At 46.9% G+C, this 55448-nt stretch carries 62 protein-coding genes, 2 tRNA genes, 1 pseudogene and 1 riboswitch (1 of these 66 running past the window's edge); of the genes and pseudogenes, 53 read left to right on the forward strand and 12 right to left on the reverse strand.

The window, feature by feature from the left end; all coding sequences use genetic code 11:
• From Q4G98_RS01605 to Q4G98_RS01640, 8 genes and pseudogenes are all read left to right on the forward strand, one after another.
• Positions 1-250 (forward strand): hypothetical protein (locus Q4G98_RS01605; protein ID WP_298562651.1); only part of this gene is annotated, 250 nt, incomplete at its 5' end.
• Between the two features lie 237 nt (positions 251-487).
• Complete coding sequence (locus Q4G98_RS01610) at positions 488-793, forward strand: hypothetical protein (protein WP_298562652.1); 306 nt, start codon at positions 488-490, stop codon at positions 791-793.
• Positions 790-1014, forward strand: coding sequence for a hypothetical protein (locus Q4G98_RS01615; protein WP_298562654.1), 225 nt, complete (start codon positions 790-792; stop codon positions 1012-1014). The genes Q4G98_RS01610 and Q4G98_RS01615 overlap by 4 nt, the downstream gene beginning before the upstream one ends.
• A gap of 11 nt (positions 1015-1025) precedes the next feature.
• Positions 1026-1688 (forward strand): hypothetical protein, encoded by a 663-nt coding sequence (locus tag Q4G98_RS01620; RefSeq protein WP_298562656.1) that lies wholly within the window; start codon positions 1026-1028, stop codon positions 1686-1688.
• A complete protein-coding gene (locus Q4G98_RS01625) occupies positions 1682-2026 on the forward strand; it encodes a hypothetical protein (protein ID WP_298562658.1) in 345 nt (114 codons plus the stop codon). The genes Q4G98_RS01620 and Q4G98_RS01625 overlap by 7 nt, the downstream gene beginning before the upstream one ends.
• Before the next feature lie 121 nt (positions 2027-2147).
• Positions 2148-2581: pseudogene (tnpA, locus tag Q4G98_RS01630) on the forward strand (IS200/IS605 family transposase).
• A gap of 371 nt (positions 2582-2952) precedes the next feature.
• Entirely contained in the window at positions 2953-3327 is a 375-nt protein-coding gene (locus Q4G98_RS01635) for a hypothetical protein (protein ID WP_298562659.1), read from the forward strand.
• Positions 3328-3566: 239 nt separating this feature from the next.
• Positions 3567-4490 carry a hypothetical protein gene (locus tag Q4G98_RS01640; protein WP_298562660.1) on the forward strand — a complete coding sequence of 308 codons (924 nt, stop codon included), beginning with the start codon at positions 3567-3569 and terminating at the stop codon, positions 4488-4490.
• 25 nt (positions 4491-4515) lie between these two features.
• On the opposite strand, the gene Q4G98_RS01645 is transcribed toward Q4G98_RS01640, so the two are convergent.
• Complete coding sequence (locus Q4G98_RS01645) at positions 4516-5106, reverse strand: hypothetical protein (RefSeq protein ID WP_298562662.1); 591 nt, start codon at positions 5104-5106, stop codon at positions 4516-4518.
• 638 nt (positions 5107-5744) lie between these two features.
• Between Q4G98_RS01645 and Q4G98_RS01650 the strand changes: the two genes are divergently transcribed.
• The 3 genes from Q4G98_RS01650 (at position 5745) to Q4G98_RS01660 (ending at position 9916) form a co-directional block, all read left to right on the forward strand.
• Positions 5745-6227 (forward strand): hypothetical protein, encoded by a 483-nt coding sequence (locus Q4G98_RS01650; RefSeq protein ID WP_298562663.1) that lies wholly within the window; start codon positions 5745-5747, stop codon positions 6225-6227.
• Positions 6228-6536, forward strand: coding sequence for a hypothetical protein (locus Q4G98_RS01655; RefSeq protein WP_298562665.1), 309 nt, complete (start codon positions 6228-6230; stop codon positions 6534-6536).
• A 314-nt stretch (positions 6537-6850) separates the two neighbouring features.
• Positions 6851-9916 (forward strand): reverse transcriptase domain-containing protein, encoded by a 3066-nt coding sequence (locus Q4G98_RS01660; protein ID WP_298562667.1) that lies wholly within the window; start codon positions 6851-6853, stop codon positions 9914-9916.
• Positions 9917-10002: 86 nt separating this feature from the next.
• Here the strand turns inward: Q4G98_RS01660 and Q4G98_RS01665 are convergent, their stop codons facing one another.
• Both Q4G98_RS01665 and Q4G98_RS01670 read right to left on the reverse strand, forming a co-directional pair.
• Entirely contained in the window at positions 10003-10203 is a 201-nt protein-coding gene (locus tag Q4G98_RS01665) for a hypothetical protein (RefSeq protein WP_177559407.1), read from the reverse strand.
• Positions 10204-10299: 96 nt separating this feature from the next.
• A tRNA-Ala gene (locus tag Q4G98_RS01670) sits at positions 10300-10375 on the reverse strand.
• A gap of 440 nt (positions 10376-10815) precedes the next feature.
• Between Q4G98_RS01670 and Q4G98_RS01675 the strand changes: the two genes are divergently transcribed.
• The 6 genes from Q4G98_RS01675 (at position 10816) to Q4G98_RS01700 (ending at position 15825) form a co-directional block, all read left to right on the forward strand.
• Positions 10816-11397 (forward strand): tryptophan transporter, encoded by a 582-nt coding sequence (locus tag Q4G98_RS01675; RefSeq protein ID WP_298562669.1) that lies wholly within the window; start codon positions 10816-10818, stop codon positions 11395-11397.
• Positions 11397-12257 carry an energy-coupling factor ABC transporter ATP-binding protein gene (locus tag Q4G98_RS01680; protein WP_293662075.1) on the forward strand — a complete coding sequence of 287 codons (861 nt, stop codon included), beginning with the start codon at positions 11397-11399 and terminating at the stop codon, positions 12255-12257. Before Q4G98_RS01675 ends, Q4G98_RS01680 begins: the two co-directional genes overlap by 1 nt.
• Positions 12257-13063 (forward strand): energy-coupling factor ABC transporter ATP-binding protein, encoded by an 807-nt coding sequence (locus tag Q4G98_RS01685; protein WP_177559413.1) that lies wholly within the window; start codon positions 12257-12259, stop codon positions 13061-13063. Before Q4G98_RS01680 ends, Q4G98_RS01685 begins: the two co-directional genes overlap by 1 nt.
• Positions 13063-13722 (forward strand): energy-coupling factor transporter transmembrane component T, encoded by a 660-nt coding sequence (locus tag Q4G98_RS01690; RefSeq protein WP_293548731.1) that lies wholly within the window; start codon positions 13063-13065, stop codon positions 13720-13722. The genes Q4G98_RS01685 and Q4G98_RS01690 overlap by 1 nt, the downstream gene beginning before the upstream one ends.
• 196 nt (positions 13723-13918) lie before the next feature.
• Positions 13919-15310: a sensor domain-containing diguanylate cyclase gene (locus tag Q4G98_RS01695; RefSeq protein ID WP_298562675.1), complete on the forward strand. Its 1392-nt coding sequence runs from the start codon at positions 13919-13921 to the stop codon at positions 15308-15310.
• Positions 15311-15636: 326 nt separating this feature from the next.
• The gene (locus Q4G98_RS01700; protein WP_177559419.1) at positions 15637-15825 is read left to right on the forward strand and encodes a hypothetical protein; all 189 of its coding nucleotides are present in this window, start codon (positions 15637-15639) and stop codon (positions 15823-15825) included.
• A gap of 315 nt (positions 15826-16140) precedes the next feature.
• Here the strand turns inward: Q4G98_RS01700 and Q4G98_RS01705 are convergent, their stop codons facing one another.
• Positions 16141-17025, reverse strand: a complete 885-nt coding sequence (locus tag Q4G98_RS01705; protein WP_298563316.1) for a LysR family transcriptional regulator — start codon at positions 17023-17025, stop codon at positions 16141-16143.
• A 116-nt stretch (positions 17026-17141) separates the two neighbouring features.
• Here Q4G98_RS01705 and Q4G98_RS01710 point away from each other — a divergent pair, with 116 nt between their 5' ends.
• Positions 17142-18572: an SLC13 family permease gene (locus tag Q4G98_RS01710; RefSeq protein WP_298563314.1), complete on the forward strand. Its 1431-nt coding sequence runs from the start codon at positions 17142-17144 to the stop codon at positions 18570-18572.
• A 241-nt stretch (positions 18573-18813) separates the two neighbouring features.
• Positions 18814-20727, forward strand: coding sequence for a sensor domain-containing diguanylate cyclase (locus Q4G98_RS01715; RefSeq protein WP_298563311.1), 1914 nt, complete (start codon positions 18814-18816; stop codon positions 20725-20727).
• A gap of 70 nt (positions 20728-20797) precedes the next feature.
• On the opposite strand, the gene Q4G98_RS01720 is transcribed toward Q4G98_RS01715, so the two are convergent.
• Positions 20798-21706, reverse strand: a complete 909-nt coding sequence (locus Q4G98_RS01720; RefSeq protein WP_301961810.1) for a LysR family transcriptional regulator — start codon at positions 21704-21706, stop codon at positions 20798-20800.
• Between the two features lie 113 nt (positions 21707-21819).
• Between Q4G98_RS01720 and Q4G98_RS01725 the strand changes: the two genes are divergently transcribed.
• A complete protein-coding gene (locus tag Q4G98_RS01725; protein WP_301961811.1) occupies positions 21820-22887 on the forward strand; it encodes an alkaline phosphatase family protein in 1068 nt (355 codons plus the stop codon).
• Positions 22888-22892: 5 nt separating this feature from the next.
• The gene (locus Q4G98_RS01730) at positions 22893-23336 is read left to right on the forward strand and encodes a universal stress protein (protein WP_298563303.1); all 444 of its coding nucleotides are present in this window, start codon (positions 22893-22895) and stop codon (positions 23334-23336) included.
• A 58-nt stretch (positions 23337-23394) separates the two neighbouring features.
• Here the strand turns inward: Q4G98_RS01730 and Q4G98_RS01735 are convergent, their stop codons facing one another.
• Positions 23395-24036 (reverse strand): hypothetical protein, encoded by a 642-nt coding sequence (locus Q4G98_RS01735; RefSeq protein ID WP_298563300.1) that lies wholly within the window; start codon positions 24034-24036, stop codon positions 23395-23397.
• Positions 24037-24434: 398 nt separating this feature from the next.
• Here Q4G98_RS01735 and Q4G98_RS01740 point away from each other — a divergent pair, with 398 nt between their 5' ends.
• The 5 genes from Q4G98_RS01740 (at position 24435) to Q4G98_RS01760 (ending at position 28362) form a co-directional block, all read left to right on the forward strand.
• Entirely contained in the window at positions 24435-24875 is a 441-nt protein-coding gene (locus Q4G98_RS01740) for a Dps family protein (protein WP_293548725.1), read from the forward strand.
• 236 nt (positions 24876-25111) lie between these two features.
• Positions 25112-25810 carry a response regulator transcription factor gene (locus tag Q4G98_RS01745; RefSeq protein WP_293662057.1) on the forward strand — a complete coding sequence of 233 codons (699 nt, stop codon included), beginning with the start codon at positions 25112-25114 and terminating at the stop codon, positions 25808-25810.
• On the forward strand, positions 25803-27338 hold the full coding sequence (locus Q4G98_RS01750) for an ATP-binding protein (RefSeq protein ID WP_298563296.1): 1536 nt from the start codon (positions 25803-25805) through the stop codon (positions 27336-27338). The genes Q4G98_RS01745 and Q4G98_RS01750 overlap by 8 nt, the downstream gene beginning before the upstream one ends.
• Positions 27338-28093, forward strand: a complete 756-nt coding sequence (locus tag Q4G98_RS01755) for an SDR family NAD(P)-dependent oxidoreductase (protein WP_293548721.1) — start codon at positions 27338-27340, stop codon at positions 28091-28093. The genes Q4G98_RS01750 and Q4G98_RS01755 overlap by 1 nt, the downstream gene beginning before the upstream one ends.
• Before the next feature lie 86 nt (positions 28094-28179).
• On the forward strand, positions 28180-28362 hold the full coding sequence (locus tag Q4G98_RS01760; protein ID WP_298563293.1) for a hypothetical protein: 183 nt from the start codon (positions 28180-28182) through the stop codon (positions 28360-28362).
• A 410-nt stretch (positions 28363-28772) separates the two neighbouring features.
• Here Q4G98_RS01760 and Q4G98_RS01765 read toward each other — a convergent pair whose 3' ends face one another.
• A complete protein-coding gene (locus Q4G98_RS01765) occupies positions 28773-29297 on the reverse strand; it encodes an RDD family protein (protein ID WP_298563291.1) in 525 nt (174 codons plus the stop codon).
• Between the two features lie 165 nt (positions 29298-29462).
• Here Q4G98_RS01765 and murI point away from each other — a divergent pair, with 165 nt between their 5' ends.
• From murI to Q4G98_RS01855, 18 genes are all read left to right on the forward strand, one after another.
• Positions 29463-30257 carry a glutamate racemase gene (gene murI, locus Q4G98_RS01770; protein WP_298563286.1) on the forward strand — a complete coding sequence of 265 codons (795 nt, stop codon included), beginning with the start codon at positions 29463-29465 and terminating at the stop codon, positions 30255-30257.
• Positions 30258-30644: 387 nt separating this feature from the next.
• Complete coding sequence (locus Q4G98_RS01775; RefSeq protein WP_298563283.1) at positions 30645-31217, forward strand: Na+/H+ antiporter subunit E; 573 nt, start codon at positions 30645-30647, stop codon at positions 31215-31217.
• A 3-nt stretch (positions 31218-31220) separates the two neighbouring features.
• Positions 31221-31484, forward strand: a complete 264-nt coding sequence (locus Q4G98_RS01780; protein WP_177559051.1) for a monovalent cation/H+ antiporter complex subunit F — start codon at positions 31221-31223, stop codon at positions 31482-31484.
• The gene (gene mnhG, locus Q4G98_RS01785) at positions 31481-31837 is read left to right on the forward strand and encodes a monovalent cation/H(+) antiporter subunit G (RefSeq protein ID WP_177559048.1); all 357 of its coding nucleotides are present in this window, start codon (positions 31481-31483) and stop codon (positions 31835-31837) included. The genes Q4G98_RS01780 and mnhG overlap by 4 nt, the downstream gene beginning before the upstream one ends.
• Entirely contained in the window at positions 31818-32060 is a 243-nt protein-coding gene (locus Q4G98_RS01790; RefSeq protein WP_177559044.1) for a hydrogenase subunit MbhD domain-containing protein, read from the forward strand. Before mnhG ends, Q4G98_RS01790 begins: the two co-directional genes overlap by 20 nt.
• On the forward strand, positions 32060-32365 hold the full coding sequence (gene mbhE / locus Q4G98_RS01795; protein WP_177559041.1) for a hydrogen gas-evolving membrane-bound hydrogenase subunit E: 306 nt from the start codon (positions 32060-32062) through the stop codon (positions 32363-32365). Before Q4G98_RS01790 ends, mbhE begins: the two co-directional genes overlap by 1 nt.
• Positions 32362-32811 carry an MnhB domain-containing protein gene (locus Q4G98_RS01800; protein WP_177559038.1) on the forward strand — a complete coding sequence of 150 codons (450 nt, stop codon included), beginning with the start codon at positions 32362-32364 and terminating at the stop codon, positions 32809-32811. The genes mbhE and Q4G98_RS01800 overlap by 4 nt, the downstream gene beginning before the upstream one ends.
• The gene (locus Q4G98_RS01805) at positions 32795-33169 is read left to right on the forward strand and encodes a sodium:proton antiporter (protein ID WP_177559035.1); all 375 of its coding nucleotides are present in this window, start codon (positions 32795-32797) and stop codon (positions 33167-33169) included. Before Q4G98_RS01800 ends, Q4G98_RS01805 begins: the two co-directional genes overlap by 17 nt.
• Positions 33166-34656, forward strand: a complete 1491-nt coding sequence (locus tag Q4G98_RS01810) for a complex I subunit 5 family protein (protein ID WP_298563275.1) — start codon at positions 33166-33168, stop codon at positions 34654-34656. Before Q4G98_RS01805 ends, Q4G98_RS01810 begins: the two co-directional genes overlap by 4 nt.
• Positions 34653-36158, forward strand: coding sequence for a monovalent cation/H+ antiporter subunit D family protein (locus Q4G98_RS01815; protein ID WP_298563273.1), 1506 nt, complete (start codon positions 34653-34655; stop codon positions 36156-36158). The genes Q4G98_RS01810 and Q4G98_RS01815 overlap by 4 nt, the downstream gene beginning before the upstream one ends.
• Positions 36158-36403: a hypothetical protein gene (locus Q4G98_RS01820; RefSeq protein ID WP_177559026.1), complete on the forward strand. Its 246-nt coding sequence runs from the start codon at positions 36158-36160 to the stop codon at positions 36401-36403. The genes Q4G98_RS01815 and Q4G98_RS01820 overlap by 1 nt, the downstream gene beginning before the upstream one ends.
• Complete coding sequence (locus Q4G98_RS01825) at positions 36390-38126, forward strand: Na(+)/H(+) antiporter subunit D (RefSeq protein ID WP_301961812.1); 1737 nt, start codon at positions 36390-36392, stop codon at positions 38124-38126. Before Q4G98_RS01820 ends, Q4G98_RS01825 begins: the two co-directional genes overlap by 14 nt.
• A gap of 109 nt (positions 38127-38235) precedes the next feature.
• Positions 38236-39123 (forward strand): DMT family transporter, encoded by an 888-nt coding sequence (locus tag Q4G98_RS01830; protein WP_298563267.1) that lies wholly within the window; start codon positions 38236-38238, stop codon positions 39121-39123.
• 93 nt (positions 39124-39216) lie between these two features.
• A complete protein-coding gene (larA, locus tag Q4G98_RS01835) occupies positions 39217-40494 on the forward strand; it encodes a nickel-dependent lactate racemase (protein WP_298563264.1) in 1278 nt (425 codons plus the stop codon).
• Between the two features lie 227 nt (positions 40495-40721).
• Positions 40722-41096 (forward strand): helix-turn-helix domain-containing protein, encoded by a 375-nt coding sequence (locus Q4G98_RS01840; protein WP_177558970.1) that lies wholly within the window; start codon positions 40722-40724, stop codon positions 41094-41096.
• An 88-nt stretch (positions 41097-41184) separates the two neighbouring features.
• On the forward strand, positions 41185-41538 hold the full coding sequence (locus tag Q4G98_RS01845) for an Hpt domain-containing protein (protein ID WP_298563258.1): 354 nt from the start codon (positions 41185-41187) through the stop codon (positions 41536-41538).
• Positions 41539-41714: 176 nt separating this feature from the next.
• Positions 41715-42122 carry an Rrf2 family transcriptional regulator gene (locus Q4G98_RS01850; RefSeq protein ID WP_298563256.1) on the forward strand — a complete coding sequence of 136 codons (408 nt, stop codon included), beginning with the start codon at positions 41715-41717 and terminating at the stop codon, positions 42120-42122.
• A 166-nt stretch (positions 42123-42288) separates the two neighbouring features.
• Positions 42289-42364, forward strand: a tRNA-Thr gene (locus Q4G98_RS01855).
• A 102-nt stretch (positions 42365-42466) separates the two neighbouring features.
• Here the strand turns inward: Q4G98_RS01855 and Q4G98_RS01860 are convergent.
• Positions 42467-43174 carry a PDZ domain-containing protein gene (locus Q4G98_RS01860; RefSeq protein ID WP_298563254.1) on the reverse strand — a complete coding sequence of 236 codons (708 nt, stop codon included), beginning with the start codon at positions 43172-43174 and terminating at the stop codon, positions 42467-42469.
• A 216-nt stretch (positions 43175-43390) separates the two neighbouring features.
• Here Q4G98_RS01860 and Q4G98_RS01865 point away from each other — a divergent pair, with 216 nt between their 5' ends.
• From Q4G98_RS01865 to Q4G98_RS01880, 4 genes are all read left to right on the forward strand, one after another.
• Positions 43391-43936 carry a methylated-DNA--[protein]-cysteine S-methyltransferase gene (locus Q4G98_RS01865; protein WP_298563253.1) on the forward strand — a complete coding sequence of 182 codons (546 nt, stop codon included), beginning with the start codon at positions 43391-43393 and terminating at the stop codon, positions 43934-43936.
• A 27-nt stretch (positions 43937-43963) separates the two neighbouring features.
• Entirely contained in the window at positions 43964-44338 is a 375-nt protein-coding gene (locus Q4G98_RS01870) for an MGMT family protein (protein WP_298563252.1), read from the forward strand.
• A 139-nt stretch (positions 44339-44477) separates the two neighbouring features.
• Positions 44478-45695, forward strand: a complete 1218-nt coding sequence (locus Q4G98_RS01875; protein ID WP_298563251.1) for a Bcr/CflA family efflux MFS transporter — start codon at positions 44478-44480, stop codon at positions 45693-45695.
• A gap of 157 nt (positions 45696-45852) precedes the next feature.
• Positions 45853-47478, forward strand: a complete 1626-nt coding sequence (locus Q4G98_RS01880; protein WP_298563250.1) for a SulP family inorganic anion transporter — start codon at positions 45853-45855, stop codon at positions 47476-47478.
• Positions 47479-47661: 183 nt separating this feature from the next.
• Here the strand turns inward: Q4G98_RS01880 and Q4G98_RS01885 are convergent, their stop codons facing one another.
• Positions 47662-48102, reverse strand: coding sequence for a universal stress protein (locus Q4G98_RS01885; RefSeq protein ID WP_298563248.1), 441 nt, complete (start codon positions 48100-48102; stop codon positions 47662-47664).
• 145 nt (positions 48103-48247) lie between these two features.
• Between Q4G98_RS01885 and Q4G98_RS01890 the strand changes: the two genes are divergently transcribed.
• Positions 48248-48991 (forward strand): LysR family transcriptional regulator, encoded by a 744-nt coding sequence (locus Q4G98_RS01890; protein WP_298563246.1) that lies wholly within the window; start codon positions 48248-48250, stop codon positions 48989-48991.
• A 222-nt stretch (positions 48992-49213) separates the two neighbouring features.
• Here Q4G98_RS01890 and Q4G98_RS01895 read toward each other — a convergent pair whose 3' ends face one another.
• Genes Q4G98_RS01895 through Q4G98_RS01905 form a run of 3 tightly spaced genes read right to left on the reverse strand, consistent with a single transcriptional unit; the run spans position 49214 to position 51760 of the window.
• Positions 49214-50047 (reverse strand): MetQ/NlpA family ABC transporter substrate-binding protein, encoded by an 834-nt coding sequence (locus tag Q4G98_RS01895; protein ID WP_298563243.1) that lies wholly within the window; start codon positions 50045-50047, stop codon positions 49214-49216.
• Between the two features lie 26 nt (positions 50048-50073).
• Positions 50074-50733 (reverse strand): methionine ABC transporter permease, encoded by a 660-nt coding sequence (locus Q4G98_RS01900; protein WP_293545754.1) that lies wholly within the window; start codon positions 50731-50733, stop codon positions 50074-50076.
• Positions 50723-51760, reverse strand: coding sequence for a methionine ABC transporter ATP-binding protein (locus Q4G98_RS01905; protein WP_298563240.1), 1038 nt, complete (start codon positions 51758-51760; stop codon positions 50723-50725). Before Q4G98_RS01905 ends, Q4G98_RS01900 begins: the two co-directional genes overlap by 11 nt.
• 77 nt (positions 51761-51837) lie before the next feature.
• Positions 51838-51939, reverse strand: a riboswitch (SAM riboswitch).
• Between the two features lie 157 nt (positions 51940-52096).
• On the opposite strand from Q4G98_RS01905, the gene Q4G98_RS01910 reads away from it, so the two are divergent.
• The 4 genes in view from Q4G98_RS01910 to hisD are tightly spaced (at most 16 nt apart) and all read left to right on the forward strand, a layout consistent with a single transcriptional unit that may run on beyond the window.
• Positions 52097-52405: a YerC/YecD family TrpR-related protein gene (locus Q4G98_RS01910; protein WP_293545750.1), complete on the forward strand. Its 309-nt coding sequence runs from the start codon at positions 52097-52099 to the stop codon at positions 52403-52405.
• Positions 52395-53573 (forward strand): ATP phosphoribosyltransferase regulatory subunit, encoded by a 1179-nt coding sequence (gene hisZ / locus Q4G98_RS01915; protein ID WP_298563237.1) that lies wholly within the window; start codon positions 52395-52397, stop codon positions 53571-53573. The genes Q4G98_RS01910 and hisZ overlap by 11 nt, the downstream gene beginning before the upstream one ends.
• Before the next feature lie 16 nt (positions 53574-53589).
• Complete coding sequence (gene hisG, locus Q4G98_RS01920; protein WP_293717742.1) at positions 53590-54246, forward strand: ATP phosphoribosyltransferase; 657 nt, start codon at positions 53590-53592, stop codon at positions 54244-54246.
• Positions 54237-55448, forward strand: the 5' portion of a protein-coding gene (gene hisD / locus Q4G98_RS01925) for a histidinol dehydrogenase (RefSeq protein WP_298563233.1). The gene runs 135 nt beyond the window's last position; 1212 of the gene's 1347 nt are visible here — the first part of the coding sequence; its start codon is at positions 54237-54239; its stop codon lies beyond the right edge, outside the window. The genes hisG and hisD overlap by 10 nt, the downstream gene beginning before the upstream one ends.

Below are 55448 nucleotides of genomic sequence, written 5' to 3' on the forward strand. Positions count from 1 at the left end.
TGAGATGCGGTTGCGTCCCAGGGCGATAAGCTCGGCGAGTGCTGCCGCAGTCAGCAGCGGCGTTGATGATGTTTGTAATTGCATGATGATGCTCCTTTCGAGGCTGGTTTGGTTTGCCGGGCGTTTTACCCTTGCACTATATATAGGGCAGGAAAACCAGATTTTCGTTACATTTTTTGTAAAAATTTTTTTAATACTATCTTTAGAGGCTGCTTATAGCATTTTAATGATATTTGTGAACTGTATGTGAATTTTCTCAAAACGGCAAAAATAAATGTAACGTTTTTTGCTTTTTGCTGCCCTATATATAGTGACAGTATTTAGTACTAAAGTTTGAGAGCAGTTTCTTTTAAAGTCTTTTAGGTTTTTACTGCTTTCTGATTTTATCTTTAAGTAAAACAAAGAAATGCTAATAAGAAAGTAACTCAATACTAACTTTGTAAGTACTGGATACTGTTACCTAAAATATAACGGTGAAAGGATGATCATGATGCAAGATTTGACAACATCAACAGAAAAAATGGAGAAAACAATGGGACTGAGGCTGCAAAGTCGCTTACTGTATTTATTGTTGAAATGTCCGCTGATGCAGGAGGAAGCCTGTGAATGTAGCTGTGCAAGTGTGAGGAAGCCCAACCGTCAACGTCGTGTGTATACCGATGATGAGGATGTTGTGTTGCGGGTAACTGTACCATATGCTTTGCGGCGTGCGGCAAGGGCGGCGCATTTAGATTGCAGCGAGCTGACGCGTAAGGCGCTGGCGAAGCAGTTGAAAAAGTTTGCTTACAAATGAGCTGTTTTGCAAAGCTGGAAAATGACTGGCTGGCAGTGCCTGATGTCGATGCTGAGAAAGTGGACTATTGCTGTGCTTGCAGCGAAGTGATCTGTGTAGGCGACAAGTATTGGGATACGGTCTCTGGGGCTATGTGCTGTGAGTGTGCGGAGACTATGACGGCAGCGGTATTTTTGCAGGATGTATGTTGTGAGAAAGAAAATATAGCTATAAAAGACTGAGGAGTGTCGATTTGGAGATACACGAGTTAAAGAATGATATAGAAACATTTTTTGGTGACGGCAGGACAGGTTACGAAGATTGTATGATAAAAAAACTGCTGGTACTGGCCCAACAGGAGGATAAGCAGGCCAAGCTGCAAATATTGACTAATTTTAAGGGACTTATCTATAATACGCTGGCCTATAACGGTTATTACTTGCAGCTAAACCAGGGAGATGCTGTACAGAATCTGTGCGAATTATTACTGAAAGAAATAGCTGCTTGGGACCCTGAGGAAGCTGATGCTTTTGGTAATCATATCAAAAACTGCTTGAAAACAGCGGTCTGGAGCGAGATACGTCGAGTGAAAAAGCATGATTACAAAGAACTTTCGTATGATGATGGCGATAATGTACATCCATCGGCGGCAGAAATAGCACTGGATGTAGCTGATTATAAAAAATTTTGGAATGCTGATAAAAAAGCTATCCAGAAATTTACTGTGCGCGAACTGATGGGGGTGCTTACGCGTAAGCAAAGAGTAGTGATACTTGCAGGGTTGGAGAATAACAATAGCAGTGATATTGCTGAATTACTGCATACGAAAGAGTGCGCTATTAGAAGGATCAGACTACGGGCGGTAGAAAGGCTGCAAAAGTTTGTACCTGGGAAAGGTTCGCCGACATTATGTTGAATCCTTATAAAATGGTTGGCAGGGCGCTGGCTTTGTTTAAAGCAGCGGGCTTGGTAGTACCTGCCTATGGCGAAAATGAGAAACGCCGGCTTTTAGATGCTTGGGTGCAACGTTATGGGAACGTGGATAACGAGGTTTTTGCCGTTTGCAGCCGGAAGTTGGCGTCAGGACAAAGGTTTCCGCGTTTTTATGATATGGACGAAGCGGTAAAAGAAGAACTGCGGCTAAGACACCGTCAGGTAGCGGCTGACTTGCCTGCATCCATTTTGCCGCCTGTCGACCACGAAGCAAATAAAAAACGCCTGCATCAGCTGATCGAGCACCTGACGCGGCGTTGAGGGGTGGAGAGGAAAATTGTGAAGACAGTAGAAAAATAGGGAAATACAGTAAAATAAAACAAAAATTAAGCTTAAGCGTTACATAAAGTAATATAAAAAGTCCTCCTTTGTTAAAATATTAATGCGGTTTGCTGATCGCAAAAATGCAAAGGAGGGCTTTGTCGTGAAAGGAATACATAGTTTATCATATACAAAATGGAACTGTAAATATCATATAGTATTTGTGTCAAAGTACAGAAGGAAAGTATTTTATGGAGAAAAGAAAACCAAAATAGGAAGAATATTGAGAGAACTATGTAAATAGAAAGGAGTGATGATATTAGAAGTAAAAGTGTAGCAGATCATATACATATGCTGAAGGAAATACCGCCGAAGATGGTAATATCATGGCTTGTAGGATTTCTAAAAGGAAAAAGAAGTCTAATGATATATGAAAAACAGGGAATTTAAAAATACAAATACAGTGGGAGAGGCTTTGGCGCAGAGGATATTATGTAGACACAGCCGAAAAATACAAAACCGATAGCGGAGCACATAAATACAACTCAAAAATGAGTTGTATCAACAATCAGTGTTGAGGTGCTAAGGCTAGTTTGTCGGTGGTAAGCAATAGTTTTTAACAAGTGACAGATTAGATGAACTACTTTGTGGCGATTGATAAAAAACATCGGCTACGACAGATTGTAATTGAAAGCGTCCAGTAAAGTGATATGTAAAATACAAATGAATGCTAGACGACGGGAGAATAGACCGTCTGTGTTGCTTAAACAGCATGGGATTCATGGATGCGACTTGCGATAAAATGATACAAAAAGACACAAAAAAGACAAAAACGATACGAAAAAACGACAAGAACCTGTTGTAAATGCATGATGACTGGTGCATAATTAAAGCAATAAAACGTTAACGAAGAAAGGATGAGGGAGATGCTTGAAAATTTTCAACCGTATAATATAACTATTGGGATGCCGGCAGTTTCTTTTACATCAAATGGAATAACATTCAACAAGACTGCTGTTGTAAGAATGGGTAAACCTGATCATGTAGTTCTTTATATCAACGAAAAAGAAAAACAAATTGCGATAAAAAAAACGGACGGATATGACGAGAATGCGACACCGTTTTTCAAACCTAAAAAAAATGAAATAATAAGTGTAAGATGGGGCAATAAAGAACTGCTTAATAAAATTTATAATATGATGAGTTGGAATATAAAACAAGATGCGTATAAAGTCAATGGTGTATATTATGCAGATGAAGAAGTTATGATTTTCGATCTAAATAATGTTGAAGAAATATAGCTTGGTTATATAAAATAAAAAGAGCACCAAAATATAGCGGCAACTATATTTTAGCACTCCTTAAGTAGGGTAGTAACACATTTTTATAACAATATGATACATACCTAAACCTAATTACATTATATCATTATTGTTATAGAATTACAATTTAAACCTGGAAAGATGGTGAATTTATTTCGAGTGGCTCTTTTCTATTTTATATTTATCTTGAATATAAAATATTAAAAGGGGAAATCCATATGAAAAAAAATCAAAGTTTTTGTGAAATTGTAAGAATTAATAAAAAGTCCCATAGTGAGATTGAATTTGTTAACATTATACCATCAAAGGATTTAAAGCTTTTTATTGATCCAACGTTAATTGAAAAAGGAGACAGCAAATGGGCTGTATCTGCTAAACTGATCATGGAAAGTTATTTTAACAATTTATTTGATGCTTATAAAAAGCATGATCATCGATGCAAGCTGTATATGATGAGTCACTGTCATGAAAAAAATGAAACTCGTTTGGGATATAGTCCTAAAGGATTAAATGGTAAGGGTAAAACCCCTGAAGGTATGTTACAAAGTTTAATGGGCCTTGAACGTCTTTTTGATAATGGAGTCTCAATAAATAAGGCTAGAGAAATTCCAATTTTTGTAGAAAAATTTGCGGAAGATTCTATGTCTGATGTTTTAACAAATATTTTAAGTAAATTATTACATGAATTTACTTTAGAGATTGCACATAAATATAATATTCAGACTTATATAACAAAAGATAAATATTATTATTGGGATCATGTAGAAAAAAGGTGGGCGTTTTTTGAAGGAGAGCAAATTTTGATTGGTAAAAATAAAAAACCTGTTTTTCTTGTGCCAAAAGAAATTGTAAGAAATTGTTATTATGTTAATGCAGATCAATATTTGCGAAGTGTGATACTTAGTAAAATGCAAAAGGATAATATATCATATGACGATGAAGGCAAAGAGGTAACGCCAACTAAATGTGAATTACGGAAATGGATTAAAAATAAAAATATTAGCGTAAAAGAGACTGATTATCATAAAACAATGAAACATCCAGAGTTATTAGAAGAACATAGGAGGTTGCTGGAACGTAAATCCGGACTGCAGAAGTCTGATGAATATTTAGACAAACTAGTTAAAGAGAATAAAAAATGAAATTATTGAAGACGCCGCTGAATATTCAGCGGCTCTTTTTAACGACAAAATTTTGAATTTGTTCAATATTATTAATATTATAGTCTTTTATTATCTTTAGAAGTTCTAAAAAGCTTTTTTTATTGTCCATAGCAATCTCTATTTCTATATTTTCAAAATTTGTAATTGGAGAAGCAATCAGATCTTTATTAAAGAATTTAGAATGATTATATATAAACCATGTTTCAAATACTAAAAAAATTATATTGTTTTGATATAAATTAGTATCTATATTCTTTAGATTGTTTATTGCGCCGTAAATTATATAATCGTTTACACTTGTTTCAAAATCTATCTCATTAATTCCATTCTTAATATCTCTGTCAGCATGTTTAAAAAAGTTTTTTGGACCGTTCATTGCTGCGATCCAATCTTTTCTATGTTCTTCTCTTATATAAGGTGAATTTGGATGTATTGCAGTATTATAGTCTAATGTTTTAATATGATCATTTATTATTTGCAATGCTGCACTCGATAAAGTATGTATAGAAACAGGATCACGTTCCTCAAAAAATAGTTCTATTGCCTCTTTCAATTGAAGTATAGCAGAGTGCATTTTAGTGATTTTTATTTTCATAAGTTTACTCCTAAAGATTGTAGAGTGTATTCTTTGATTATTATATAATGAGGTTGCATAATTTTATAAAATTATCATATGCTTTTTGTCTGTATATCTTTTGATTTCGTTATTATTTCTTTAATAAAATTATCTAACAAGTATTGTGTTTTTGTTCATCATACGGCAAACTAAATAATAATTTGGTTTTATTTTTGTTTAGTAATACTTACTTTGTAATTGCTATCTCCATTTAGAACTGCCCCATTTTTCTTGTTTCTACAGCACATTCGTGATACTTTCGGATTTCCAAAAGAAAAAGATGGTACATAAATATTCTACTTTATATTTTACCATTGCGTTATGAATATTTAATCTGGGATTTAATTATTATTGGAATAAGATTGGTAAGAACACTTGAAAGTGGATTGCAATAAAAGAGTTATTGTCATAAGAAAAGCTGGTGATCCATTACCTAATACCAAAACATTTGTTGCCATTAGGTAGCAGAATAGTGATGGAGACTACGTTGAAATTGAATATATAGAAAATCAAAATTATTAAAGTTTTAATTATAAAAATCTTTGAGTTTGATGTTGATAAAATTTAAGGAATATAATACAATAATATAGATATAAAATGTTTCGGGAAGTGATATTTTGGATATTCAAAAAGAAAGTGAATCAAAAATAGTTGAAACAGATGTTTTGAAAGTAAAAGGTAATCTTATTAGCTGGGACAATAGCATTATTCAAATAAGTAATATTTCTATGTTAACTACAACAGATGTTGAGGCAAATAAGTTTCCTATGTATAGTGTATTATTTGTGCTTTTGGGATTGTTCATCACTAAAACAAACCTTATTGCTGGACTTGTATCTTTAATAATAGGAATAGCTTGGATTTATTTTTGGCGTAAAGGTTCAAAGCAAGCTAAAAATTCTAAAAATTTAAACATAGTATTAAATTCAGGACATATATTTATATTTATATTCCATGATAAAAAATTTTTAGATAAAGTTATTTCAGTATTGAGTGAAATTCTAGTAACATCTGAAAAGAAAGCAGAATATATATTCAATATAAAAAATAGTACTTTTAATGATAATTCCAGTTTAGTTAAAAACATGGATGTTGAGTAAATGAAAAATATTTTTAATATGGAAAATGTTAGTTTAAATGATAATTCTAGTGTTATAAAAATAATTAATAGATGTGAGCCTAAATGGAATAAAAGTAATTTGTTGAAAGAATTAGCTATTTTAAAAAAAGAATTAAATCCAAACGGAGATGTATTTTTGGCGATAGAAAAACTGGAAAATGCTTTATATACAGAGGATGATAAAATAATAAATTCAACCGTAAAAACATATATAAAAGAGTTTTCAATGCCATTCTTTGCAAATGTTGCAAGTGAAGCTTTAATACAGTTTATAAAATTTTATTCCTAACATCAAAGCCGCTGAATATTCAGCGGCTTTTCTATTTTTCCAATATTTTGCTGGAGACGAAGAGGATAGAATTACGGATGCGAACCGTACGCTCTCCCAGCTAAGCTATGTCCCTTCTATATTATTTATCTTATTCCTATTGTGGCAAAAATTCAAGATATTTTATATTAATACTGAAAAAGTAAAATAAAATGTTCTTTTATTATATTGTTGAAAAATTATATAATATTATAGGAGAAAATTATTAGATTGTAAAATATAAAATACAAATGATATAATATAATCATAAAAGTATTTGGAAGGAAGAATAGCTTATGTGTGATAATAAAAAACTAATGAAAGAAATACAAATAGCATATAAAAAATTGAAAGCTAATATATATTTTGATAAAACGCAGCTTCCTTTGAGAAATAAAATTGTCGATTTCGAATTAAATGATTTTGAAAAAAATATAAAAGAAATGAATGATGCTTTATTGGGAAATGATAAAGTATGGAATAAGTACCAAGAAAAAATTTTAAAATCTATAGATGTATTATTATTGCCAAAGAAACTATCTAAAGAAGATTTGCCAGAAGTAATTTTTAATACTAATGAAAATGATATAGTTATTGATAAGCCGCAATTTTTTATAGATCTTGATGTTACCGGCCATATATTGGGGGTATTGTGGATTTTATTCATTGGTCGCTTCTTAGATGATGATATGTATGAATATTCATATGGTAATAGATTAAGAAGAACTTTAGTAAATAATGAACTAATGAATGAAGAAAATAATATAACTTTTTCTCCGTCTTTATTTCAACCGTATTTTTCACAATATGAAGATTGGCGAGATAAAGGTCTGAAATTAGCTAAAAATTGTTTGATTGAAAAGCAAGATGCATTAATACTGACTTTGGATTTTAAAAGTTTTTTTTATAATATAGAAATTACAAGTGAAGAATTTGATGCTTTTTATGATGGTGATGAAGAATGGAAAAGAAGGGTAAATTTATTCGTATTTAAAGTTATAAAACAATATTCGAAGTTAGTGAACAAAATTACAGATATGTATGTAGTAGATGGAGCAGAGGCATCTATATTACCAATAGGATTTTTACCATCAAATATATTGTCTAACTGGAGATTAAATCAATTCGATAGGCAGATAATAGATCGGTGGAATCCTGTTTATTATGGACGTTATGTTGATGATATTATTATTGTTGATAAAGTAGAAAAAAATAGCTCCTTATTGAAAGAACAACTATCTAAAACAGATATAATAAAATATTATTTTTGCGGATGTAATGCAACGAAAAGTAGAGATAAAATTTGTCCAAATGATAATGAACTTTTTATCTGTAAAGATGAAAAAAATGTGTATTCTGTCAATGGGAAGTTTTTAAACAATACAAAGTCACATATTTCTGTTCAAAATGATAAGGTAAAAGTATTTTATTTTAAGCAAGGTGCAACAGAAGCTTTATTGACATGCTTTCAAACACAAATTGCACATAATGTTAGTGAATTTAGATTTTTACCTGATATAGAGTCAGGTTTGATTGGTAATGACTATAGTGAAATTTTTGATTTAAATAATAGTGGAAGTATAAATAAATTAAGGGACGTAAATGAAATAACTTTAAACAAATTTGAACTATCAAAATTTTTAGGTAAATATCTACGTGTTGGTGCAGTAATAGAAGACAAAAAAGAAAGCAAATTTGACAAAGATTTGTTAAATATTTTTGATAAAAGAATGTTAATAGAAAATTATGCATCTTGGGAAAAACTGTTCGAGATATTGGTTGTGAATAATAGAGTCAAAGATATTAAAAATTTGGTGAAGAAAATTTCAGAAGCCATTGGCAATGTAAAATTAAAAGATGAAAATATAAAATTAAATGAATATAGAAAGGGATTATATACAATTCTATATTCTTCTTTAAGTAGAGCCCTGGCTCTTTGTTGGGGAACTCATATTAAAGAGTTATTGACTGATCTTGAGCTTAATAAAATAATAAATTATACAGCGAAAGAAATTACATGTTTAAGAAAATCTTATTGCTTAACTAGAATGGTAAATAAATATACTACGCCGTTACCAGTCGATTGTATCAAAGAAGAAGCATTTTGTGATTCTAGGAATGATAATTTTTATTTATATAAGCTTGATAGTATGATGAAAAATATTAAAGAGTCAAATTTTTGGGGAATTTTATCAGAAACTAATATTTTGAATAATTATATTTATTACCCATATATAGTGGCTCCACAAGAAATATCTTTTTCTTTAATTTGTAAAAAAATTGCTAAAAATAATAATATAGACAAACATGATGAATTATTGAAAAAAACAAATGATTTATATTTTTATTTAAATTATTTGCACCCAAAAGATTTAGATAGACCTATTATGACTAATGAAATTGAAGTTAAGAAAATAGAGAAGATAAAAAATGAAAGAGAAGACATTTTTGGAATTTTTGTAAATAGTACCAAAAGAAGTAAATTAAGAGCAGCTATTGGAAATGCCATTTTGAAAGAATCAGATGTAATATCGGCACTTTGTAATAAACCTAATCGTACATATGATAGATATAAAGAAGTCTCAAAATTGTTGAGTGATGCTATAAAAGAGGGGGCAGAATTACTAGTATTACCAGAGAATTATTTGCCATTTGAGTGGCTCCCGATACTTACAAGATTTTGTGCTCGAAATCAAATGTCGATAATTACTGGAATTGAGCATGTAGTTTCTTTAAATAATAGCAATATTAATAGAGGTGTTGTTTATAATCTTACTGCAGTGATACTTCCTTATAGGCAAGAAGAATATAAGTATGCTCATGTTACATATCATCAAAAAGTTCATTTTTCTCCAAATGAATTAAGATTAATTAAGGGTTATAATTATAGGCCAATGGAAGGAAATGTTTATTGCTTATTTAAATGGGGGGATATATGGTTTTCATTATATTGTTGTTTTGAATTATCATCAATTAAAGCCAGGTCATTATTCCAATCTTATGCTGATTTATGTATCGTAGTTGAATGGAATCGGGATATAAATTATTATAGTAGTATAATGGAATCTTTTTGTAGAGACTTACATTGTTATTGCATTCAAGTTAATTCATCTGATTATGGGGATAGTAGAATTGTGCAACCTTCGAAAACTGAGATATTGAATATAATAAGAACAAAAGGAGGGAAAAATCGTTCAATATTAGTAGAAGATATAGATATAGATGTTATGAGAAATTTTCAAATTAAGGAATATGAATTGCAAAAAGACGATAATATATTTAAGCCAACTCCACCTCAATTTGATAAAGAAATTTTAAAAATGAAAATGGAAAGAACTTTAAAGGATTATTTATGGAAATAGTTCTTTCAAGTTCTAACACAAAAGCCGCTGAATTTTCAGCGGCTTTCTTAAACTAGATGTCTTTTTTGATAATAGTAGTATAGATTCTACTTAATTTGTATTTCTTTTGCTTCTAAAATTCCATCATTATCAATTAAAAATTCTGTGCCGTCCTTTCGTTCTAAGCGGTACTTCTTTTTTGTGATTTTTATACAAGTAACATGGTTCGCGTAATCAATTTCGTAACGGCCTCTAGTAAAAGCAATATTATATGTTTTGCCAATTTCTAATTCTAATGGTAATTTCATAATAATCGCTCTATTACTAAAAATATTTGTACAATAATACTATTTGTAAAAAATCCATCTACAGAATAAAGTCTGCATGGATAGTATTTCAAAACTTGGTGGAGACGAAGAGGATCGAACTCTCGACCTTACGGATGCGAACCGTACGCTCTCCCAGCTGAGCTACGTCCCCACTATGTTATTTATCTTACTCCTGTCGGCGTAAAATTTCAAGTATATTTTTAGCTTTGGGGCTTTCCTTCATGTATACACACGCGCTTATTGACAACTTTTGCCGCTGGTGCTACACTTTAAAGTAATTTCATAAGTATTTGATCGATGATGAGGATTAGTAGCTTTGCCAAGCGGACCTCAGCGAGCCGGTGACAGTGCAAGTCCGGCGTTTGGCGGCAGAGTGAATGGACCTTTAAGATACGGCTTGAGCCCGCAAGGGGGTAGACGCCGTCGGGAGGCTTCGCCCGTTACCAATGAAGGGGATATCGGCTGCGGCCCGTATCTTAGCGAGCGGACCTTAATCGGTCAAGCAGGGTGGTACCGCGAAAGTTGTGTCTTTCGTCCCTACATGGGGATGAAGGGCTTTTTTATTTGCCCAGGCTGAAGGAGGCTTATATTATGGAGAAAGAAAAAAATACCAGGCTGCCGTTGGTAGACCTGATCGAAGTTAAACCGATGCAGGACGGTTACCGCTGGGTAGCGATCACGGCGATGCTGTTTGCTATCGGTATTATCCTGCATACGGTCAGCCCCAATGTGGGCGGTGTGACGCCGAACTGGACGATCGCTATGTATTCTATCGTTATCAATCTGACGAACCCGACGCTGTCACAGGCGGTGGGTATCGGTTTTATTGCGGGTGTGACGCTGGTGCCGTCGTCGAAGTCGGCTTTTCCACTGGGCAATATCGCCAGCGAGCTTTCGGGGGCGATCACCTGCTGCATTCTGGTAAAAGCCATGCTGCGCTGCGGCTTGGGCAAATGGAAGCTGCGCCCGCTGGTAACGGGCTTTTTGGCAACTATGGCCAGCGGCGGTGTGTTTACCTTCATTTTAAAGATCGTTCTGGGCCTGCCGCTGCACGTCTGGCTGTATGCTATGCTGCCCGTGGTGGCGATCATCGGCGCGCTGAACGGCGTGATCACCTTTTTGCTGTTCGGGCCGGTGCGGAAGCTGTTTTTTGTGCAGGAGGACGATGACTGATGGAGAGCGTTATCAAGCTGGAAAATTTTTATTTTGCTTATAATAAATCGGACCTGGTGCTGCAGGACATCGATCTGGAGATCAAAAAGGGTTCGTTCACGGTAGTGGCCGGGCCCAGCGGAGCGGGCAAAACGACCTTGTGCAAGGCGATGACGGGCATCGTGCCTTTTTATATGGGCGGCCGCTACAGCGGCGATGTGCAGGTGCTGGGCGAATCGACTAAGGGGCGCCGGGTGTCGGACATCGCGATGCGTGTGGGCCTGATGCTGGAGGATTACGAAAGCCAGCTGGTTTCGCTGACAGCGGGTGAGGAAGTGGCTTTCAGCCTGCTGAACCACGGTTTTGCGCCGGAGGAAGTGGCGGAGCGTACCCGTAAGGCTTTGGAGGACGTAGGCCTGCCGGGGCGTGAGAGTTATCAGCTGGACGAGCTGTCGGGCGGTCAGCGGCAGCGTTTGCTGCTGGCGGCGACTTTGGCGGTGCGTCCTGAGATCATTGTGCTGGACGAGCCGGTGTCGGCTATGGACCCGGACGGGGCCAACGCGCTGTACGAGCTGTTATACACGATCCACAAGCGCTACGGTACGACGATCGTGGTGGTAGAGCACCGGGTGGATTATCTGCTGCCGTATGTGACGGATCTGGTAGTGTTGAAGGAGGGTCAGCTGGTGACGGCTGATACTTTTGCCGCGGCGGCGCGGACGATGTATGAGGACGAGGAGCTGCGCCCGCTGGTGCCTGCGTTATGGCAGGTGAAGCTGGGTGTGGAGCAGCGTTTCGGTATCAGTCTGGGCGAGTGGCGGACTGAGGCTGAGGCGGCTGCGGAGCTGCAGCTGCTTGGTTTTGAAGGGGGGAACGCCTGATGCTGGAGGCTAAAGAGGTCAATTTTGCTTACCGCAGGGGTCTGCCGGTACTGAACGATATCGACTGCACGATCGGTGACGGCGAGTTTGTGGCGCTTTTGGGCCACAACGGCAGCGGCAAGACTACTTTGAGCCGTCTGTTCATGGCGCTTCTGCATCCCCGCAGCGGGCAGGTGCTGGTGGACGGCGAGGACATCGTCAATTATGAACCGGCCGACCTGGCGGATAAGATCGGTTATGTGTTCCAGAACCCGGACCTGCAGATCTTGGAGGATACGGTTTTTGATGAAGTGGCGTACGGACCGAAGGCGAAAAAGCTGACGGCGGAGACGATCAAAAAGCAGGTGGAGGCCGCTTTGGCGGCTACAGGGCTGTCAGAGCTGGCGGGCGCTTATCCGCGGTTATTGTCTTTCGGGCAGAAGCGGCGTTTGGGCGTAGCATCGGCGCTGGCGCTGAACCCGCGGACTTTGATTTTGGACGAGATCACCAATGGTCAGGATGCTATCGAAAAAGAGCGGATGATGCAGTATTTGCAGTCGCTGAACGAAGAAAAGGGCATCACGATCGTGCTGATCTCGCATGATATGGACGTGGTGCGCCGTTATGCGAAGCGGGCCATTGTTTTGAAGGACGGCTATCTGGTGTACGACGGTACGCCGACAGAGCTGTTTGGCGGCGCGCATAACGTGGAGGAATGGGGCCTGCGCCGGCCGACGGCGGCTGCTTTAGCGGGCAGTCTGGGCTTTACGGCGGCGACCCCCGAGGAATTTTGCAGCCGTTTGGTGCGGAAAGGAGCTGAGGATTGATGCGGATCAGTGCATTTACCCAGATCATCGTCACTGTGGCGGTGACGGCGTGGGTCTTTATCCTGCCGGTCAAGGCGGTGGCGACGATCCTCGTTTTGGAGCTGGCACTTTTGCTGTCGATCAAGCGTGACCGGATGACGATGGCGGCGATCGGCGGCCTGGCGGTATTCACCGGGCTGATGATCTTATTCCAGCTGCTGTTCGGTTCACCTTTGGAGGTGGCGCTGACGGGCGGCCTGCGGATGCTGGTGATGACGATGGCGTTTTTGTGCATGCTGGCGGCGACACGGATTCAGGATATCGCCAAGACGCTGGTGGACCGTTTCCACCTGCCCTGTGAATATGCTTTTATGCTGACGACGGCGCTGCGCTTTGTGCCGAATTTTCTGGCTGACAGCGAGATCACGCTGGACGCCCAGTCCTGCCGCGGTTATTCCAACCGGGGCAACTGTGTCAAACGTCTGCTTTCGTATGTGGTGGTCATCAGGCCGCTGGTCATGCGGGCGGTGGCCAAGTCTGAAACGCTGGCGCTGAGTATGGAGCTGAAGGGCTTCGGTAACAATACTTATAAAAATATGCCCCGCGAGCCGCTGGGCGCAGCCGATTTTATCGTGCTGGGGCTGGTGGTGGTCCTGAGCACCTATCCGTTCTGGAAATAAGGTTGGGCTGACAAATTAAGATCATGCTGAAAACAGCAGCTGCCTGAAAAGGCCGCTGCTGTTTTATCTTTTAACCGCTTTATAAAGTTGGCGCCGATAAAGAAACTAAGTTATAGTTGATGAAAAAAATAAATGTGATAGAATGGGACTAAGAATCAGGCGGTCGGGAAAATATCATAAATAGAAGGTGTCAGCGGTGGAAGAAACAGGCGCAAAACTTATTTTAGCTTTAGCTGAGTTACTGGGTGCCAAGCAAGTGGAGACGGATGTTATTGACAGGGCCCTGGCGTTGATCTGTGACGCTTTTGCTTTTGACGGCGGGCTGATCTATGAGCTGGATCAGTATAATCATCTGCATTTAAAAGAGAGGTATCTGCGCGGGCAGCTGGTTCTGCGGCCAAATCTTCACATTGACGAGATCGACGCTGCATACCGCAGCTATCTGGCGCAGGAAATCTTTGTCCTGCTGGAGCAGGGACAGAGCAATACTGCCGCTGAGGAGGCGCTGCTGCAGCTGTTTGCTGCCCGGTCGCTGGTAGTAGGCTCGGTAGTAGATGAAAACCTGCAGATCTATGGGCTGCTGGTCTTTGTGCGGCAGACCGTGCGGCCTCTGACCGCTGCCGAGCGATGCCTTTTAACGACAGCGCTGCCTATTTTCAGCCGTTATATCGGCGTGCGGGTCTATGGCAACAGGTTGGCTTTTGCCAACAAGTCCATGGAAAGTATTTTGGATAATACTGGTATCGATATTTATGTCAATGATTTTTACACGCATGATATTTTATATGCCAATAAGTCTATGGCCGCCCCTTACGGAGGCATTGAGCAGTTTTTGGGACGTAAGTGCTGGGAGGTGCTGTATCCGGGGCAAAACGGCCCTTGTTCCTTCTGCCCGCAGGAAAAACTGATCGATGAGCACGGTCTGCCGACAAAAATTTATTCCTGGGATTATCAGCGGCCCTTTGACGGTTCCTGGTTCAGGGTTTTCAGCGGTGCTTTCCGCTGGGTGGACGGCAGGCTGGCCCATGTGGTGAGCAGCGCCGATATCACTGAAAACAAGCACAACGAAGCTTTGATCGAGTATCTGGCTAATTACGACGCGCTGACCGAGCTGCCGAACCGCAGGATGCTGGTGCAGGAATGCGAACGCCGGCTGGCACAGCTTGAGGACGGCGGTAAGGGTTATCTGCTGTTTTTTGATATTGACGGCTTTAAAAATATCAACGATACTTTTGGTCATGAAGCCGGTGATGAATTTTTGGTGCAGCTGGGGCAGTTCTTTTTAGGTATCCCCATGCTGAAAGGGTCTATTTACAGAAACGGCGGCGACGAATTTGTGGCGATCATCGACGGCGATAAAACGGAAGATCATATCCGTAATCTGGCCGGTTTTATCCATCGGCGCTTTAACAAGCCCTGGCAGCTGAAAAGCGGCGCAGTTTTTTGCAACGTCAGTATCGGCGTGGCGCGTTATCCTGAGGACGGGCGCAAGGTGGAAGAGCTGCTGCTGAAAGCCGATCAGGCCATGTACAGGGTCAAAAAAGCCGGCGGCAAAGGGATTTGCTTTGATTATGAGCTGGCAGATTAAAAAACCACGCAGTGAGGATAAATTCCTCACTGCGTGGTTTTCTTTAATTATTCTTTTTTAGTTTTTGATTTTTTTAATGTTCATTTTTTTTTAGCGGCAAAAATTGCTATCGACTTTCTTGAAAGATCATGCAGCTTTCTTCCAGAAGCAAGCTGCGCAAAGAAGCCTGCGCACTGTGGCAAGTCCTGTTTAGCTTTGCTCGCTGTCCGGCTTTCGGGCAACTCGGCATTGTCGAACAGATAAAATCTGTACCTGCCAAGCGGCAATGCCTCAAACAGTCCCTCCAGCGCTTACAGCTCGCATCGCACACGACGGACTTGACCACAATGTGCGCTAAAACCCCTGTGTCGTACTATTCAGCTATGGATTTCATCAGTACAGTGATCGACAGACTGTTGTTATCAATGTTTATTGACTACAGCAGTAATTTGTACGATGCAGTGGTTTTACAGCGCATTGGGAAGATTTGGCAGATGAGCGAAACGCAGCTGCAAGCAGGCGCAGGGTATGTCTGAGGCAGCGGCAGGCTATGCGCAGCATAGCATTTTAATCTTTCCCTGTGATGCCGAGTTGCCCGGAGCGCGTACAGCGAGTGAAGCGCAATCCAAATCTTAACAGCGCTGAAAGTTCTTTGTTGACTTTCTTTCAAGAAAGTCTAAAGAGAAAATTTCTTGCCTTTTTACCGCATTAGTTGCAAGTGTTAACGCTGCAAATAATGCAATGGTAAAACGGACAGCGCAAGAGGCGATTGCATAATGAGCCTCTGTAGATTGCGGAGCTTTCTTTCAAGAAAGCTCTATAAACAAAAAAGAAAAACCTAATTTCAAATTCTACTTTTGTACCCTTAAATAAAAATCTAAAAACAGCTGCGCGGTGTTGCTGAGCCGGTCTTTTTTGGACCAGAACAGGGTCTGCTCAAAATACAGTTCATCGTCATCCAGCCGCTGACTTACCAAACCGGTCGGGAAATCGTCCCGGCAGCCGGCAGAAACGATGGCGACGCCGCTGCCGTCCTGTACAAAGGCCAGCGCCGCTGTATTGGTGGTGGCGATGAAGCGGATCTTGGGTGTGAAGCCGTGCTTGAGGCAGGCTTTGCGCAGCAGGCTGTAGCAACCGAAGTTGCAGCAGACAGGGATGTTTTGCAGCTGCTGGGGCGTCAGGGTTTGACGCGGGTCAAGGCCGTAGTCAGCCTGCGGGCTGTAGACGGCATAAAAATATTCCTTCTGCGTTTTGTGAGCGGCAAAAAGCTGCGGCGACGGCAGCGGCGCGTTGGCAAAGGCAAGATCACTGCTGTTTTCCGCAATATGCCGGGTCTGGGCGCTGACGGCTTCTTCACGGAACTGGAAGCTGATTTCGGGATAGGCGGCTGCAAAGGGGCGTAGGTAGGTGTTGATAAAAAATGTGCTTTTAGCGGGTGACACGCTGAAGCGCAGGGTGCCCGACGCTTTTTTGGTAAAGCTCTGCATATCAAGGAGCAGCGTTTCTTCTGTGCGGCAGATCTGGCGAGCTTTGTTCAGGAAGGCTTCCCCGGCTTCGGTCAGGGTCAGCTGGCGTTTGCCGCGTGCCGTCTGGATCAGTTTGGCGCCGTAATAGTGTTCCAGCGTTTTGATCTGGGCGCTGAGGGCGGGCTGGGCCAGGGACAGCTTTTTGGAGGCTGTGGTCAGGTTGCCTGTTTCGGCGACGGTGATAAAATTGCGGTAAAAGTCGAAATCCATAAGTCACCTCTAAAATATAAGAAAATATTATTATATTAACAAAGAAATAGTATTTTACTTTTATTTATCCATATTCTACAATAAAAACAGTTTAAGAGCAAGAAGGGGATGAAGTTATGTACGGAAGTAAACGCAAGCGCCGTCTGCACAGTGTGGCGGTATTGCTGGGGCCGGTCAGTTTCGGGTTGACGATCCTGCTGCTGGAATGGTTCTTTGGTTTTAAGGCAGCCGCGGCGCTGGGGACGACGGTGTGGATGGCGCTGTGGTGGATCTTGCGTCCGGTCAATATTTCAGTGACTGCGTTCGTGCCGATCGGTGTCAATGCCCTGTTTGACCTGATCCCGATGCAGCACGTTATCAGCCAGTATTTTTCCGAGATCATCGTGCTGCTGTTCGGGGCCGACCTGGTATGCTTGACCTGGGCGACGACGGGGCTCGACAAGCGGCTGGCGATCAAGACCCTGTGCTGTATCGGTACGTCGCTGCGGCAGCAGATCGCTGTCTGGCTGCTGGTCGCGACGGTGCTGTCTGTCTTTCTGCCCAATGTGGTGGTCTGTACGATCCTGGTGCCGGTGGCGGTATCCATGCTGCAGTTCATTGGCGAAGAAAACATCAAAAGCAGTAAGATCGCCGTGCCGATCCTGCTGGCGATCGTCTGGGGCGCGGGCATCGGCGGCTTCGGCTCGCCTTTGGGCGGGGCGGCGAACCTGGTGGCGATCAGTTATCTGGAAAAGCTGACGGGGCAGGAATTTATGTACATCGACTGGGTGGTACGCTTTCTGCCGCTGCTGGTACTGGTCGTGCTGCTGAACCTGTTTTTCCTCTTTCATTTACCGGTGCCTGTCAAGCGTCTGGCTGGTACCAGCGAATATTTTAAGGAAATGTACGCGCAGCTGGGTACGATGCGGTTGGGCGAAAAAATCAGCCTGGTGCTGTTTGTGGCGGCGACGCTGCTGGCTTTTGTGCGGCCGTTGTATGCCGGGTGGCTGCCGGCGCTGAAGCCTGCCTATGTCTTTCTGATCATGGGCCTGTTGGCTTTCACCTTTGAGGACGAGGACGGTAAGGCTCTGCTGACTTGGGAGTTTGCAGAAAAGGGCGTCATGTGGGGCATGCTGTTTTTGTTTGCCGGCGGCCTGGCGTTGGGCAGTCTGGTGACGGAAACCGGCGCGGCCCTGAAAATGGCGGAGGCGATCACGCTGCTGCCGCTGACGGGCGGTTTGGAAACAGTGTTTGCCTTTACGCTGTTTTCGACGGTACTGACCGAGATCTCCAGCAATACGGCGGCGGCCGCTATTGCTGTGCCGGTGGTGCAGAGCATCGCGCAGGCGCTGGGACTGAACCCGATCCCGTATCTGTTCGTGGCGATCGTGGCCTTCAACAGCGCTTATGTGCTGCCGGTGTCGATCAGGGCCATTCCTGTCAGCTATGGACTCGACCCGGCCGAGCTGCTGAAAAACGGGCTGCTGCTGTCGCTGTGCAGCGTGCTGCTGATCACGGTCGTCGGGTATCTGTTCATCAGGTACTGGCCCCTGTTTTCTACTGTTTGAAGTTATCGGGATAAGATCCTGCTGCTGTCTGGCGGCAGGATTTTTTGTTTTTGGTAAACTTTCTCCGATTGCCAGAGTCTGTTACAGTTCATAAAAAGGCCTTCGCTGCAGGTAAGTATTTATTTAAGATTGCAATTTAAAGATTGCCAGTAAAAATCTTTTAGAATATAATAAAATATAATTGTTTAATATAGTTATTATTGTTATAGCAATAATAACTAAGAATAGAAGGCAGCCGGCAATGAAAAATAATATCCTCTTTAAAACTAATCTGATCGTCAGCGTGATTTTGCTGATCGGTTTTGCCCTGATCGCGACTTTGAGCTACCGCGCTAATTATAATGCGTCGCTGGTCAAGATCAAGCAGGTTTCTGCGCTGGCGTCGGAAGGTATTTACTACCGCTTGTCGACGATGCTGACCAAACCGGTGAACATTTCGCAGACGATGGCCCACGACAGTCTGCTGATCAAGCTGCTGGAGGAGGAAGGCAGCCGTTATCAGGAAGCCGGCTATCAGGAGACACTCAGGAAGTATCTGGAGGTCTATAAAAATAAATATGCTTATGACGCGGTATTCCTGGTGGCTTCCGCTACCAATAATTACTACAATTTCAATGGGCTGGACCGCAATCTGGTTCGGGGCGAAGCAGAAAACGTCTGGTATTATGATTTTCTGAGCAGCGGCGAGGAATATAACCTTAATATTGATAATGATGAGGTGACCGGCGCTGCCAACAAGATCACGCTGTTTGTCAACTGCAAGATCAAGAACGCTGCCGGGCAGGTGATCGGCGTCGTCGGCGTGGGCGTGAATATCGATTATATCAAAGGCCTGCTGCAGGAATATGAGAAAGAATATGATGTAGAAACGTATCTGATCAATGAACAAGGCGCGATCGAGGTTTCCAGCATCTATAACGGTCATCAGGCAGTGGACTGGTTCGAGGTCAATGACAGCGAAAATATCCGCAGCGAGATACTGAACTGGAAAAACGGCAAAACCAATTGGGACATTTGGATGCCGGGCGATGTGCAAAGCAACGAAAAAAGCTATCTGGTCGTACGCTATATACCCGACCTGTCGTGGTATCTGCTGGTAAAGCAGGACACAGGCGCGCTGCTGGCCGAGCTGAATGAAAAGATGCTGCAGACGGGACTTTTGATCGTAGTGGTGATCCTGCTGATCATTTTTACTATCACTTCGGTGATCCGCAAGTTTAACGTGCGGATGACGCAGCTGCTGGAAGAACGGCAGGAGCTGTTTAAGGAAGCGACGGAGCAGATCTACGATAATATCTATGAGCTGAACATTACTAAAAACAAAGCGGCCAGTAAAAAGACTGAGCTGTATTTCGAAGCTCTGGGCGCAAAGAACCTGCCGTATGAGGAATTTCTGCTGGTAGTAGCCGAAAAGCAGATCAAAAAAGAGTTCAGGGACGGCTATGTTAATACATTTACCCGTGCGAACGTGCTGCGGCAGCTGGACAAGGGCAATAACTATTTGCAATATGAATTTATGATGACGGAAAACGGCCGCGATTATTTCTGGATGCGGATCGATGCGTATATTTTCTATTCTGCCTTTGACGACTCGGTGCATATGTTTACCTACCGCAAAAATATCGACGCCGAAAAACGCAGGGAACTGGAATCGCAGCGCAAGGCTTCGACAGATGAAATGACGGGCGTCTATACGAAAAAGGCTACCGAAAGGATCATCGACAGCATTTTGTGCGGTAAGCTGCAGGGCAATTACAGCTTCTTTATCATCGATATGGATAATTTCAAGCAGGCCAACGATCAGCATGGGCATATTTTTGGCGATTTCTGTATCAGAAAATTTGTGGACTATCTGCAGAAATACTGTCGTGAGGACGACATTATCGGCCGCATCGGCGGCGATGAATTTGTCATTTTTGGCACGATCACGGATCAGGAGGGAGCCTGCCGCAAGGCGGCCCGGCTGTGCCAGAAGCTGGATACGATCTGCGAGGACAGCGGCAGCTGCTGGAAGATGTCCGTCAGTATCGGGATCGCTTTAGCGCCGCAGAATGGCAGAAGCTTTGCCGAGCTGTATGAAAAAGCCGACAAGGCGCTGTACCGGACGAAAGCAAAAGGCAAGAACGGTTATACTGTTTATGAGGAAAAGGAATAAAGCGGAAGTAAAGCTAAGAGCCTGCACATAAGTGCAGGCTCTTTCATGTGCGCTTCAAAGTAGTTTCAGGCTAAGCACGGGATTGCAGTAATTGCTCAAAACCATGATCGCCCAGCTCGGTACAGAAAGCGACAAACTCCTGGAAAGGCCGATTTTGAAGCTTATCCTGATGATAGGCCAGTTCAAACTGCCGCGTGAAAAGCTGGTCGGTGAGTCCGATCGTTGCCAGCTGCCGTGCAGCCAGTTCTTTCTGCACCAGAAATTTGGAAATGACGGCGATGCCGGCCTGATGATAAACGGCGTTTTTAACAGCGAGGATTTCGTTGCAGATCCAGTTTGTTTGTAAAGAGAGGCCTTTTTCAGCGAAGGCAGCTTCCAGTAAAAGTCCGGTGCCGCTGCCTTTTTCACGGGTAATAAAAGCCTCGTCCTTTAAGTCGCGCAGGGGTACCTGCCTACCGGCCAGCGGGTGGTCCGGCCGGCAAATGACGATCAGTTCATCTGTCAGCAATGGCAGATATTCCAGATGCGGCGTATGTTTCGTTTTTTGCATTATTGCCAAATCCAATTTGGCAGTCAGTAATTTTTTTTCAAGTTTTTTGCTGTTGCTCATTTCTACAGCGATCCGGGTATCCGGATATTGGCGGGCGTAAGCTTGCAGCAACGGATGGATCAGGCTGTTGCCGATTGTCGCGCTTGTCCCCAGGCGCAGAGCGGTTTGCCCCGCGCTGGCATGCATGCGGGAATGCAGCTGTTCCAGGCTGTCTAATACCTGCCGCGCTAAAAAAAGCAGGTTTTTACCGGCGTCGGTCAGGTAAAGCGTATGGTTGAGCCGCTCAAAGAGAATGACATTATAGGATTTTTCCAAAGCAGTGATGGCCTGGCTGACGGAGGATTGCGAAATAAACAGGCTTTGCGCCGCTTTGCTCATATTCAGATACTGGCAGACCGCAACAAATATTTCCAGTTTTCTTGTACTCATCTTTGACCGCTCCTGTCTATTATAAGTATTTACTTATTATATTATCATTTTATTCATATTTTTCAATAGTCATAGACAGTGCTAAAATGAAGGCAACGGAAAGGAGAATGAAGATGACAATGGATAAAATGATGATTTTAGTAATTGATGGCTGTGCTCCTGAATATCTGACGCCCAAAACAGCGCCTGATATTTTTACGCTGGCGGCAGCACATGGTTTCGCTACTACCGTTTTAAGTGCGATCCCTTCGGTGACGAATGTCAACCACGCCTGTATCCTCTCAGGAAGGTTTCCGGAAGCAACTAAGGTCGTAGGTAATTATTATTACGATCCGCTGACGAAAGCGGAAGGATTTATCGAGGAACGGGGAGTAATGCAGGCCCGGACTATTTTACAGGCTTATCAGCAGGCGGGCAAAAAAACAGCGCTGCTGACGGTAAAAGGCAAGGTCTTAGGAGTTTATGGCGACGGGGCGGATCTTGGCATCAGTGCGCAGACTCCGGACAAGGCACTGCTGGATAAACTGGGATTGCCGCTGCCGCCGCAGGTGCAGGATCCGCAAAGCACGGAATGGATCATGCAGGCAGCCCTGGCCTGCATCGAAAAAGAACAGCCGGATCTTCTTTATTGCACGACTAACGATTTTGTTTTTCATCATTACGGCCCCGGAACTCCCGAGGCAGAGGCGCAGATCCGCTATATCAATGAGTATGTAAAAAAGATCCACCTGGCTGACCCCGAGCGGCGTATTTATATTACAGCCGACCATGGGATGAATCAGAAAAGCAAACTGGTCAATTTCCCGGCGGTCGCCGAGCGGGCCGGGCTGCGCTTGTATTGCCTGCCGCCGTTGAAAGACAGGTATGTAGAGAACCATATTTATCAGGAGGGCGGTATCTTATATGTGTTTTTAGAGCCGGGACAGGCGCCGCAGTCTTTTTTGGAACTGGCTGCGGCGACGCCGGAAGTAGAGCATGTTTTAACCAGTGCGGAGGCCGCCAAAGATTGCGCTTTTGGAGAGGTTGCAGGGGAAAGATTAGTCACAGAAGCTGTGCGCACGCATGGCTCGCTCTATGAACGCGAAGTGCCGCTGCTGGCGATCAATCCGCAGGCAGCAAAAGCGGCCTATCGTTACAGCAAAGACATTGCCGCGATTGCCATGGAGTTAAAGGAGAGGTGAGGATCGTGAGAGAAAAAATTTTGATTCCTGTCGATGGTTCTAAAACTGCTTTTGAGGTTTTGGGATATGGTGTGGAACTGGCTAAAAAGCTGGACAGTGAAGTCGTTGTCGTCTATGTCGTAGAGCCTTTTAGTAAAAGCCCGACGCTGCTTGCACAATTTAAAGCGGAAATGGTTCTTCAAACGGAGGAATTGCTGGACAATGTCGGGAACGTGATAATAAAACATGTGCAAGACAAGTTTGGTGATGCCGGGATACCGTTGGAGTGTGAAATCAGAAACGGCAATGCAGCAGAGCAGATTTTACTGGCGGCAGAGGAATGGGGCTGCAGTATGATCGTTATCGGCAACCGCGGACTGGGGACTGTAGCAGAATTTCTTCTGGGCAGTGTCAGTTTAAAGATTTCGTCGCATGCGAAAATACCGGTATTGATTGTCAAAAATGCATAAAAACAAGCCGTATGCGACAGCATACGGCTTGTGCTTTTTATGATTTAGATACAACTGTTTACCAGGGGCAGTTGGAATTGGGGCATTCAGTGCGGCCGTCGCCATAATAGCCGCCTCTGTGTTCGCCGCGGTATTCTCCTTTGTGATGGCGGTATTTGCGGTGGCCTTCATAATAGTGGCCGCCGCCGGCATGATAATAGCTGCGGAAATGCTCGCGGGCAGTCTGTTTTTCGCTTTCGCTCATGCTGTCCCATTTGACGCGCGCTTCTTCGCGGGCTTGCTGGCGTTCTTCCGGCGTCATTTTACGCCATTCTTCACGCTGCTTTTCGCGCTGTTCAAAGCGTTCTTTTTCTTCCGGGGTCATATTTTTCATGCGTTCTTCACGCCATTTGGCATGGGCCTCCTGACGCTGCTCGGGAGTCATATTTTCCCATTCGGCACGTCTGGCTTCACGTTCCTTGATCTGCTGCTCGGTCAGCTGCGGGCCGGGATGCATGGGGCCGCGCCAATGACGGCCGCGTTCCATATGGTAGGGACGGTCGGGATAATTGTCGCCTTCTTCGTGATGCAAAATAGCGTTGGTACGCTCGCGCATGCTGGGTTTAGGAGCGGTCTGCTCGGCCGCAAAAGCAGCGGAAGCGCATAAAGCGGTGAGAACACCGGCGATAACGAGGGATTTTTTCCAGGAAGTTTTTATCATAACAACATCTCCTTTAAGCTTGTGATTTGAGGTTCGTTTGACCTTGTAAGCTTATTGTAGAGTAAACTTATGTCAAAATTATGACGATTTACAGACTTTTTTCTGACATTTTTATTTTAGCATGTTTGGCAGCAGAAAAGCAATGCAGCTCTTTTTAGATAGAAGTTTATAGATTTTTTCAGTGCCTGCCAGTGCGCCGATGCGCCTGAAAGCAGGCTTATAAGTTCAGCGGAAAACTAATTTGAATTATGTAAACAAAATAATTGATAATTAAAATCATTTTATACTTGTTTTTATCAAGAAACTAGTGTATAATCAACTCAAAAGTTAGCAGAAACTAACCAAAACGAAATATAAATACAACGAGCCAAATAAATTGGCCTGAGGAGGAAACAGAGATGTCTAAAAAATTATATGAAAAAATGAATCTTTATCTTGCCAACCAGGAAGTCGCTTATATCAAGCTCCATAATCTGCACTGGTATGTGAAGGGCCGCAGCTTTTTCACTCTGCATGCCAAACTGGAGGAGTTGTACGATCAGACTGCCGGGATCATCGACGCAGTTGCTGAAAGACTGCTGGCAGTGGGAGAGTCTCCGGTCGCCAACATGAAAGAGGCCTTAGCGCTGGCAACGATCAAAGAGCTGGCTGATAAGCCGATTTCTTCGGAGGACACTGTAAAAGGCCTGATCGCCGATGTGGAATACTGGATCAAAGACAGCAAAGAGATCGTGGAGCTGGCAGAGGCTGCCGGCGACGGTGTGACTGCGGACCAGTTCAATGATTATCTGGGGGAATATCAAAAACTGCTGTGGATGCTCAAATCCTACATTGCCTGAAACTGAACGGATAAATGATAAGACCCTCGCTGTCACAAGGCGGCGAGGGTTTTTCTGCGCCTGCGGATAAATTTTGCGGCGAAACATTTTTTTGACACATTTTTATGTTATCTTGATTGCATACAGGCCGGGCCTTTATAATATAACTATAAAGAGTTAAAACAAAGGCCGGGCCAATCGGACCCGGATACCAAAATAAGTATATAATGGTAAATATATGTGGACGAGGTGCAGCGATGAATAAAATTTTGATTGCTGACGATAATCAGCAGATCACTTCCATTTTGGCCAATTATGCCCGCCGGGAAGGCTTCGAGCCGGTGGTGGCGCTGGATGGTCAGCAGGCGCTGGAGCTGTTTGAGCAGCATGAAAAAAATATCGACGTGGTCCTGCTGGACGTGATGATGCCGAAGCTGGACGGTTTTGAGGTGTGCCGCGAGCTGCGCCGCCGTTCGATGGTGCCGATCATTATGGTCACGGCCCGCGGCGAGGATTTTGAACGGATCATGGGTCTGGATATCGGCGCCGATGACTATATTTTGAAGCCGTTTTCCGCAGGCGAGGTCATGGCCAGGGTCAGGGCGATCCTGCGCCGCGTGCAGCCGCGCGAGGCCGAGCAGCAGAATCTGTACAGCGTTGGCAATCTTGTGATCGATCTGGATAAATATCTGGTCACCATCGGCGGCGAGGACGTGACGCTGACGAAAAAGGAAGTGGAATTGCTGTGGACGCTGGCTAAAAACAGCAGCAAGGTGTTTTCGCGCGAGAACCTGCTGGACAGTATCTGGGGCTATGATTATTTTGGCGACAGCCGGACGGTGGATTCGCATATCAAGCGCCTGCGGGCCAAGGTGGACAGGTTTGAACACGATGAGTGGGAGATCAAGACCATTTGGGGCGTAGGTTACCGTTTTGAGGAGAAAGAGCATGCATAATAAAATCGCCTGGAAACTAACGCTGTATTTTGCGGCAGTCCTGCTGATCTTTGCTTTGGTCGTAGGCGGCACCTTCATGCATTTTTTCGGCAGGCATACGCTTGTTCTGAAAAAGCAGGAGATGCAGGTGCGGGCGACCAAGATCGCCGAGGTGCTGCAGGATAATATGTCGCGTCTGCAGGACCGTTACGGCGGCATCGGCAGCAGCCGCTTTATCCGCTATATCGACAATATCACCATGGAAAACGTGTGGGTAGTCGATGAAAATAAAAATGTCAAAATGCATAAGGAAAATACCGGTATGCTGCCGGAACAGCACGGCATGAGGCACGGGCATAAGCGGATGCTGATGCGCCAGCAGGAGGAGCTGCCGGAACCTGCCAGTGATTTTGACTATAACGCTTTGTCGCCGGAAATCAAAAAAGCGGTAGAGCAGGGCTTCAGCGGCCAGGATTTTGTGCTGGAGGAATTCAATCCGGTGCTGGGCGAGCTGGTAGTCACGGTTGGCGTACCGGTCAGCGATGCCGACGGTAAAGTGCGGGCGGTAGTATTGCTGCATTCACCGGTGCAGGGTATGCGCGCAGCTGCCTGGGAGGGCATCAGGATCCTGATCTTATCGTGCGTGGTGGCGATGGTTTTGGTGTTCGTCCTGAGTATGCTGTTTTCGTGGAAGTTTACCAAGCCGCTCAATAAGATGCGGCTGGTGGCCGAAAAAATGTCGGAGCATGATTATACGGAGCGCTGCAATATCGACCAGAAGGATGAGATCGGGCAGCTGGCCCAAACTTTGGACGGGCTGGGGCAGCGGCTGCTGGAAGCGGACGAAGCCAGCAGAAAGCTGGAGCAGCTGCGCCGCGATTTTATCGCGAATATTTCTCATGAGCTGCGCACGCCGGTCACGGTCATTCGCGGTTCCCTGGAAGCGCTGTGCGATAAGATCGTTACCAGTCCGCAGGAGGTCGAGGATTACCACCGGCAGATGCTGACGGAGACTTTGTTCCTGCAGCGGCTGATCAACGATCTGCTCGATCTGTCACGGCTGCAGAATACGGATTTCCCGATCGAGAAGGAGCCCGTCAATCTATGCGATGTAGTGCAGGACGCTGTGCGCAGCAGCCAGCGTCTGGGGCAGCAGAAAAATATTGCGATCGAGCTGTCGCTGGATACGCCAGTTTATATCATCGAGGGCGATTATGGGCGTCTGCGGCAGATGCTGCTGATCTTTTTGGATAACAGCATCAAATTTTCGCCGCCGCAGAGCCAGATAGAAGTGACTTTGCTGGGCAGCAGGCTGACGGTGACTGATCACGGCAGCGGCGTGAAGCAGGAGGAGCTGCCCCATGTGTTCGACCGTTTTTATAAGACGCGGGGCGAAACGAATAAGAGCGGCAGCGGCCTGGGACTGGCGATCTCGAAGCAGATCAGCGAACGTCACGGGATCGAACTGTCAATGACAAGTATTCCCGGCGAGGCGACCAGCATCGTGCTGCAGCTGCCGCCGGCATTGAAGAAAGGATGTAAGGACTAATGAACTATGGTTGTGAAGGCAAGGTGGCCTTTATCAGCGGCGGCACGTCGGGCATCGGCAAGGCGGTGGCCGAGCTGCTGCTGAAAGACGGCGCCGAAGTGTGGCTGCTGGGACGTGATGCCGAAAAGGGCACGGAAGCGGCGATCACGCTGAGCGCTTATGGGAAGGTACATTATGTGCAGGGGGACGTCAAGGATCTGGAAGCCTGCCAGCGGGCGGCGCAGAATGTGCGCGAGCAGCGGGAGAGTATCGACCTGATCGTTAATGCGGCGGGGATCTATCAGGAACGCCGTTTGGAGAAAATCACCGAGTATGATTTCTTTTCGATCATGGATACTAATGTCAAAGGAACGATTTTTCTGACGCAGACACTTTTGCCGCTGCTCTCTGAGGAAGAAGCGAGTATCGTGAACATTGCTTCCGATGCCGGGATCAATGGCAATTATGGCTGTCCGCTCTACTGCGCGTCCAAGGGCGCGGTCGTGGCGTTTACTAAAGCGCTGGCGCTGGACTTGGCGCCGCGGGTGCGGGTCAACTGCATCTGTCCGGGCGATGTGGCGACGCCGATGCTGGGCAAACAGCTGCAGCAGGCAGACGGCAGTTATACGCTGGAGGATGTGGAGCAGGCCTATCCGCTGGAGCGGGTCGGGGAGCCGCTGGAGATCGCGCATGTGATCTGCTCGGTGCTGTCGCCCTTCAACAGCTTTATGACGGGCAGTATCATTCCCGTTGACGGCGGCCTGACGGCGAAGTAAGATTTGCAAATAAAAAAACTCCCGAAATTTTCGGGAGTTTTTTATTTCTCCTGTTTTGGTTATGTTTGTATTTAGAGTTTCTTTAAATGTTCATTTCTTTTAGCGGTAAAAGAAACGAACCAAAGAAAAACCGGCACGTCGCAGATTTTTATTTAGCTTTGCTCAACGGCGGCTCCGCGAAACTCGGCATTGTTGCCGAAGATAAATCATCTGAGCAACAATGCCTCAAACAAGTCACTCCGCTATCGCCTTATTCGCATCGCACATAACAAAATCTGCTCAATGTGCCCTAAACCCTTACGTTCTACTGTTATACTACATAAGCATTGATAACATTAGACTGTCGATACTGTGCATATGAAATTTAATATTGGATAGTACGATGCAGAGGTTTGGAGCACACATTGTGGCCTAGTCCGTTGTGTGCGATGTGAGCTGTAAGTGCTGGAGGGACTGTTTGAGGCATTGCCGCTCTGCAGTAAAGATTTTCTCTGTTCTGCAATGCCGAGTTGCCCGGAAGCCGGACAGCGAGCAAAGCTAAACAGGACTTGCCACAGTGCGCAGGCTTCTTTGCGCAGCTTACTTCTGGAAGAAAGCTGCATAATAAAAACTTTTCAAGAAAGCTCCATAATATAAATAAAAATCTAAAAATAAAAAAACAGGGACGATGACCATGTGGTCATTGTCCCTGTGCCAGGCTTTGCAAAAATACTTCATAATTGCCGATCACGGCAAAAATCAGAAAAAAGACGATGCCGAACAATACATAGCGCAGCCGGCTGACCGGTTCGGCTTCGATATGGGTGCCACAGGCCTGATCCCAGATCGTTGAGCCGCTGCCCTGCAGGACTTGCCGCGCAAACCAGGCCGGGACGAACATCATGATGGGTATGCCCAGCCAGAGCCCTTTCACATAGGCCCAGAAGGTACGCTTCCAGGCTAAATTGAAATCCAGCGGTGCTGCCGGCGAAACCACGTGCAGCCTCAGCAAGCTTTTGCCGGGCGTAGTGCCGGTGCGGGCCAGCATGAAGGCTTCAGCGCTGATGATGAAGATCAGCTGCAGCGCCGAGTAAAGAAAAATATTGTGGAGCACCAAAAGCGAATTGCTGCTCAGCAGCAAAAATAAAAAGCCGAGCAGGAAATAATCGAACATTCGCGCCCAAAAACGGCGCCAGCTATGGTAATTGACAGTAGAGGCGGTCAAATGCAGCACATCCTTTTTCGTGTAGTCTTAGAACATGGTCGTCTTCTTATTGTAACACAGAATTATTTGCAGATATAGTGTGCTATTTTAGCAAAAAAGGCATATAATATACATAAAAGCCGAGAAAGTTTTATGCGTGATAATAATGGGGTTGGAGGGATTGCTATGCAGAAAAATGCACCTGTTGGAGTTCTGGATTCAGGCGTCGGCGGTTTGTCGGTCTTAAAATGTCTGCGTGCGGCGCTGCCGCAGGAGGATTTTATTTATGTGGGCGATACGGCGCGTACGCCGTATGGTCCCCGCAGTGAAGCCGAAGTGCGCCGTTTTGTCGGCGAGATCATCGATTATCTTGCCGGACGCGGGGTGAAGCTGGTAGTTATCGCCTGCAATACTTTGACTGTTTTAGGGGTTGAGACCCTGAAAGGCAGCCACGCTTTTGAGATCGTAGGTATGTCGAAAGGCGTGCAGCTGGTGCTGTCAGCCAGTAAAAAGAAAAAGATCGGCGTATTTGCCACTGAATTTACGATCAACAGCGGCGCGCATAAGGCGGCGATCTTAGAGGCTGATGCAACTGCCGAGGTTTATCCGCAGGCCTGCCCGAAGTTCGTGCCGCTGATCGAAGGTGAACAGTTTGGCAGCGGAGCGGTGAAAGAGGCTGTGGCTGAATATGCTGTGCCGCTGAAAGCGGACGGTATCGATACGCTGATCTTGTCCTGTACTCATTATCCTTTTATCCAAAAAGAGATCGAAAGAGAGTTTGGCGGCGAGGTGACGGTTATCGATCCGGCGGATGCCACCGCGCAGGAAGCGAAGGCAGCTCTGGCAGCTCAGGGACTTTTGCGCTCTGAAGGGGCAGGGTGTCTGGAGGTCTGCTTTACCGCCGATGTGGAACGGGGCGCCAGGATCGCGGGCAGAGTATTGCCGCAGGATAAGTGCCGCTTTAAAGAAGTAAAATTATAAGCGATTCATAGCAATTAGAAAAAATTCCTGCTATTTGAGCAAATTTGCTGAAAAATAGCAGGAATTCTGCGATTTTTGTCTAATATAAATTAAAAATAAAAACATAGAATAAGGGCAAGATTTTGCTTTTGCCAGGGATACTGTAAAACTAATTAGCAGATCAGTGTCTCAGGAGGTTCTGTTTCCGGTGCTTTGCAACTTAATCGGCCGCATGAAGGGTTTGAGGAGGACGCAAAAAACGACATCGGGACATTTCGACCCGTCTTGAAACTGTCGCTATCTATGCAGAACTGTATAGAGACTTTGCCTACCGGTTTCACAAAGACGTGGAAGCGGTATTTGTATTGCCTGCAATAAAGTTTGCTGTGAAAAAGAAGGGTGGTTGCTGTGGAGAAAGAGAGCATTTTGAAAGATCGGACGATAGTGGGGTCTCCGCTGACGCATTTATTTTCCCTGGGGATACTGATGTTTCTTTTCTGGCTGGCGCTGTCAGGAGATTTTGAGGTTAAATTTATCGTGTACGGACTCATTACCAGCGCGGTCGTGGCCTGGATCTGTTATCCGCTGCTCTTGCTGCCCAATGCCGACGGCAGTAAAAAATATTTTGCGCTGGGCTTTTCACCTGCAGCGTTTTTTTGTTATGCCCTGTGGCTGCTGAAAGAGCTGGTACTGGCGAATATCGACGTTGTTAAAGCGACGGTGCGGCCGGAACTGAGGATCGACCCGAAGGTGATCAGCTTTATTTTCAGGACAGAGAACCCGATAGCGAAGGTGGTGCTGGCCAATTCCATTACGCTGACGCCGGGAACAGTGACGATGAACGTCACCCCTGAAGGGATCTACGAGGTCCATGCTTTGACGGAGGGGGCGGCGGAAGGCCTGCTGGCGGGTACGATGCCGCGCAAAGTAGCAGAGCTTTTCGGAGAAAAATTTGATTTTACGGTGCTGAAGGGAGAGTAACGCATGCATACGATTATTGTTGCAATCATGGTCGCGGTCGTCTGCGTCATCGGGATGATGCTGCAGCGTATCTATCAGGGCCCGACGGTGTATGACAGGATGAATGGCCTGGGCGTTGCCGGCGCTGATACGATCCTTTTGATAATTTTGTTCGGCTATCTGGACGGGCGGCCGGAAATGTATGTGGATATCGCGATGTCCTACGCGCTGATCGGTTTTGTAGGCTCGGTCATCATAGCTAAATATCTGGGGGGTAAGGACGTATGACAGTAGAGATCACTTTACGTGAATTTATTGCCGGGATCTTTTTGGCAGGCGGCGCTTTTTTCCTGTTGGCTTCTGCTATCGGTATGCTGCGTCTGCCGGATTTTTACTGCCGGATGCATGCTTCCGGCAACAGCGAGACTTTGGGAGTCATGCTTTCGTTTTTGGGGCTGGTCGTTTATGAAGGGCTGACGCTTACTTCCCTGAAACTTATTCTGATTTTTCTGCTGATCTTTCTGGGCAATCCGATCGGTACACATATCCTCAGCAAGGCGGCTTATAAATCCGGGCATCATGTCTGGACCCTGGAAGAGGATGCAAAGGAGGATAAGAAACATGCAGATCTACCTCATTGAAGCAATATTATTAGTGTTTCTTATTATAACGACGGTCTGCGTCATCTTCTGTAAGGATATTCTGTGCGCGGCCGTTATTTACAGTGCTTTCAGTTTCTGCGCCGTATTGCTGTATCTGATGATGGGCGCGCCGGACGTAGCTTTTACAGAGGCTGTTATCGGTACGATCTCAACGATCTATTTTGTAGCGTCGCTGAAGAAAATAGACAGGTGGTGTAAGTAATGCGTGGTTTAGTAACAGTTTTGCTGGCAGTGATCACGGGGATGTTCTGTTCCTTCGTTACCTATCTGCCGTTTGTCGGTGATGTCAATTCAGCGCCGAACCAGCATGTAACGCCTGTTTATATCGAGCGCAGCGTGCAGGATACAGGGTCGCCCAATATCGTTACAGGGTTGCTGGCCGACTACAGGGGCTTTGATACGATGTGGGAAACTACGGTGATGTTTCTGGCCGGCTTGACGGTAGTGATGCTGCTGAGCAGCAGTACGATGGGCCGCAGACCGGAAAAGGAGGATGAGGACGCATGAAGAAACCTTTCGGCGGCATAGTCCTTGATACGGCCTTCCGGGTTATCGTACCGTTTACTTTGGTGTATGGCGTTTATGTGTTGATCTTTGGCGAGGCCGGCCCCGGCGGCGGCTTTCAGGCTGGTGCGCTGCTGTCAATCGGCGTGGTTTTATCCAGGCTGATCATGGGCGATAAGGCTTCCTTTAATATTTCGGTAAAAAATTCGCTGGTCCTGGCCGGCGTCGGTACTTTCATTTATGCAGCTACCGGCTGGCTGGCACTGCTGAACGGCGGTAATTTCCTGGATTACAGTTATCTGCCGTTCAAAGCGGAGCATACCAACGAACTGCATGCTTTGGGGATCTTATTTATTGAGATCGGCGTAACGATCTGCGTTATGATGACGATCATCAATATTCTGGATGCTGTTGTGGAAAGGGGGGACGAAAATGGAAGCGCTAAATGAGTTTTTGCAGACCAGGGGGATCTATACACTGGTCATGATCTTATTTTTTCTGGGTGTATACGGTATGGTCCTGAGCAAAAATTACATGAAAAAACTGATGGCAATGAATGTCATGCAGGTTGCCGTCATTTTCTTTTACTTGTGCCTGGCGCAGAAGGATGGCGGGATGATTCCTATTTTTGACCCGGCGGTACCTGAGGCCGCAGCTTATATCAATCCGCTGCCCCACTGCCTGATGCTGACGGCGATCGTCGTCAGTCTTGGTACAACGGGTGTGGCTATCGCTCTTTTGATGCGAATCAAAGAAGTCTACGGCTCCGTTGAAGAAGTAGAGGTTATAAGGAGGGCCAGCAAATGATCCAGCATTGTCCTGTTCTGATCGTGCTGCTGCCTCTGACGGCGGCGCTGCTCTGCCTCTTATTCAGCAAGTTTAACAAAAATCTCGGCTCCTGGCTGGTCATCGGCTCGATCGCCGGTTCGCTGGCCTGCTCACTGCAGGTGCTGCATCAAACGCTGACCAGCGGCGAAGCTATCCATTACTGGATGGGTAACTGGGCGCCGCCTCTGGGCATCGAGTTTGTGATCGATCCGCTGAGCGCGGTCATGGCAGTTTTGATAACCTTTATTTCCCTGATGGTAGCTTTGTACAGCAAGCCTTTTATGCGTAACGAGGACTGGCTGCATATCGGCGGCTATTATACCCTGTACGGTCTTTTGACTTTAGGACTGTGCGGCATGGTCATTACCGGCGATGTGTTCAACCTGTACGTTTATTTAGAGGTCATGTCCCTGTCCGGCTATGGACTGATCGCCATGGGCGGCAGAAAATCCATGCTGGCGGCTTTCCGCTATATGCTGATCGGTACGATCGGCGCTTCTTTGTATCTGCTGGCCGTCGCTTATCTGTATGCGATGACCGGTACTTTGAATATGGCTGATCTGGGCGCAAGGATCATGCCTTATCTCAGCTCACCGCCGTTTGCTTTAGCGGTTGCGTGTCTGTTTATTGGCTTTGGTATCAAAATGGCGCTGTTTCCGCTGCACGGCTGGCAGCCGGATGCTTACAACTTTGCCCATCCCGGTTCGGCGGCCTTTATTGCCGGCGTGATGAGCAAGGTTCCCGCTTACGCAATCATTCGTTTCTTCTTTTATATTTTCGGTGTCAATAATCCGATCATTGGTACGGCCTTAACGGTTTTAGGCATTCTGGGTATCGGCGGCGTTCTGATCGGTTCGGTCATGGCGCTGGCGCAGTATGACTTCCGCCGGATGCTGGCTTATTCCAGCGTGGCACAGATCGGTTATATAGCTATCGGTCTGGCGATCGGCAATATGTATGGTTTTATCGGCGCCGTGCTGCATATCATCAATCATGCCTTTATGAAAAGCGCGCTGTTTCTCGTCATCGGCGGTATCCAGTACCGTTTTGGCGAGATCAATCTGTACCGTTTGGGCGGATTGAATAAAAAAATGACTTTGAGTACGATCACCGTTACCTTAGCCGCCCTGTCAATGGTAGGTATCCCGCCGACGGCCGGGTTCTTCAGTAAATGGTATCTGATGCTGGGCGCTTATCAGGGCGGACAGTATTTCTATATCGTGGTCCTCGTTATCAGCAGCCTGCTGAACGCGATCTATTTCTTCCGTATCCTGGAGCAGATGTTTGTTCAGCATGAGGCTTCGCTGACGGAGATCAACCGGCATGAGGGCAAATTAGGGCTGCCGCCAGAAATGGCGATCCCTATTTTTTGCGCCGGTATCGGGATTTTAGTCCTGGGCTTCTACAGCGTGGATATTGTCAATGATATCTTCAAATCTGGACTGCCGGAGGTGTTTCTAAGATGACAATCATGGATTGCCGACCCTTTCTGGCAGTAGGCGTTTCTTTTCTGGCTGCGGTCCTGATCTCTTTCAGCCGCAGATATCCTAATGTACGTGAAAGCTGGAGCGTGATCGCTTCGTTCATCAAATTCGGTTTGATCCTGTCGATGGTGCCTGGTGTTTTAGCCGGCGTGAATTATGAATGGACACTGTTCCAGATCACGGATACCATTGGCCTGACTCTGCGCGCCGACAGCGCCGGTATTTTATTTGCCTGCCTGGCGTCGATGCTGTGGATTCCGATCAATTTTTATTCCATCGGTTATATGCGCTGCAACAACGAGCATGAGCAGACAGGCTATTTTGCCGCTTTTGCGATCTGCATGAGCTCTGTTATGGGCATTGCCATGGCTTCCAATCTGCTGACCTTCTTCTTCTTCTACGAACTGCTGACGATCGCCAGTTATCCGCTGGTGCTGCATAAGCGCAATGAAGAAGCACTGCTGGCCAGCCGTAAATATCTGATCTACACTTTGATTTCCGGCCAGCTGTTTTTAGCTGGTCTGGTAGCAGTATATTGCATTTCCGGAACGATGGATTTCAAAGCGGGCGGCTTTTTGACTACGGAGATGGCGCCGACCTGGCAGCTGCAGCTCATCTTCCTGATCATGATCCTGGCCGGTTCGGTTAAAGCGGCCGTCATGCCGCTGCACGGCTGGCTGCCGGCGGCAATGATCGCGCCGACACCTGTCAGCGCCCTGCTGCATGCGGTAGCAGTCGTTAAGACTGGTGTTTTCGCGGTGCTGCGGATCATCGGCTTCGTATTCGGGCCCAAGCTTCTGGCGGACATCGGTACGGCTGATATCCTGGCCTGGTTTGCGGCCGGCAGTATCATTATTTCCTCGCTGATCGCAATGCAGCAGGATAATTTAAAACGCCGGCTGGCCTTTTCCACGATCGGACAGCTTTCCTATATCGTTCTGGGGGCGGCGCTGCTGTCGCCGCTCAGTATCAAAGGCGCGTACCTGCATCTGGTAGCCCATGCGATTATGAAGATCACCCTCTTTATGTGTGCCGGCGTTATCATCGTCCGCACGCACCGCAGCAATATCAGCGAGATGTACGGTATCGGCAAGAAGATGCCGATCACGATGTGCTGTTTTACCATCGCTTCGCTGGGTATTGCCGGTATGCCGTTTCTCATAGGCTTCATCAGTAAATGGAACCTGGCGCTGGGCGCGCTGCAGGCTGGCAAGCCGCTGTATGTGGCGGTGCTGGTAGCAAGCGCGATGCTGGCTCTGACCTATTTGATGCCGGTCTGCCAAATGGCATATTTCAAAAAAGACCCGCAGGAGCAGTTCCGTACCTACGGCGAGATCAGCTACAGGATGCTGCTGCCGATCTGCTTTACAACGCTCCTGGCACTGGTTTTCGGCGTGATGCCGGAAATGTATCCAAACTTCTACGCAATGGCTGCGCAGGCGGCAGATAGCATCTGCCAGGGCTGGACTGGAGGTGTCTGGTGATGAAGATGACGAAAAGCACTTTGTATAAGCTTGTTCTTATAGTGGCGGTCATCGCTGCTGCTCTGGAGTTTTTCTTCGCTCATCCCCACTATCATGAGTGGTGGAACACCACGCCGGGCTTTAATCTGGTGTTTGGTTTTGCCGGCTGCTGGCTGCTGATCTTTGTAGCTAAAATAGTGATGACGCCGCTGCTGCAGCGTCCTGAAGATTATTATGAAGACGGAGGTGACGATGACGATGAGTAATCTGCACCCCGGTTTTATCCTGATCGCTGTCGGCCTGCTGGCTCTGTTAGTCCCTAAAAATCTGCGCCGGCTCCTGCTGGCGGTCGGCCCGCTTGTCAGCCTGGGCGCTGCCCTGACGCTGGAGCCGGGCCTGAATGCGACGCAGCCCTTTATCAACGGGATCACGCTGCATTATCTGCATGTCGATAAACTCAGCTGGGTCTTTGCCCTGATTTTCTGTATGATGGCGGCGATCGGCGGGATTTATGCCTGCCATAACAGCAACAGGATGGAAGCTTTCTGCTCTATGGCTTATGCCGGCAGTGCGCTGGGCGTGACCCTGGCGCAGGACTGGCTGACGCTGATCTTCTTTTCGGAGCTGATGGCGGCTACCTCGCTGTTTCTTATCTGGTGTAAAAAGACCCCTGCTTCGCGTCAGGCCGGTTACCGTTATCTGTTAGTGCATATGTTCGGCGGCAATCTGCTGCTGGCAGGCATTTTCTTAAAGGTCAGCGCCGGCGAGTATTTAGTTGCGCCGCTGGCGCAGGGCCCGTGGGATGCAGCCTTCTGGCTGATCTGCCTGGGCATTTCGATTAATGCGGCCGTAGTGCCGCTGCATGCCTGGCTGGTCGATGCTTACCCTGAAGGTACGATCACCGGCAGCGTTTTTCTGAGCTCGTTTACCACTAAAGTCGCTGTTTACTGCCTGATCCGCATTTTTGCAGGCACTGAGTTCCTGATCTGGTTCGGTGTGCTGATGGCCCTATATGGCGCCTGTTATGCGATCATGGAAAATGATATGCGGCGTTTGCTGGCTTACCATATCGTCAGTCAGGTCGGCTTCATGGTCGCCGGCGTAGGGCTGGGAACGGCTATGGCGCTGAACGGCGCGACAGCGCATGCTTTCAGCCATATCCTGTATAAATCCCTGCTCTTCATGTGCGCCGGCGCGATCATTTATGCGACCGGTATCCGCAAGATCAACCAGCTGGGCGGGCTGGCGAAAAAAATGCCGTTCACCTTCTGGTGCTTCGTGATAGCGGCTCTTTCGATTTCAGGTGTGCCGCTGTTCAACGGCTTCATCAGTAAATCCATTACGATCAGTGCCGCTGCCGCTGCTCATTACGGTTCGGTAGAACTGCTGCTGCAGCTGGCCGGCGTCGGTACGTTTTTGTCCATTGCCCTCAAGATGATCTATTTCATCTTCCTGGCGCCTGATACAGGCGTGGTCATCAAACGTGAAGTACCGAAGAACATGTATGCGGCCATGGGTATCGGCGCGACGCTGTGCGTGCTGTATGGCGTTTATCCCGAGCTTCTGTACAGGTATCTGCCTTTTGCCATGGAACCATATCACCCGTTCACTATCGACCATATCACTCAGTCCGTCGAGATGCTGGGCATGGCGATGCTGCCGTTTATGATGTATCTGCCGAAAATGATGCCGCATACGGCGTTGTCGCTGGATACGGACTGGTTTTACAGGAAACCTTTTGCCGGCATCGTGACCGGGCTGTCGTATTTGTGCTGTGCAGTCAGCCGGGCGCTGGGCAATGCCTGGGAGGTCTTCTACGAAAAATCTATGGAGCTGAGCCATAACCCGATGGAATTTTTAGACGCTAAGCCTTTGCGCAACAGCTCTAAATACAATCCGGAAAATTACCGGACCTCGATCGCCGATCCGATCATGATCACGTTAACAGTACTTTTCTGTTCCCTGTGTTATTTTATGGCGATCATTTAATAAAAAATAACGAACCGTACCAGTATTTAAAGCTGGTGCGGTTTTTTATTGACTAAATCCTGCCGCTGGCGTACAATGAAATCTATTGATATTTGAAGGAGTGCAGCTTATGCAGATTTCATTTCGCCTGGGCGTGATCTTTATTCTGCTGGCAGCAGCGGCCTGGGGACTGGGCGGCGTTGCCGGCCAGTTTTTGTTCCAATTTTATGACGTTAGCGCGCCCTGGCTCATTGCTGTCAGGCAAATCATTGCCGGTGTAGTCTTTTTAGGCTATCTGCTGCAGCGCGGCGAAAATATCTGGGCAGTGCTGCAGGATAAAACAGACCGCAAGGATCTGCTGGCATTTTCTTTTTTGGGACTTTTGGGCGCGCAGTTTGGTTTTTATTATACGATCTCACTGTGCAATGCGGCGACGGCAACAGTGCTGCAGTATACGGCGCCGATCTTTGTCATGCTGTGGATGGCCTGGAAGAATCGCTGTCTGCCTGAAGGCCGTGAGTTTGTCGGCATTTTTTTCGCACTGGTCGGCGTGTTCCTGATCGCTACTCACGGCAGCCTGGATTCTGTCGTCTTGTCACCGGCAGCTCTGGTCATCGGGATCATTTCTGCGGTTTCTCTGGCTTTTTATACAGTTATGCCCTTTCGGCTGCTGCAAAAATACTCGACGACGCTGATCATCGGCTGGGGGCAATTTTTATCAGGCGGCTTTCTCTGCCTCTTTATCAACCCTTTTGAACCCAGCGGGCATTGGGACGGAGCTGCGGTAGCCGCTATGGCCTACCTGATCCTGGGGGCGACGGTGCTGAGCTACAGCGTCTTTTTAGTGGGACTGAAAGTAGTCGGCGCGACTAAAGCCAGTCTGATCTCCTGTGCGGAACCTTTAGCTTCGATCATCGCCGTTGTTTTATGGCTGCACACACCGCTTACTTTGGAAGACCTTGTTGGCATGGCCTGTATCATTATGACGGTAGTGCTCTTGTCACTGCCTAAAAAATAACTAAAAAAACCAGGGAAGCAGACTTTTGTCCTTCTATATTTCGTGTTCGCTATGGTACAATATAAGTAATAAAAAAATAAAGGAGTTGATTATATGAGCATAAGTAGTTATTCCTATAAATATGGTCATGGCAGCAAGGAGTTTTCTTTAGATTCTGACCGGGTGCTTAAAGAAGTGACAGTTGCCAAAATGCCGCTCTTAGAAGATGTGAAAGCGGCGATCCTGGACGCTCTTTATCATCCGATCGGCAGTGCTCCGATCAACGAGCTGGTCCAACCGGGACAGAAAATAGCTTTTATCTGTAACGATCCGACGCGTGTAGCCAACAGCTTTGTTTTTATGCCCATTCTAGTCAACGAGATGAATAAATTAGGGATCAAAGACGAGGATATGCATATCGTCTTTGCCTTGGGTACGCACCGCAACATGACGCATGAGGAGATGGTGGAAGCTGTCGGCGCCGAGGTTGCCGGGCGGCTGCAGATGTATAACAGCGATGCCAAAGTCAGCGAAGACTTTGAGTATTTCGGCGAGACCTCCCGCGGTACTCCGGTCTGGCTCAACAAACATATCTGCCATGTCGACCACGTTATTATGACGGGTACGATCGTGCATCATTATTTCAGTGGCTACGGCGGCGGGCGCAAGGCTATTCTGCCAGGCGTGGCAGCAATGGAGACCGTCCGCGTCAATCACAGCTTTATGCTGGACCCTAATGCGGGTCTGGGCAAAACGACCGGCAATCCCGTTTATGAAGACCAGATGGAAGGCGTGGCCCTGTTTGCCAAAAATCATTCCGTCTTTCTTTTCAACGCGATCCTGAATGCACAGCATGAATTTTTAAAGATTTTTGCCGGCGACTATATCAAGGCGCATCAGGAAGCCTGCAAGTTTGTCGATCAGGTTTACGGCGTTGAGATCCCGCAGGCAGCCGATCTGGTCATTGCCAGCTGCGGCGGATATCCCAAGGATATCAACGTATATCAGCTGCAGAAAACGATGGACAACGCCTGGTGCGCTGTGCGCGAAGGCGGCGTAGTGATCATTATCGGTGAGTGCGAAGAGGGCAGCGGCTCGAAAGTACTGGAAGAAACCTGTAAAAGGCTGGGAACGGCGGACGCTATCAAAGCCGAATTGGAAAAGCATTTTGAGATCGGGGCCAATAAAGCCTATGCAGTAACGCGGCTTACTAAAAAAGCAAAATTTATTTTAGTTTCTTCGCTTGACCCGGAACTGGCGCATAACCTGCTGTTTGAAGCCGTTCCCACAGTAGAAGAAGCCCTTGCCGAGTCTGAAAAAACAATAGGTAAGGATTATAATATTATTCTGATGCCGGAGGGCAGTTTGACGGTGCCGCTTCTTCCAGCCTGAAGACAATAGTTTAAATATCAATTTAATTTGTATTTTTATAACTTATGACCATATTTAAAAACGATTGCAAATATTTTTATGCGTGAAAGTATTGCTTTAGCCTGAGGTTTAAGTTATAATAAATTCTACGAATAGTTAAAGTTGTATTCGTGGATATTAAAAAAGCTATCGTCTGTTGTATCTGCACTTTCGTGAATGCGGATTAAATTAAAAGGAGTTGTGAAGAAATGAACATTGATTACAAAGCTATTGGGGTCAGGATCAAAGCCGCCCGCGCACGTAAAGGCGTTACCCAAGGCTATATTGCAGAAGTAACCGGTTTGTCTACCCCGCATATCAGTAATATTGAAACAGGAAATACTAAATTAGGTTTGCCTACGATCATCCATCTGGCTAATGTGCTGGAGGTTTCCGTAGATGAGCTGCTCTGTGACAATATCCACCGCAGTGAAAAGATTTTCCAAAATGAGCTGGCAGAATTGTTGCAGGGCTGTGACGCTCATGATCTGCATCTGATTACGGAATTGGCCAAAGTAGTTAAGAAAAACAGCCTGAACGGTGTGAAAAAGACCAGAGGCCGCAAGCCTAAAAATAAAATCTGAAGAAAGCTTTTTTAACCTGCATTTCCAAAACCTTTATGATATAATATAAATATTAGTAAAAGCTGTAGTGAAAAGGTGGACGGAAGTTATGGATGAATTTGTAAAAGCAGAATTAGAAGATGCCGGCGTAAATGTTGATGAAACTTTAAGGCGTTTTATGAATAATGAAGCTCTGATGATAAAGTTTTTGAAAAAGTTTGTAGACGACGAAAATATGAAGCAGCTGCGCACACTCATTGCTGATAAAAAATATCAGGAAGTTCTGCCTGTTGCACATACGCTGAAAGGCGTATGCGGAAATCTGGGCTTTGTTAAATTATATGAGCTTTTTTCGAGAATGTGTCAGGATTGCCGCAGCGAGCAGTATGAGAATCTGGATGATATGTTTGCTCAAACTGAAGAGGACTATGCTAAAGTTGTAGAGGCAATCAAAAAAATCTAAGAATCAGGACCCGGAATTTATTCCGGGTCTTTTTTTATGTGCAAAGGAATTTAGCTTAAAGCTATTGCCAAGTAAAATTTGATAAAGTATAATAAAGCAACAAGAGTATTGAAAAATAGAGAAAAGCTAAAAATAATTATTATTAATAATTAGGGGCTTATTTTCGGAGGAAGACTATGCAGCTGAATGTTACTACTGATTATGCCATAAGGATCATTTTATATCTGGCGATCAAAAAAGAAATTGCCACATCGAAAGAGATCGGTGCGGCGATGGGGATTCCTAAAAATTATGTTTTAAAAATAACTCATAAACTTGTCGAGGCAGGGATCGTTGAAAGGTTGGTCGGTGCCCAGGGTGGTTTTCTGCTTATAAGAAAGAGCGGGGAGATAACCTTGCTGGAGATTATCGACATTATGGAGCCGACAACGAGGATCAATCGCTGTCTGGAAGCGGATAGATACTGCAGCCGGTATGCGACTGAAAATTGTCCGGTCCGTAATTTTTATTGCAGGCTGCAGGAAGGCTTGGAAAAAAGTATGGCTAAAATGACTATAAAGCAATTGCTGGCAGAGGCAAATTAAGCTTTGGGAAAGAATTATCGTATTATAAGCATGCAGCTTACAGTATGATAATTATGTCAGAGAAGCGTGTGAAAAAGTGAATATGTAAATTTGCACAGCAGGTAATATTGACAGCGCTTACCTGGTTGAGTTATACTATATGGCAGAGCTTATGATGCTCCTGATCGCTACTGTAGCTCAGCTGGTAGAGCATCTCATTCGTAATGAGAGGGTCGCAGGTTCAAATCCTGTCAGTAGCTCCAGCGTTTAGACGGTGCTTCGATTTTTTGAGGCGCCGTTTTTATTTGTTTCAAATAAAAGAATAGAGAAACTAAAAAACCGGACAATATGTCCGGTTTTTTAGTTTATTCAGCAGTTTTTTTATCCAGCAAGTATTTAGAAGGAATAAATTTAGGTGTGATGGTATAGGATTTCTCTACCCCGTTGCGTTTAATAACGAATTTTACCGGATTGCCTAAAAAGGGATTAAAAAAATCTGTTGTCCAAATTTTCTTTTTTGGAATTTTTTTGGTCAGTTGGCCGTTGATGCTGACCATAATGTCGCCTTTTCTAATACCGGCCAGTTCAGCAGGAAAACCAGGCTCTACAGCCTGTATTTCATAACCATTGTCAACCTTTTTATTACTCAGCGTGTAGCCGAACATATAACGTCCATTAAAATATTGTTTGACCATATTTAAAAGCGAGCGTTCTGTAACAGGATCGTTGACAGGTTGGACATCAACACCGCCGCTGTTGTAGTAAAGCGTTGCGACTTCGCTGATTGAAAGTACGACGTTGCTGCCGTTCTGAATAGTAGTAAAGTTAAGTTTGCTTTGCTGCGTTGCCACCTGGATCCCTAAAAAATTTTCACGGACATGGGTCGCCGTGAAGACAAGTCCGTATTCAGTGGCTGAATCAAGGATATAATTTTGACCGCTGGCTGTGATGAAGTTGACGATGTAATTATTTACTTCTTTACTGGTAACATTGTCGATCTGGATACTGGATGTCGCGCTGGCATGGCAACAGAGCGTTAAAAGCAGTAGTACCAGGATAAATATTTTTTTCATAATAACCCTCCCCTATGGCTCTTATTATAGAATAAGGATGGTTGCTGGTCAAACAGGCATTTGCGAAAAATCTAAACCGGCAGCAGGTGCTCGGTAACGGCAGCTTTAAGGACTTTTTTCCAAGCATATCAGAAAACAGTGAGCATTAAATAAATACTGTGTTATAATTAAAGCAAAATTAAGTAATTCAGAAGCCGGAGTAAGGAGGCGAAGTCCATGTATTATTCAACAGTATACCTGTCGCCGCTGGGCAAGATCACGCTGGCGTGTGATGCAGACGGAAAGAATCTTGTAGGACTATGGCTGGAGGGGCAGAAGCATTATGGGGCCAGCCTGGACGAGCCGCTGACAGAGAATGACAGTGTCCCGTTGTTTGACGCTGCCAAAAACTGGCTGGACAGATATTTTGCGGGCGCAGAACCTGAACTGGCTGAATTGCCGCTGGCGCCGCGCGGCAGTGAATTTCGTCAGGGGGTGTGGGAAATATTATGCGCTATACCTTATGGCGAAGTCATTACTTATGGTGCTATTGCTAAAAAAATGGCGGCCAGACTGCGGAAAAAAAGTATGTCAGGACAGGCGGTCGGCGGCGCTGTAGGGCATAATCCCATTTCTATTATCATTCCCTGCCACAGGGTAGTAGGTGCTGATGGCAGCCTGACAGGCTATGCCGGCGGTTTGGAGAAAAAAATCAGGCTGCTGGAACTGGAAGGCATAGATACAGCCCGGTTTTCGCTTCCGAAAAAAGGCACGGCGTTGTAGGGCTGCGGATCAAAGCGGAGGTAAAAGATGGCTGGATATGATGGAGAAAAAGTTGTGGATGCTGCCTTTGTGCAGAAAGTATATGAGATAGTGGCGCAGATACCTGTTGGCAAGGTAGCAACCTATGGCCAGATCGCCGAGCTGATCGGTGAAGCTTTGGCCGCGCGGGAAGTAGGGCATGTCATGAGCTGCGTGCCGGCGGAGCAGAAGCTGCCCTGTCACAGAGTCGTCAATCGTACGGGCGTCTTGGCGCCGGAATATGTTTTTGGCGGTCAGGACAAGCAGCGGGCCATGCTGGAAGCGGAGGGCGTGACCTTCCTGGCCGACGGGTGGATCGATATGACGCTGCATTTATGGGGCAAATACGAACAATTTGATATTTTTAATATGCCTCCAACGTGAGTTGGGCAAAGTTGACAAATGTGCAGGCAGATGCTAAAATAATTTTGTTTTCAGGTAACACCTCGGAGGGCAGCAGTGCCGGATAAGAGATATTCTCTTATCCGGCTTTTTCAGTTAATGAGCAAGGGGGCTGGTTTTAGTGTCAGAAGTAAATATTTCCTGCGGCAGGCAGCGGTATTTGGGCAATAAAGGACTGATTATACTGATAGCCGTTATGAATATGTTTGTGCCTTTGTCGATCGATCTGTATCTGCCGGCCTTACCGGCGCTGGGGGTAGAATTTGCGGCGTCGCCTTTACTGGTCAATCTGACGCTGGTTAGCTTTTTCTTCTTTTTTGCGGTGGGGATCTTATTATTTGGTCCGTTGAGCGATAAATACGGCCGCCGGAAGATCCTCTTATTGGGAATAGTTTTGTACACGCTGGCCAGCGGACTGTGTGCCGTTTCCGGCAGTATCCAGACGCTGATCGCTTACCGGATCATGCAGGCGCTGGGCGCCGGCAGTATGGTCGCTGTCTCGATGGCGGTAGTCAAGGATGCTTTTTATGGCACGACTAAGAACCGGGTGCTGGCATTAGTGCAGGCGATGGCTGTCATCGCGCCGATGGTGGCCCCCATTGTCGGCGCCTTTTTGCTGCAATTCGTCAGCTGGCGCGGCACTTTTGTCGTGTTGATCGCTGCCGGAGCGCTGAATTTGCTGGCCAGCTGTTTTTTTGAAGAAACACTGCCGCTGAACCAGCGGTATGCAGGCAGCTTTTGGAGCACTTTTGGCAGGCTGGCCGTAGTTGGCCGAAATGTGGGCTTCACAGGTTTTCTGACCGTATTTTCACTGCTGGCGGCACCTTATATGGCTTATGTAGCCGTGTCGTCTTACGTTTATGTGCAGTATTTCGGCCTCAGTGAGCAGGTCTACAGTTATTTCTTTGCTGCCAATTCTTTCTTTGCCGTTATCGGACCGTTTTTATATATGAAGCTGATAGGGATTGTGACGCCGCGGCAGTTCACATATGGCTGTTTTATTTTTACCGCTGCTGCGGCAGTGGCCCTGCTGACAGTAGGCAGCCTCTCGCCCTGGTGCTTCCTTATGGCATTTCTGCCGGTGACGGTTATGGAGAGCGCGGCGCGTCCGTTCAGCACAGCGATTTTATTAGATCAGCAGAAAACTGATATTGGTTCGGCTTCTTCGCTGATCAATGCGGTGAATACTGTTTTCGGCAGCTTGGGAATGCTGCTGGGCGCTTTGAACTGGGGTAATTTTATTGACGGTCTGGGCATTATCACTGCTGTCTGCGCCATACTGGCGATTGGCGGCTGGTGCTTTTTGCTGCATTTTAAGGTGCGGATCGAAGGCTTGTAAAAGTATTTGGCGGTGGAAGCAGCTGACTTTATTCTGTAAAATATTACGGAGACGGCAGCTGCTACTTTACATCTTGGCAGAGATGTATTATACTGGCATTGTTTTTTAGTTTAGGATGGCCTGCGGGCAGAGGTAAAATCAGGGGAGTTATGATGAGATGATGTTGTTGCAAAAGTTTACAAAAGATCTGAAACAGGAATTTACAGGCTATGATAAAAGCAGCCTGGTCAGCGATCTGCTGGCTGGCCTGACGGTGACCGCCGTGGCGATACCTCTGGCACTGGCGTTTGGCGTCGGCAGCGGCGCTACGGCAGCGTCGGGCCTGATCACGGCGATCGTTGCCGGACTGCTGATCAGTGCGTTAGGCGGCGCTTATTATCAGATATCGGGGCCGACCGGCGCGATGGCAGCCATTTTGATGTCGATCGTAGCTAAATATGATATGCAGGGTGTTTTTATCGCTACTGTTTTGGCGGGGATAATTTTGATCGTTGCCGGGCTGTTGCATTTGGGCAAGTTGATTTCTTTTATTCCCATGCCGGTCATTACCGGTTTTACGTCAGGTATTGCCGTGATCATCGCACTGGGGCAGATCGACAATTTTTTCGGTGTGCAGTCGCAGGGCGCTTCAACGCTGGAAAAGCTGCTGAGTTATAGTCAGCTGGGCTTTACGCCTAATTGGGAGGCGGCGGGTATCGGTGGTTTCGTAGTGCTAACGATGCTGATTTTTCCAAAATTATTTGGTACAGCCATACCAGCCTCCTTATTAGCGATCATTCTGGCGACGCTGGGCAATTTGCTGTATGGCTTTGACGTAGCTGTAGTGGGAGAGATACCTACGACTTTGTTTTTAGATGATCGTCTGGAATTTGCTGGCTTGCTGGATTTTAACCGTTTGACAAATCTGCTGGCACCTGCCGCCAGTATCGCAGTGCTGGCGATGATCGAAAGTCTGCTGTGCGGTGCTACCGCGGGCAGAATGACGGGCGCGCCTTTAGACAGTAACCGTGAGCTGGTGGCGCAGGGCGTCGGCAATCTGGTCGTGCCTTTCTTTGGCGGCATTCCGGCAACGGCAGCGATCGCCCGTACCAGCGTAGCTGTTAAGTCGGGCGCAAAAACAAGGCTGACCGGCATTTTTCATGCTTTAGGTATCCTGGCGGCGATGTTTATTCTAGCGCCGGTAATGTCCAAAATACCTTTAGCGGCCCTGGCCGGTGTGTTGATGGTCGTTTCCTGGCGCATGAACGAGTGGGCGACGATCGGCTTTATGGTTGATGGTAAATTTGCTGGAGCGATCTTTAAATTTATCATTACGATGCTGTGCACGATTATTTTTGATTTAACGACGGCGATCGTGGTCGGTGTGATGATTGGACTGATCCTGCAAACTGTGCGTTTCTCGCATCTGCGGATCACGTATGACGAGATCGATCCCAACAGACTGCATGACCATAATTCTTCGCTGCCTGAAAACGGGCTGGTCTGCTATATCACCGGGCCGATAGTTTTTGCCAATACGGAACGGCTGGAAGGCATAGCAGAAAAAGCGCAGGCCTACAGCTATGTGTATTTCTCCATGCGCGGCGTTCCTGACATGGATATTTCGGGGACACAGGAGTTTGGTAAGCTGATTGCCCGTCTGCAGGCAGAAGGTAAGGAAATCTATTTGTGCAGCGTGCAGGAGGACGCCATGGAAATGATGCGCCGCGGCGGTATTTATGCCATGGTGGGACAGGACTGCGTGTATTGGAGCGTAGAGCGGGCTTTATGCCACGGTCATTAAAGCACAAATAACGAGATCAATAATAGTCTGTTCAGAAGTGGAAGCGGCTGTAGAAGATATAAAAATAAAGTAAAGGGCCTGCCGGATGATTTCCGGCAGGCCCTTTATGCAGTTACTGAATTTTTTAGACGGGAGAATTTTCTGATCCAGAACTGCCTGTAAGAGAAACTGTGTCCCAGCAGTTTATATTTTAACGATCAGCACAGGAACTTCGGCATACATGGCAACCTTAGAGCTGACACTGCCGAGGATAAATTCGGCGACAGCGTTCAGGCCGCGGCTGCCAATAACAATCATCGTGCAGCCGGATTTTTTGGCGGCTGTCAGAATTTGCTGAGCGGCGTTACCGATCAGAGTTTCATAATGAACAGGAACTTTTGCGGCGGCAGTCTGCTTTTTGGCGGCTTCCATCAATTCCTTGCCGGCCAGCTCATACAGCTCGTTAGTCTGTTTGACCATGGCGGCATTCAACTGGTTCATGATCGTCGATCTTTTGCTGTAAGGTTCGATTGCGTGCACTACTGTTACTTCAGCATCAAGCTTCTCGGCCAGATTAATGCCGTAATCAAGAATTTTACCAACCGAATCGGAACTGTCGATAGCAATTAAAATTTTCTCTTTCATATAAATCCCTCCCTAAAGTTGCAGTCTTATGCTTCACTTGACGATTAGTCTTTTCTTTAATATCATTATAACAACAATAAATTTATACTTAAAATACTTGTTTTAGAAAATATAATACCTAAAAAGTATGAATGGAGGAAGGTTTATGAATTTGCAGCAAATGCGGTATTTTGTAACGGTTGCGCGCCTGGGAAATGTTACAGAGGCTGCTAAAGCACTGCATATTGCCCAGCCGCCCTTAAGCAGGCAGATCAAGCAGCTGGAACAGGAATTAGGCGTAGAATTGTTTGACAGGTCAGGACGGCGTCTGCATTTAACAGAAACAGGGCATTTGCTGCTGCACCGGGCGGAAGAGATTTTAAATCTGACGGACAGGACGATGTGTGAGTTATCCAGCAATGAACTGGGGCAGGAAGGTATTCTATCGCTGGGAGTCGTAACTTCGATGGGGTTGATGGTACTGCCGCAGCTGATCGCCGCTTTTAAAGAGGAGTATCCGAAAATAACCTATCGTTTATTGATCGGTGAGACACTGCGGGTGATCGAGCTGCTGGAGAAGGGGATCATCGAGATAGCGATCGTGCATCTGCCGGTCGACGAGGATTCCTTTGACAGCTATAAGCTGCCGCCGGAACGGCTGGCGCTGGTTTATGATGCGGCGGTTTTTCCGCAGCTGCATGGGGATTATGAGCTGCCTGTGAGCCGGCTGCAGGGACTGCCGCTTTTATGCCATCGCCGCTATAAGGAGCTGATGGAACAGGCAGCTCAAAAAAACGGTATCCAGGCACAGTTTTTCTGCCTCAGCGACGATAGTAATTCATTGATCGCCTGGGCGAAAGCCGGGCTGGGTCTGGCAGTGATCCCTGAGTCAGCGGAAGCGATCGCTTAGCGTGAGGGTTTAGCCTGTATCCGTTTTGCGGACCGGAGTTTGATGACAACGGCGGCGGTAGTCTGGGCACGAAAGCATTATCATGCGCCGACAACGCGCAATTTTATCAGTTTCATCCCGCAGTATTTTGAACAGAAGAAAAAGTGAAGGCAGCTTTACTGCCCAAAACAAAAGCCACGGAACTTTTACAGTTCCGTGGCTTTTAGTATAAGCGTTATTTCGTTATTTCCAGGCTGGTAAGATCGTGCCCTGGAAGTGGTCCAGAATGAATTTTTCATTGTCAGCCGACTGATAGATCGCTTTCAGCTTGGCGATCCGGGGATCGTTTTCGTTAGTCTTTTTGGTAACGAAGATATTGACAAACGGATTGTCAGCAGATTCCAGAATGATGGAATCTTTAGTAGGATTAAGACCGGCGGGAATAGCATAATTGGCGTTGATAACTGCCAGCGTTACGTCGGGCAGGCTGCGGGGAATTGTCGCCGCGTCCAGTTCCAGAAATTTGAAGTTATGCGGATTTTCAGTAATATCAGCAACAGTGGTAGTGACGTTTTTATTGTCTTTGACTTTGATCAGGCCGGCATTAGCCAAAACCAGGATGGCACGGCCGCCGTTGGACGGATCGTTGGGGATACCGATAGTGGCGCCGTCAGGAATAGCGTCGCCTTTTTTCAAGGTTTTAGAATAAGCTGCCATCGGGAAGTTAACGGTTTTAAAAACTTCGACCAGATCAAATTTAGGCTCTTTTTTCAAGGTAGCGTCCAGGTAGGGACGATGCTGCATGCTGTTGGCAAAAACCTCGCCCTGGAAGAGCGCCACGTTGGGAGTGACATAGTCGTTGAATTCGACAACTTCTACTTTCAAGCCTTGTTTTTCAGCCAGTTTTTTGACGTTATCCATGATTTCGGCATGAGGGCCGGCAGTAACGGCGATTTTTACAGGTGCGTTGGCTTCAGGTGCTTTGGCTGCTTCTTTTTTGTCGCCGTCGCAGCCGAAGGTGGTGAATGCAGCCGCGCATAATGCAGCCGCGACCAGGATCTTAGTAAGTTTTGTCATGAGAATATCCCCTTTACAAGATGTTTTTAAAGTTTATTTTTGTTAAGCTTTTTGGAAAAATAATCGCCTAAGGACTGAATGGACTGCACCATAACGATCAGGACGACAACGGTGATCAGCATTACGTCCATCTGAAAACGCTGATAGCCGTAACGGATCGCCAGGTCGCCCAGGCCGCCGCCGCCTAAAGTGCCGGCCATGGCCGAATAACCGATCAGAGCGATCACGGCGAGCGTGATACCTAAAACGATGGAATGCAGGGCTTCCGGCAAAAGCACTTTGCGGATGATCTGCAGCGGACTGGCGCCCATTGCCTGCGCTGCTTCGATAACGCCGTGGTCGATTTCCAGCAGCGAGGACTCGATGATGCGGGCAATAAAGGGTGCGGCCGAGATCGTCAGCGGTACGATAGAAGCGGTAGTGCCGATCGAAGAACCGACTAAAAGACGGGTCAGCGGAATGATCGCTACCATTAATATAATGAAGGGAGTAGAACGGGTAGCATTGACGATAGCGCCTAAAACGCTGTTGACAGGCGCGTTGGGCAAAATATGGTTTTTACGGGTGACGGTCAGGATCACGCCGAGCGGTACGCCGATAAGTGTGGCGAGGATCGTGGAAGCCAGCACCATATAGCAGGTTTCCCAAAAGGATTTAAGTAAAAGTGCTAACATTTCAGGAGACATAACCGATCACCTCAACTTTCAGCTGCTGTTCGTGCAGATAGTGCAAAGCATTTTTGATACCTGCGGCGCTGCCGGAAATTTCGATGACCAACGTGCCGAAGGGAATATCCTTGAGCGAGTCGATATTGCCGTAGATGATATTGATATCGACGTCGAATTTTTTGACCATGCCGGAAACGATCGGGTCGCCGGCGGAGTTGCCGATGAAGGACAGCCGCACGATCAGCTTGCTGCCTTCAGTATAAGTGTCACTGAGGGCCGAGGACTGCAGCAGTGCCGGCAGCTCGACATTGTTGATGCTTTTGATGAAATCCCTTGTAGTGGGTTTCTGCGGATCGGTGAAAACGTCAATCATCGAACCTTCTTCAATGATCTCGCCGTTTTCGATAACGGCTACCCGGTCGCAGACCTCTTTCACGACCTCCATCTGGTGCGTGATCATGACGATGGTCAGATTCAGGCGCTTGTTGATATCCTTGAGCAGGTCCAGAATGGATTTGGTGGTCTGCGGGTCAAGGGCCGAGGTCGCTTCGTCGCACAGCAGCACCTTTGGATCGCTGGCCAGAGCGCGGGCGATACCGACGCGCTGTTTCTGTCCGCCTGACAGCTGGCTGGGATAATAATCGCCGCGGTCCTGCAGCTGTACCAGCTCCAGCAGCGGCTGTACCCGTTTTTGGATCTCATCCTGGGGCAGTCCCTGGATCTCCAGCGGGAAGGCGATATTGTCGTAAACTGTACGGGAGGCCAGCAGGTTAAAGTGCTGGAAGATCATGCCGATGTTCTGGCGCGCTTTGCGCAGCTGCTGGTTGCTCATGGCGGTCAGCTCCTGACCGTCCACAAAGACCTGCCCGCCTGTCGGTACTTCCAGCATATTGATGCAGCGGATCAGGGTCGACTTACCGGCGCCGCTGAGGCCGATGATGCCGAAGATCTCGCCGGCGTTGATATGCAGATTGGTTTTCTTTAAAGCGTGGATATCGCCTGCGTTGCTGTAGTAGGTTTTTTCCACATTGCGTAAATCGATCATACAGCGTTCCTCTTTCTTTTCTAAAATCGTAAAAAAACCCTTCACACAGGTGAAGGGTAACGAATACATATCGTACTGCTTCATCTGCCGGATTTACATCCGTTGGATTTGGCACCGTTCACTCAGTGATGGTTGCCGTAGCTTCATAGGGCCAGTCCCTCGGCTACTCTTGATGAAATACCGTTTGGAGTTGTTAAACAAAATAATACACTTACAAACGGCGCTTGTCAATAAAAATTTTTAAATTTTTGTAAAAAGCCTTGCCTTTCACAAGATAAAGTGATAAAGTATAAAAGAAAAATGGTAGCAGTACCATCTAATTTTAAGGAGGCAATCATGGCTGCAAAAACCAGAGACCATTTGACCGACCAGTTATTTAAAGCGATCCTCAGCTTAAAAGACGAGGGACAATGCTCAAACTTTTTTGAAGATATCTGTACTATCAGCGAGCTGAAATCCATGGCGCAGCGCCTGGAGGTGGCCAGGATGCTGGATGCGGGCAGTATTTATGAGGAAATAGTAGAAAAAACAGGCGCCAGCACGGCAACGATCTCCCGCGTCAAACGCTGCCTGGTTTATGGGGCCGATGGTTATAATTCGGTGATGCCGATACTGAAAAAGGAAGCGAAGCCAGATGCTGAATAATAAAGCGCTGCAGGTACCGTATGGGACCCGGGACGTGCTGCCGGGAGAAGCGGGCGCCAGGCGCATAATAGAAAATAAGCTGGCTGCGACTTTTAAAGCCTGGGGCTATGACGAGGTGATCACGCCGACCTTTGAATACCTTGATACCTTTGCCGCCGCCGGACAGTTGTCGGACAGCAGCTTTAAATTTTTTGACCGGCGCAATAATATTTTACTGCTGCGTTCGGATATGACGACGCCTTTGGCACGGCTGGTAGCGACGCGGCTCAATGAAGGGCCTGCGGTGAAAAGGCTTTTTTATCTGGCCAATTTGTTTCGTTATGAAGAAGCACAGGCCGGGCGGCAGTGCGAATTCAATCAGGCCGGCGTAGAACTGATGGGCGCGGCCGGGCCTTCGGCAGATGCCGAGATGCTGGCTTTAGCGGTGGCTTCGCTGCAGGCGGCGGGTCTGCAGGATTTTGTGATCAGCGTTGGCCAGATCGATTTTATCAACGGCCTGATCGAAGCGGCAGAGGTTACGGCAACGCAGGCCCAGGAATTGAAACGCTGCCTGATCGAGCATGACGTGGTACGACTGGAAGCGCTGGTAGATGGCAGCAGGATGCCCTTAGAGCAGAAGGCGCTGTTCAAGGAACTGCCCTTTCTGCACGGCGGCTTAGAGCTGTTGGATAAGGTGGAGGCATGCGGGCTGAACTCTACCAGCGCTCAGGCTGTGCAGGATCTGCGCGAGATCTATGCTTTGGCTGCGGCTTATGGTGCGGCAGCTTATCTGCGTTTTGACCTGGGACTTTTGCGCGACCTTGATTATTATACAGGTATGCTGTTTGAAGGCTATGCCGAGGATATGGGCTTCCCGATCATTGGCGGCGGCCGTTACGATACGATGATGGAAAATTTTGGTAAATCGTGCCCGGCGACCGGCTTTGCTATCGGCATCGACCGGATCATGCTGATTTTGAGCCGCCGCGGGCAGCTGGATAATATCAGCAGCTGGGATGTTTTGGTAGCGTGGCAGGCGGGCTGTTTACCGCAGGCGATCGTGCAGGGCATGCGTCTGCGCCGGAGCGGCAAGACCGTGAAGCTGGCGACAGAACCGTTGAGCCAAAGCGAAGCTGTGGAAGCGCAGCGCGCTAACGCCTGTGATACACTGCTGTATATCGAAGAATGATAAAGGAAGTGCCGTGATGGATTATATTACCGTAGCGCTGCCGAAGGGCAAGCTGTTCCAGAAATCTGTGGACCTGCTGGCTAAAGTCGGCTACAGCGCCGATAACGTAACAGAGGATTCGCGCAAGCTGGTCATCAGTAATGAGGCCAGCCGGGTGCGTTTTATAATTACCAAAACTGTCGATCTGCCGACGTATGTGGAATACGGTGCTGCCGACATCGGGATCATCGGGAAAGACGTGCTGCTGGAGGAACGCAAGGATGTTTATGAGCTGCTGGACCTGAAATACGGACGCTGCCGTTTGATGCTGGCAGTGCCGGAGCAGATGCAGCGGCCCAAGCTGACTGATTACGCACATTTACGGGTGGCGACTAAATATCCTAACTGCGCGCAGGAATATTTCCGCAGTCTGGGGATTCAGACCGAGATCATCAAGCTTAACGGCTCGATCGAGCTGGGGCCGATGGTGGGACTGTCGGAGCTGATCGTTGATATTGTGGAAACAGGGCGGACCCTGAAAGAAAACAAACTGGTGGAGGTAGATTCCATCTATACGGCGACGGCACGGCTGATCGCCAACAGGGTCAGCTTTAAACTGAAATTTGACCGGCTGGATAAGCTGGTACGCGATCTGCGTAAGGTGCTGGATGAGGAGGAAGAACAATGCAGGTAACAGATGCCAGAGGGATGAGCGCTGCCGAGATTGCGGCGCTGATGCAGAAAAAAGCTTTTGATGAATGTGAGCTGTCGCCGGGAGTGCAGGCAGGCGTTACTGCGATGTTCGGCGCGCCGCTGACTGCGGCGCAGGTAGTAGATAAGATCGTTGCCGACGTCAGGGGAAGCGGCGATGACAAGCTGCTGTATTATACCAATCTGCTGGATAAGGCAGGCCTGACCGCTCAGAATATCCGTGTCAGCGAAGCTGAATTTGCGGAAGCAAGGCAGTCGGTCGATACGGAAGTAGTGGAAGCTATCAAACGGGCGATCGCCAATGTGCGCCGCTTCCACGAAGAACAAATGCCCAAGTCCTGGCTGACCAACCGCGACTGCGGCGCTATGCTGGGGCAGAAGGTGACGCCGGTGGATTCCGTCGGTATCTATGTGCCGGGAGGCACGGCGGCTTATCCTTCCTCTGTGATCATGAACGCTGTACCGGCAACTGTGGCTGGTGTGCCGCGCATCGTGATGGCGGTGCCGCCGGGAAGTGACGGCAAGGTCAATCCTTATGTGCTGGTCACAGCCGGGCTGATCGGCGTGACGGAGATTTATAAAATGGGCGGGGCGCAGGCCGTGGCCGCACTGGCTTTTGGTACGGCGACCGTACCGAAGGTAGCAAAGATCACCGGGCCGGGCAATATTTTTGTAACGCTGGCGAAAAAGGCTGTTTACGGCCACTGCGACATCGATATGCTGGCTGGTCCCAGCGAAATACTGATCGTCGCTGACGGCAGTGCTGATCCGCAGTATCTGGCGGCTGACCTTTTGAGTCAGGCAGAGCATGATCCGCTGGCCAGCGCTATTTTGGTCACGGACAGCGAACTGCTGGCCAATGCTGTTGCGGCCGAGCTGGAAGTGCAGCTGGCGGCTTTGCCGCGGCAGGAGATCGCCGCTTTATCCTTGACCAATCATGGCAGGATCATCGTGGCGTCGGATATGGAAACAGTGATCGAAATGGCAAATATTTCAGCACCGGAGCATCTGGAAGTGATGACGAAAGAGCCTTTTGCGCTGCTGCCGTATCTGCGTAATGCCGGCGCAATCTTTCTGGGCGCTTATTCGCCCGAGCCTTTGGGCGATTATTACGCCGGCCCGAACCATATCCTGCCTACCGGCGGCACGGCCCGTTTCTATTCGGTGCTGAATGTGGAAACCTTT

Origin of the sequence: uncultured Phascolarctobacterium sp. (assembly GCF_958349595.1) — a bacterium.
In the GTDB taxonomy this organism is placed as follows: Bacteria; Bacillota; Negativicutes; order Acidaminococcales; family Acidaminococcaceae; genus Phascolarctobacterium.

Bases quoted from the DNA above. Each gene is read 5' to 3' on its own strand.
- Q4G98_RS01610 (WP_298562652.1), top strand. From the start codon at position 488: ATGATGCAAGATTTGACAACATCAACAGAAAAAATGGAGAAAACAATG.
- Q4G98_RS01615 (WP_298562654.1), top strand. From the start codon at position 790: ATGAGCTGTTTTGCAAAGCTGGAAAATGACTGGCTGGCAGTGCCTGAT.
- Q4G98_RS01625 (WP_298562658.1), top strand. From the start codon at position 1,682: ATGTTGAATCCTTATAAAATGGTTGGCAGGGCGCTGGCTTTGTTTAAA.
- Q4G98_RS01635 (WP_298562659.1), top strand. From the start codon at position 2,953: ATGCTTGAAAATTTTCAACCGTATAATATAACTATTGGGATGCCGGCA.
- Q4G98_RS01640 (WP_298562660.1), top strand. From the start codon at position 3,567: ATGAAAAAAAATCAAAGTTTTTGTGAAATTGTAAGAATTAATAAAAAG.
- Q4G98_RS01645 (WP_298562662.1), bottom strand. From the start codon at position 5,106: ATGAAAATAAAAATCACTAAAATGCACTCTGCTATACTTCAATTGAAA.
- Q4G98_RS01655 (WP_298562665.1), top strand. From the start codon at position 6,228: ATGAAAAATATTTTTAATATGGAAAATGTTAGTTTAAATGATAATTCT.
- Q4G98_RS01660 (WP_298562667.1), top strand. From the start codon at position 6,851: ATGTGTGATAATAAAAAACTAATGAAAGAAATACAAATAGCATATAAA.
- Q4G98_RS01665 (WP_177559407.1), bottom strand. From the start codon at position 10,203: ATGAAATTACCATTAGAATTAGAAATTGGCAAAACATATAATATTGCT.
- Q4G98_RS01675 (WP_298562669.1), top strand. From the start codon at position 10,816: ATGGAGAAAGAAAAAAATACCAGGCTGCCGTTGGTAGACCTGATCGAA.
- Q4G98_RS01680 (WP_293662075.1), top strand. From the start codon at position 11,397: ATGGAGAGCGTTATCAAGCTGGAAAATTTTTATTTTGCTTATAATAAA.
- Q4G98_RS01685 (WP_177559413.1), top strand. From the start codon at position 12,257: ATGCTGGAGGCTAAAGAGGTCAATTTTGCTTACCGCAGGGGTCTGCCG.
- Q4G98_RS01690 (WP_293548731.1), top strand. From the start codon at position 13,063: ATGCGGATCAGTGCATTTACCCAGATCATCGTCACTGTGGCGGTGACG.
- Q4G98_RS01700 (WP_177559419.1), top strand. From the start codon at position 15,637: ATGTGCGCTAAAACCCCTGTGTCGTACTATTCAGCTATGGATTTCATC.
- Q4G98_RS01705 (WP_298563316.1), bottom strand. From the start codon at position 17,025: ATGGATTTCGACTTTTACCGCAATTTTATCACCGTCGCCGAAACAGGC.
- Q4G98_RS01710 (WP_298563314.1), top strand. From the start codon at position 17,142: ATGTACGGAAGTAAACGCAAGCGCCGTCTGCACAGTGTGGCGGTATTG.
- Q4G98_RS01715 (WP_298563311.1), top strand. From the start codon at position 18,814: ATGAAAAATAATATCCTCTTTAAAACTAATCTGATCGTCAGCGTGATT.
- Q4G98_RS01720 (WP_301961810.1), bottom strand. From the start codon at position 21,706: ATGAGTACAAGAAAACTGGAAATATTTGTTGCGGTCTGCCAGTATCTG.
- Q4G98_RS01725 (WP_301961811.1), top strand. From the start codon at position 21,820: ATGACAATGGATAAAATGATGATTTTAGTAATTGATGGCTGTGCTCCT.
- Q4G98_RS01735 (WP_298563300.1), bottom strand. From the start codon at position 24,036: ATGATAAAAACTTCCTGGAAAAAATCCCTCGTTATCGCCGGTGTTCTC.
- Q4G98_RS01740 (WP_293548725.1), top strand. From the start codon at position 24,435: ATGTCTAAAAAATTATATGAAAAAATGAATCTTTATCTTGCCAACCAG.
- Q4G98_RS01745 (WP_293662057.1), top strand. From the start codon at position 25,112: ATGAATAAAATTTTGATTGCTGACGATAATCAGCAGATCACTTCCATT.
- Q4G98_RS01750 (WP_298563296.1), top strand. From the start codon at position 25,803: ATGCATAATAAAATCGCCTGGAAACTAACGCTGTATTTTGCGGCAGTC.
- Q4G98_RS01755 (WP_293548721.1), top strand. From the start codon at position 27,338: ATGAACTATGGTTGTGAAGGCAAGGTGGCCTTTATCAGCGGCGGCACG.
- Q4G98_RS01760 (WP_298563293.1), top strand. From the start codon at position 28,180: ATGTTCATTTCTTTTAGCGGTAAAAGAAACGAACCAAAGAAAAACCGG.
- murI (WP_298563286.1), top strand. From the start codon at position 29,463: ATGCAGAAAAATGCACCTGTTGGAGTTCTGGATTCAGGCGTCGGCGGT.
- Q4G98_RS01780 (WP_177559051.1), top strand. From the start codon at position 31,221: ATGCATACGATTATTGTTGCAATCATGGTCGCGGTCGTCTGCGTCATC.
- mnhG (WP_177559048.1), top strand. From the start codon at position 31,481: ATGACAGTAGAGATCACTTTACGTGAATTTATTGCCGGGATCTTTTTG.
- Q4G98_RS01790 (WP_177559044.1), top strand. From the start codon at position 31,818: ATGCAGATCTACCTCATTGAAGCAATATTATTAGTGTTTCTTATTATA.
- mbhE (WP_177559041.1), top strand. From the start codon at position 32,060: ATGCGTGGTTTAGTAACAGTTTTGCTGGCAGTGATCACGGGGATGTTC.
- Q4G98_RS01800 (WP_177559038.1), top strand. From the start codon at position 32,362: ATGAAGAAACCTTTCGGCGGCATAGTCCTTGATACGGCCTTCCGGGTT.
- Q4G98_RS01805 (WP_177559035.1), top strand. From the start codon at position 32,795: ATGGAAGCGCTAAATGAGTTTTTGCAGACCAGGGGGATCTATACACTG.
- Q4G98_RS01810 (WP_298563275.1), top strand. From the start codon at position 33,166: ATGATCCAGCATTGTCCTGTTCTGATCGTGCTGCTGCCTCTGACGGCG.
- Q4G98_RS01815 (WP_298563273.1), top strand. From the start codon at position 34,653: ATGACAATCATGGATTGCCGACCCTTTCTGGCAGTAGGCGTTTCTTTT.
- Q4G98_RS01820 (WP_177559026.1), top strand. From the start codon at position 36,158: ATGAAGATGACGAAAAGCACTTTGTATAAGCTTGTTCTTATAGTGGCG.
- Q4G98_RS01825 (WP_301961812.1), top strand. From the start codon at position 36,390: ATGACGATGAGTAATCTGCACCCCGGTTTTATCCTGATCGCTGTCGGC.
- Q4G98_RS01830 (WP_298563267.1), top strand. From the start codon at position 38,236: ATGCAGATTTCATTTCGCCTGGGCGTGATCTTTATTCTGCTGGCAGCA.
- larA (WP_298563264.1), top strand. From the start codon at position 39,217: ATGAGCATAAGTAGTTATTCCTATAAATATGGTCATGGCAGCAAGGAG.
- Q4G98_RS01840 (WP_177558970.1), top strand. From the start codon at position 40,722: ATGAACATTGATTACAAAGCTATTGGGGTCAGGATCAAAGCCGCCCGC.
- Q4G98_RS01845 (WP_298563258.1), top strand. From the start codon at position 41,185: ATGGATGAATTTGTAAAAGCAGAATTAGAAGATGCCGGCGTAAATGTT.
- Q4G98_RS01850 (WP_298563256.1), top strand. From the start codon at position 41,715: ATGCAGCTGAATGTTACTACTGATTATGCCATAAGGATCATTTTATAT.
- Q4G98_RS01860 (WP_298563254.1), bottom strand. From the start codon at position 43,174: ATGAAAAAAATATTTATCCTGGTACTACTGCTTTTAACGCTCTGTTGC.
- Q4G98_RS01865 (WP_298563253.1), top strand. From the start codon at position 43,391: ATGTATTATTCAACAGTATACCTGTCGCCGCTGGGCAAGATCACGCTG.
- Q4G98_RS01870 (WP_298563252.1), top strand. From the start codon at position 43,964: ATGGCTGGATATGATGGAGAAAAAGTTGTGGATGCTGCCTTTGTGCAG.
- Q4G98_RS01880 (WP_298563250.1), top strand. From the start codon at position 45,853: ATGATGTTGTTGCAAAAGTTTACAAAAGATCTGAAACAGGAATTTACA.
- Q4G98_RS01885 (WP_298563248.1), bottom strand. From the start codon at position 48,102: ATGAAAGAGAAAATTTTAATTGCTATCGACAGTTCCGATTCGGTTGGT.
- Q4G98_RS01890 (WP_298563246.1), top strand. From the start codon at position 48,248: ATGAATTTGCAGCAAATGCGGTATTTTGTAACGGTTGCGCGCCTGGGA.
- Q4G98_RS01895 (WP_298563243.1), bottom strand. From the start codon at position 50,047: ATGACAAAACTTACTAAGATCCTGGTCGCGGCTGCATTATGCGCGGCT.
- Q4G98_RS01900 (WP_293545754.1), bottom strand. From the start codon at position 50,733: ATGTCTCCTGAAATGTTAGCACTTTTACTTAAATCCTTTTGGGAAACC.
- Q4G98_RS01905 (WP_298563240.1), bottom strand. From the start codon at position 51,760: ATGATCGATTTACGCAATGTGGAAAAAACCTACTACAGCAACGCAGGC.
- Q4G98_RS01910 (WP_293545750.1), top strand. From the start codon at position 52,097: ATGGCTGCAAAAACCAGAGACCATTTGACCGACCAGTTATTTAAAGCG.
- hisZ (WP_298563237.1), top strand. From the start codon at position 52,395: ATGCTGAATAATAAAGCGCTGCAGGTACCGTATGGGACCCGGGACGTG.
- hisG (WP_293717742.1), top strand. From the start codon at position 53,590: ATGGATTATATTACCGTAGCGCTGCCGAAGGGCAAGCTGTTCCAGAAA.